Raw genomic sequence first — 55152 nt, forward strand, 5'->3', positions numbered from 1 at the left:
GGCCTCACGGGCGACCTCGACGGCGTTGTCGGCCAGGCCGCTCGCGTAGGTCACGGATTCTCCGAGCTCCCGGATCGCGTCGAGCGCGGTATCGACCCTGGTGGGATTGACGTGGGAGCTGCCGCCGCCCTGGAAGCGGGGGTTCGCGGCGAACTCGCCGATGACCGCCACCGCGGATCGCGTGGTCAGGGGCAACGTGTCCCGGTCGTTCTTCAGCAGGACAGCGCAGCCGGCGGCGACTTCTTTCGCCACCCGGTGCTGCTCGTCGGGGTCCACGTCGCCACTCGGCGGCAACGCCCGGCCGGCGAGGGCGAGAACGCGGCGGACACTCCGGTCGACGACGGCTTCGTCCAGCTCCCCGCTCCGGACCGCCGCCACGATCTCGGCGTCGCCGCTGCCGCCGGTGCCCGGCATCTCGAGGTCGAGCCCCGCCGTGAGCGCGGGGACGCGGTCGTTCACCGCACCCCAGTCCGAGACGACCAGACCGTCGAAACCCCATTCGTCGCGCAGGACGTCGGTGAGCAGACGGCGGTTCTGGGAGGCGTAGACGCCGTTGACCCGGTTGTACGAGCACATCACCGTCGCCGGGTGCGCTTCGGTCACGACGCGTTCGAACGCCGGCAAGTAGATCTCGTGCAGGGTCCGTTCGTCGACCTCCACGCTGACCCGCATCCGGTCGGTCTCCTGGTTGTTGGCCGCGAAATGCTTCACCGAGGCTCCCGCGCCTTCGGCCTGCATGGCCCGCACGTAGGCGACGGCGAGCGCCCCGCTGAGCAACGGGTCCTCCGAGTAGTACTCGAAATTGCGGCCGCACAACGGGGACCGCTTGATGTTCACACCGGGGCCGAGCACCACCGAGACCCCGGCCGCGCGGGCTTCCCTGCCGATGGCCGCGCCGACCCGCGCGGCGACCTCGGGATCCCAGCTGGAACCCACCGCGACCGACGGCGGGAAACAGGTGGCGGACACGCTGTCGTGCACGCCGAGATTGTCGGCCGCGTTGTCCTGCCGTCGCAGGCCGTGCGGGCCGTCGGAGAGCAGGATGGACGGGATCCCCGCGACCTCGATCGCCTCGGTGTGCCAGAAGTCGCGGCCGGACAGCAGCGACGCCTTCTGCTCGAGCGAGAGGCCGGTGGGTTCGATCGAGGTCAACGGGATTCCTTCCGGCCGGCAACTGTCCACTGTGTTCGAGAGTGCCAGACGGACACACCGCTGGCACGACGCGGCCGAGAGCATTGTCTCGTCGTGTCCTGTCCGCTAACATCGCCGTAACGCGACTGTCGAATCGATTCGACAATCGAATCTCTCGCTCGATCGCCACACGGTCACCACCGCTCGAAACTCGCCGAATATCGCCGCCCGTTTCGTCGAAGCGCTTCGATTACTCGCGATGGAGTCTTCATGAGCAGAGCAACTCTCCTCGCCCGCCTACGCCGGATGGGCATGTTCACCACGACGATCGCCCTGGTGCTGGGCCTCGCGTCACCCGCGGTCGCGGACGAGCTGAACGCTCTTCCGTTCCGTGATCCTGGCCTTCCGCTGACCACTCGGGTGGACGATCTGGTGCGGCGGCTGACCCTGGCGGAGAAGGTGTCGTTGCTGCACCAATTCCAGCCGGCGATCCCGCGGCTGGGCATCCCCGAATTCAAGACGGGAACCGAGGCCCTCCACGGTCTCGGCTGGACGACGGAACGCACGAACGGCGCCGTCGTGACCGCGAGCGCCACGGTCTTCCCTCAGGCGATCGGGCTCGCTTCGACGTGGGACCCCGCGTTGATCGAACAGGTCGGGGCGGTCGTCGGTGACGAGGCGCGGGGCTACCACTCGCAGGACCCCGGGTTCTGGGGACTCCAGCTGTGGGCACCGGTGGTGAACCTGCTGCGTGATCCGCGATGGGGGCGCAACGAGGAGGGCTACTCGGAAGATCCTCTGCTGACCGGGGCGATCTCGACGGCGTACGGCAAGGGGATGACCGGCGACCATCCCCAGTACCTCAAGACCGCTCCGGTGCTGAAGCACTACCTGGCCAACAACAACGAGATCCGCCGCGACACCACGTCGTCCAACCTGCGCCCGCGAGTGCTGCGCGAATACGACGAGCAGGCGTTCAAACCGGCTATCGCGGCCGACGCGGCGACCGGCGTGATGGGGTCGTACAACCTCGTCAACGGACGGCCCGCGACGGTCAACCCCGACCTTGACGACGTCGTGCGGACGTGGACCGACAAGACGCTCTACAACGTCAGCGACGCGTCCGCCCCGTACAACCTGACAGGCTCCGAGAAGTACTACGGAACCAACGAGGAAGGGTTCGCGGCCACCCTCAAAGCCGGTCTGGACGGCTTCACCGTCGACAACCAGAACCCCGGCCCCACCATCAAGATCATCACGTCCGCGCTGGCCAAGGGGTTGCTCGCCGAGGCCGACATCGACAAGGCGGTGAAGCACGTCCTGAGCGTCCGCTTCCGGCTCGGCGACTTCGATCCGGACGGCGGCCCGTACGCCAAGATCGGCAAGGACGTGGTCAACAGTCCGGCGCACCGGCAGCTCGCCCGCAAGGCGGCGGGCGAGGCCATGGTGCTGCTGAAGAACGACCGCGGCGCGCTGCCGCTGGACCCGAAGCGCGGAGTCGCGGTCATCGGGCCGTTGGAGAAGACCCTGTACACCGACTGGTACTCCGGCGGACTGCCGTACAAGGTGACCCCGGTGGACGGGATCCGCGCGCGGCTCGGCGGCGGGGCACAGATCACCGACACCGAGGCCGTCGACAGGATCGCCTTGCGCGACGCCGCCACCGGCAGGTACCTCAGCGGCGGCGCGGGTGAGGCGGGCGCGGTGCTCAAGACCGGCGCCACCAGTGCCGGGGCCACGGAGCAGTTCGACGCCTTCGAGTGGGGCGATGGTGTGCTGACGTTGCGCAGTGTCGCGAACGGGAAATACGTCGAGCGGCAGAACCTCGCCGATGCCACCAGCCCGTTCCTCAACCAGGCGCCGCAGCCGCGGGACTGGTTCGTCCACCAGCAGTTCAAACTGGAGGACGCGGGTGACGGCACGGTCGTGATCAGGTACGCCGGTTACGAGCTTCCGAACGACTGGGACGGGCCGAACAACTATCTCACCGTAGCCGCCGACGGCACACTGACCCTGGGCTCGCCGAACGCGGCGGGAGCGACCAAGTTCCGCAAGGAGCAGATCACCTCGGGAATCGACAGCGCGGTGAAGGCGGCACGATCGGCCGAAACGGCGGTCGTGGTCGTGGGCAGCATGCCGTTCATCAACGGCCGGGAAGACCACGACCGCACCACGACGGCGCTGGCCCAGAGCCAGAGCGAACTGATCAAGGCCGTGCGCAAGGCGAATCCGAACACCGTCGTGGTGGTCGAGAACAGCTATCCCACGACCTTGAACTGGGAGCAGGAGAACATCCCGGCGATCGTGTGGACCTCGCACGCCGGCCAGGAGACCGGCAACGCGCTCGCCGACGTGCTGTACGGCGACGTGAACCCGGCGGGCCGGCTCACCCAGACCTGGTACCGCTCGGACGCCGATCTTCCGGACATCCTCGACTACGACATCATGAAACGCGGCAGCACCTACCAGTACTTCACCGGTGATCCGCTTTACGCCTTCGGTCACGGTCTGTCCTACACGAACTTCCGCTACAGCGACCTGCGTCTCGGCAATCCGGGTCCACAAGGGACGTTCGAAGCGACGGTGAAGGTGACCAACACCGGGAAACGTGCCGGTGACGAGGTGGTGCAGCTCTACACCCATCAACTCGTGTCCCGCGACAAGCAGCCGAATCAGCGGCTCCGCGACTTCGAACGGGTGCACCTGGAACCAGGGCAGACCAAGACGGTGCGCCTGTCGGTGCCCGACCTCCGGCATTGGGACGTCACCCGGGGCAAATGGGTGCTGGAATCGTCCGTCCACGAGGTGATGGTCGGTGCGTCCGCCGCCGACATCCGGCTGCGCTCGGCGATCCCCGTTCGTGGCGAGCAGATCCCGCCGCGCGACCTGACGCGGAACACCAGGGCGATCGACTTCGACGACTACTCGGGCGTCGAACTAACCGACGAAAGCAAGGTCCGTGGCGACGCCGTCGGAGTCGGCGCGGGAGACTGGCTGTGCTTCAGCGACGTGGACTTCCGTTCCGGGGCACGGACGTTCACCGCCAGAACGGCTCGCGCCGAACCAGGAACGTCCACGGTGGAAATCCGGCTCGGCGGCCCGCGCGGCAGGCTGGCCGGAACCGCGCAGATCGCCAGTACCGGCGACAAGTACACGTACTCGACGACCACCGCGACGTTGTCCGGGCTGAACGGGCGACACGACGTCTACCTCGTCTTCACCGCCGATTCGAGAATCAGCACGTTTTCTCTGCGGTAGCGGTCCATTTGGTGAAAAGACACGGAAGGAACCCGGCTATGCGTAGGCAAGCACGATCCTTGTTGAGCAGTGTCGTCATGGCGTTGGTCGCCACCCTGACGATAGGAGGGACGGCGCAGGCCGCCACCTGGAGCTCTTCGGACAAGTGGGGGAGCTGGTCGAACGGCGGCTACACCGTCCGCAACAACGTCTGGGGCGGAGGCGCCGGCCCGCAGTCGATCTGGGCGAACTCCTACAGCAACTTCGGCGTCTGGGCGAACCACCCGAACACCGGCGGAGTGAAGTCGTATCCGCATTCGGCGAAGAACGTCGGCCGCCAGTTGAGCGGTCTGCGGAGCCTTTCCAGCAGTTTCGACGTCTCCAGGCCGGGCGGCGGCGCCTACGCGACGGCGTACGACATCTGGGCGAACAACAACGCCTACGAGATCATGCTGTGGATGAACAAGCAGGGTGCCGTGGGCGCGATCGGTTCGAAGGAGACCACGGTGGCGGTCGGCGGCCACACCTGGGACGTCTACCGGGGGAGCAACGGCGCCAACGCGGTGTTCTCCTTCCTGCGCACCTCCAACACGAACGCGGGTTCGGTCGACGTGCTCGCCGTGCTGAACTGGATCAAGAATCGCGGCTGGTACGGCGACGTGACGGTCGGTGAAGTGCAGTTCGGCTTCGAGATCACGTCGTCCAGCGGCGGCATGAACTTCTCGTCGAACAGTTATTCCGTCTCGTCGTCCTGATCGGTAGCCACTTTCGCGACACACACGACCCCGCCTGGATCAGGTCCGCACCGGCGGAGATGCCCGACCGTACCGCTCCGACTTGCGGGTCCGGTGCCGTCGTGTCACCAATGGACATGTTCTGAGTGGCGCGAACGGCGAGAGGACATGTACAGCCGGTGAACCTGACTCTCGTCGCCGTGCTCGGCGTCGTCCTCATCGTGGTGGTGGCCGCGTTCTCCGAACGGCTGAACCTGGCTGCTCCGCTGAGCCTCGTGGTGGCCGGGATCGGGCTGAGCTTTCTGCCGGGCGTCCCGCATCCGGAGGTCGAACCCGAGCTGATCCTCGCCGGGGTGCTCCCTCCGCTGCTGTATTCGGCGGCGGTGAACATGCCGATGGTCGACTTCCGACGGAACATCCGGCCGATCACCGGCCTCGCGGTCCTTCTCGTGGTGGGGACGACACTGGGCGCCGGCTGGCTGTTCCACTGGCTGGTGCCGGGGATCGGGTGGCCCGCCGCGTTCGCGCTCGGCGCGGTCATCAGCCCCACCGACGCCGTCGCGGCGACGTCCGTGGGGCGGCGACTCGGTCTGCCACCCCGGCTGCTGACCGTGCTCGAAGGCGAAGGGCTGGTCAACGACGCCTCAGCGCTCGTGCTGCTGCGGTCCGCCGTCGCCGCGGTCGCCGGGTCGGTGTCCGTCTGGGGCGTGGTGGGCGAGTTCGTCTTCTCGGTCGTCGTGGCGGTCGGGATCGGGATCCTGGTCGGGGTCGTCAACGTGCGGGCGCGCGCCTTGCTGGGCAACGCCGTGCTCAACACGGCCATCTCGTTCGTGGTCCCGTTCATCGCCTTCCTTCCCGCGGAAGAGGCCGGCGCCTCGGGCGTGCTCGCCGTCGTCGTCGCCGGCCTGGTAACCGGTCATCTCGCCCCGCGGCACCTGCGCGCGACGGACCGCCTCGCCGAGACCGTCAACTGGCGCACCGCGGCGTTCCTGCTGGAGAGCGGGATGTTCCTGCTCATGGGACTCAGCGTGAAGACCCTCGTCGACGAGGTGCACGAGGACGGTTCGAGCGTCTGGCGCGCGCTCGCCATCGGCCTGGCCGCGTCGGCGCTCGTCATCGTCGCGCGCGTCGTCTTCGTCGGACCGCTGGTCGCCGGCCTGTACCGCGAGCAGCGAAAAGCCGCGCGATTCAAACCGCGACTGGAGACCACGCAGGCGGTGCTGCGGGGCGACGAGTCGAATCCCGCCGTCACCGAGCGGCTGGACAAAGCGTCACCGAGACGGGTGGCGCATTTCCGGAAACGGCTCGATCGCGCCGCCGCGGACGTGGAGTTCCGGCTCACCGAGACTCTGGGCTGGCGCGGCGGTGTGGTGCTCGGCTGGGCGGGGATGCGCGGCGCCATCACCCTCGCGGCGGCGCAGACCCTTCCGCAGGACACCCCGGACCGCGCCCTGCTGGTCCTGATCGCCTACGTGGTGGCGACCACGACGCTGCTGGTCCAGGGGATGACCCTCCCGGCGGTCATCCGTGCGGCGCGTGTGCCCGAGGAGGATCCGGACCGGGCGCGCCAGGAGTACGTCCGGCTCATGACCGAGCTCGCCGACGCGGCGAAGTCCGTTTTGGACGATCCGGCCGACGGGCCGTTCAGCGAGGCGGTCCTGGACCGGGTGCGCTCGGACGTGCGCGTCCCGGGCAAAGCGACTGCGGGCCGTCCGGCGCCGGAACAGGTCGAGAGCGTGCAGCAATATCTGCGGTTGCGCTTGCGTGTCCTCACCGAACAGTCCGAACGCCTTCAGCGAGCCCGGTCGAGCGGCGGATACAGTTCCGAGACGGTGAGCCGGGCGCAAACAGCCCTCGACGTGGAGATGGCCCGCCTCGAGCAGCTGGCGGATAAACCGGCGTCGTGACCGACCGCTGGAGCCGACAAGGCGGCGATAGTGATCTAGGACACAATGTCTCCGGCATTTGCCCCGAACCGTCCGCATCGGCAAAGTCAACGATGCTTACATGCGCGGTATGAACGGATACGACTGGGCTCCGCCCACGGCTGCGGAAATGGCCGTTTGGGAGGCCAAGGCCGCGGAATTCGAACGCCTCGCCGCCGAACAGGCCGAAGAACGTTTTACCGGTCATTCGGATAGCGGCCTCGTCGAGGCCGAAGTGGACGGCAACGGACGGCTGACGGACCTCGACGTGAGCGCCGAGGCGCTGCGTCAGGCCTACCCGCAGAACATCGGCCCGGACACCATCGAAGCCATCGTCGCAGCCCGGGCCGCGGCCGGCGCGGCAGGCCGCGAGAAGGCCGCAGGAATCCTCCCGGGGGTGCGCGCTTGAGCCGCAGGCGCAGGCTGGAGAACCTGGTCAGCGAGATCGAGGAGCGCGACGCCGCGCTCACGACAGCGCTCGCGAACGCCAGGGAGCAGGCCATCGAGGTCGACATCCCCGGCGAGCTCGGCGTCGTCGAGGTCTCCGGTGCCGGCCAGCTGCAACGCATCGAAATCGACCTCGAAAACCTCCCCTACACCACGGCCCAGGCGTTGAGCGAGAGCCTGCTGGAGGCGATCGTCGCCGCCGAGGAGCACGCGCAGGCACTCAGGCAGCAGGCCCTCACCGCCTCGCGCCCCCGCTGATCACCGAACGGAGAACGACTTTGGCTCGAATCGAAGGCACCGGTTACTACGTCGTACCGGACGCCCTCCGCAAGAACACCGAGGCGTGGGTCACCACCGGGGACGCCTGGCGGGAGTTCGTCGACCGCGGCAGCGACTACGCGGCCATGGCCCCCGCCGACATGGGGCTGCTCGGTATGAAGACCGGTTTCCCCACGGACTACAACGTCGCCCGCGAGACCATCCTGAAGACCGCTCGGATCGGCATCGAGCAGATCGACGAGGTCCGCGGCAACCTGGACAAGGTTGCCAAGGAGTACGAAAACCGCGACGCCGAGTACTACGAGAAGTTCGGATACATGGGTGGCGACGACGACGCTGCGGACAGCCGCTTCTAGGCCCCGGCACACACTCGAAACTTAAGGAACAGAACAGAGCATGGCGACACGCCAGAAGGCCGAGTGGCCTGAGAACGCGGCCAAGAAAGTCCAGGAGAAGGCCGAAGAGCACGAGCACAAGGGTGCCCTCGACACCTTGTTCATGATCCGGGATCTCCTCTTCGGCAACGCCGATCGGATGGAAGAACTGGCCGTGTGGTGGGGCCAGGCCTGGTACATGGTCGACTCGGAGACCGCGATCGACGACTCGCGCAACAACCTCGCCGCGTACTGGCAGGGCGGCGGGTACGACTCGTACAACACCTACGCGATCAACGCCACCAAGCGCATCTCCCGCAACGAAGGTGTGTTCAACGAGATCGCCGGCACGATGGAGAGCTGCATCGACATCGTCTACGAGACCTACGGCGACGCGATCGCTTTCATCAGCGAGTGCGCCAACCAGATCGCCGAGGCTTCGGCGAACTTCCTCGAAGACCTCATCAACCCCTTCGGTGAGGCCGCGAACGTCATCCGCCTGCTCAACGGTTTCGTCCAGAACGTCAGCGATCTGGTCGAGGCCTCCGTCCGCAAAATGGGCGACCTGCGCCAGATGGGCGTGTTCCTCGCCCGGCAGGCGAACGACTTCAGTGACGTCAAGGAGATGGCCGAGGCGGCCGGGAACCCCGAACTCTGGGGGGTCAAGCCGGTGCCGAAGGAACCCGCGGCCGCGCAGTGACGGACGAACCGACGAAAGAGCCCGACGGCGAACGACTGCTCGAGAACCCGTGGGATCCGGAGACACTCGCCGCCAAACGCAAGAAGGCGGGCAAGCCGAAGGCCAGGATCAGGGGGGCGGGCAAGCCCGCCGAGGAGGATCCTGAGTTCCGGCTCAAGTTCGGGAAGGCCTGGTAGTGACCCCGGCGGGTCCCCATAGGACGAAATGTCCTATGGGGACCCCTCGTGACACGCTCGCGCGCAAAGGACCTCAGCCGATGGACGGGATGCGCGCCGTGGGCGGCACGACCGGCGTTCATGACGCAGTTGGTGCTGCGACGCCGTGCCGCGTGGAAACGCGTGGTCGTCGTGGAGCTGGGTTGGACAAGTGCTACGGGGTGTGGCCGTGGACTGCGTGCCGGACCTCGACCACGCGGGGGTCATCGGCGCGAAGGCGACCCGGTCACGTCAGCCGGTATTCCATCGCGTACCGACCGGCAGCCACGGATTTTCTGGGCCGTTAGAGGGGGCGTTTGAAGCTCGCACATGTGCCTAGACGTGGTCTCAAAACTTAAGGGTGTGTCACTGCGTAACCTGCCGGTCCTGGTCGTCGATCGTGGGCAGTCGTGGCGAAGACGACGCAGCAGCGGCGGGTCGAAGACCGGCTCTGGGAGCTGATCGAACCCCTGATCCCGTCCCGACCAGCGCCGCGCGGTCCGGGTGGGCGGCCCCGGATCGATGACCGTGCCGCGCTAGAGGGGATCTTGTTCGTGCTCGACACCGGCTGCCGCTGGCGAGAACTACCCGAGCAGCTCGGATGCGGGTCCGGGCACAGCACCATCGACGGGGATGAACGAGCACTCTCGTCGGGAAGTGATCAGCCATCGGTGGGGCCGCCTCTTCAGAGGCGTTCGATGCGGTCGGCCTGCGGGCCCCGGTCGCTGTGACGCACCGTGTACCGGACCCGGTCACCCTTCTGCAGCGGCTCCGACCCCATGATCACGGACACGTGGGCGAAGAGATCGTCGCCGCCTGCGTCCGGGGTGATGAAGCCGAAGCCGCGGTCGTCGTCGTAGCGTGCGACGACGCCCTCGCCGCCTCGTACGGGCACGTCCCGCGCCGCCGGCCCCGCGGCCGCGGCAGGTGCCGGCCGCTGCGGCGCCGTCTGGGGCTCGGCGCCCCGGACCAGGTGCACGTCGCGGGCCTGCGGGCCTTTGTCTCCACTAGCTACCTCGTAGGCGACGCGGTCGCCCTCCGCGAGCCACGTCAGCCCCTCGGCCAGGGCCCGGGCGTGAACGAAGACGTCCCCGGCGCCGGAGTCGGGGTTGATGAAGCCGAAGCCCTTGTCCTCGTCGTACCAGGCCACGGTGCCGTCGGCACCGTCCGCGATACCAGCCGCAGCGGGTGAGCCGGCCCCTGCTCCCAGCGGGATCACGTGCCCGGCCTGCGGGCCGCGCTCGCCTTCGACGATCAGGAAGGCCACCCGCTGCCCCTCGGTGACCACGCCGCCGGTCACGATGGCGGAGCTGTGCACGAAGATGTCGGCGCCGCCGCCGTCCGGCGACGCGAAGCCGTACCCCTTGCCCGGCTCGTACCAGTTGACGGTGCCGAGCAGGCCCACGGCGCTGCCGGTGGCCGCATCGGCGGTGACGCGAACGCGCAGCGCCTGGGGCCCGCGGTCGTTCTCGCCGACCTCGAACACGACGGCCTGACCCTCGCGGAGCACTTTCGCGCCGCCGTCCCCGACGATCTCGGAGGCGTGCACGAACACGTCCGGCGAGCCGTCGTCGGGCGCGAGGAAGCCGAAACCCCGTTCGGCGTCGAACCAACGAACGGTCCCTTGCGGCATCAAAGACTCCAAGTCGAGAGGGCGGGCACTGGCCCCCAGTCTCTCTGACAGACCTCCGGTCCGTCAGGCCGGGCCCACAGGCGGGCGGTGCGGAGCCAGGGGCGGGCCGTTGGTTCACCTAGCGACACGCCGAGTTTTGAGACCAGGTCTTAGTCAGGCTTCCGGTGAGCCTTGTGTCGAACACGTAGCCCTTGAATCTGCCTTGAGGCGTGCCGCCTCCCTCGATTAGGGCCGGTAGTGCGTCGCGGAGCAACCGCCGCAGGCACGCATCCAACCCTGCTGAGGTGTGTCTGCCCCCCGACTTCACCAGCCCTTCCTGACTTACCCGCCGAGGTGAAGTCCTCGTCGGAGGCCGTCTCCGGCCTGATTGGCCATTCCTCGGACGTGCTCGACAGGCATCTCCTCAGCTTGGGTGCCAGCGGAGGCCTCTTCGACTGGGCTTCTGGACGGTCCGCGCCTTCCGGACCGTCCTCGTCCAGTGACGAGGACGAGGACGAGGACGATAAGCTGGTCGAGCAGCAACCCGACCGCGTCAAAGCCTTCTTCCGCAAGGCATCCGTCCACTATGCTGCAGACTAACACGCCATAATTGCCTTACGGATCAATAATCACCTTGCCACTCACAAGGGACGATCGGATCAGACCACGGCTTGGAAAAAATAGTCCCACGGGTAGGCGTCGACTACGTCGCCGTCGCTGATCTGCTCGAGTTTGTAGCTGATGGTCGTCCCCTCCGGGAAGTTGTAGTTACACTCCTCCGTCCCGTTCTCCGAACCGTTGTAGTCCCTGCAGAACCCCGAGGTCTTGCCGTGCTCGTTCGGCCTCGAGCTGTTCCAACGCAGTCGCGCGCCGTTACCGTCCCAGGTCTGGTCACTAATCTTCATGCGGTCTCCGTAGCTGATCACGCAGCCCCAGTCGTCATTGAGGTAGATCTTCGTACCGGAGCAGGAGGCCCGATCCTCGGTCTGCGCCTGTCCTCCGTCCGCCGCGCTCGCGGCGGTAAACCCCATCGTGGCTACGGAACTGATCGCCAATGCCGCCACAGCTGCAGTTCGCTTCATCTTGCGCACTTTGTTCCCCCTCATTCTTTTCGTCAGTGCCGCGTTCGCGGCGTTCCCGGGCGTGGAATTCAGCCCTGCGGCAGATTCCGCCACCCGAACGCGGTCCGAGCCGCGACGGACTCCATCGTCAGCAGCCAGACGATCGGAGGCAAGGCGGTCGGCGGAGATTGGGACGCTGGGACGAAACAGTGGCCCTCACCAGCGGGAACGCGCCGTCCCGGGACGAATCGGCCCGCCATCCGTGCCGAACCCCGCCTGTGTCCGCCCGAGGCGCCTGTGCCATCCCGGTTGACGGCCAAAAGATGATGCTCGGAGGATGGATGCGGACGAGGTAGACATCGACCCACTTGCAAGTAAACTACTCTCAGTCATCAGTAGCGGGGTATTGCCTGGTCATAAGGCAGGGAGTACGCGAAGCATGAAGTCGCAGGGAAAATATCTACAAAGACTGAATACTTCTGCGCACACGACTTTGTTCAGGATGCGTCGTTTAAGTGGTAGATAATGTTGTACGGCTTGCAGAGCGTCGACTCGTACTGCAAACAATTTCGTCGTTCGGCTTGAAGCGTCCACTATGGACCGTCTCGTCCGGTCCTGGGCCGTTTCACGATCGATCGCAGTGGCACCTACCCGCCTTGGGTGGTCGCAACTGGGAGATCTGACCCTCGGGCTGCCGGGAGTTGGGTGCAGGTGCCCGATGTCTCTCGGTGGCTCTACCGGCACATGGCCAGGCAGGATCTCTGGGTCAGGTTGGAGGTCAATGTCGCCCCATGCTGGCGACGTCTGCGCTGGTCAGGTGGTTCTTGGTCCAGGATGAGATGCGTCTCAAGTTGTGCTAAGCCAACCTGCAGGCCGGGCGTCTCCGGTTGGAAGCCGGTCGGTGTTTCACCGTGCGAGGCACTGTCCGATTCGTCTGCGGCCTGCCGTTACCGGTGGTCCCGAACGACGTTCGGAACCACCGGCTTCATCTACCTACATATAGAAGTCAGCCGTGCTGGCTGGCCCACCATTTCTGGCCGGCCTCGGGCAGGGTGGAGATAGGGTCGTAGTAGGGGTAGCGGCGCTGCAAGGCTTCGGGGTCCTCGTGTTCGATCCCGGTCCGGTAGTTCTTGGTCCAGTAGGAGATCCCCAGCTCGCGGTCGTACTCGGCCAACTGGTGCACCCACCGCTTCCCGACGTAGGGCACGTCGCAGACGATGCGGGGAGTCGCGTAGCCGGGCAGGTAGCCCATGATCGCGTGCTGCAGTTCCTGTGCCTCGTGCACGGAAACCCGCCAGTGCTCGGCGTTCGGGATCATGTCGCACATGTAGAAGTAGTACGGCAGGATGTTCGCCTCGCCTTGCAGCGCGAAGCACAGGTCCAGCAGGTCGGCCGGGGTCGCGTTGACGCCCTTCATCAGCACGCCCTGGTTGCGCACGTCGCGGACGCCGACGTCGAGGGCGGTCCTGGCGGCTTCGGCGACCAGCGGGGTCACCGACTGGGCGTGGTTGACGTGGGTGTGGATCGCGAGGTTGACGCCGCGCCGCTGCGCGGTGCCGGCGACGCGTTCGAGCCCTTCGACGACCTTCGGCTGGATCCAGTGCTGCGGGAGGGCGGCGAGCGCCTTGGTCGCGAGCCGGATGTCGCGGACGGTGTCGATGTCCATCAGCCGCATGAGGAACGACTCCAGCTGCGGCCAGGGCACGTTGGCGACGTCGCCGCCGGAGACCACGACGTCACGCACGCCCGGGGTCTTCTTCAGGTACTCGATCATCGCGTCCTGGCGGTCGACCGGTTTGAGCGAGAGCTTGTGCTTCTCGACTTGCTCGGTGGAGTTGCCGACCAGGTCCATCCGGGTGCAGTGCCCGCAGTACTGGGGACAGGTGGAGATCATCTCGGCGAGGACCTTGGTGGGGTAGCGATGGGTCAGCCCCTCCACCACCCACATCTCGGCCTCGTGCAGTGAGTCCCGTTCGGAGTGCGGGTGACTCGGCCATTCGGTGTCGCGGTCGCTGCGCACCGGAAGCATGTAGCGGCGGATCGGGTCGGCGTACCAGGCCTCGGTCACCTTCGCCGGGTCGGTGCCCGCGTTGGGCGCCATCGTGTTGATCATCTGCGGCGGCAGCAGCATCGACATCGTGGCCATCTCTCGCTGGTCGGCGAGCATGTCCTCGTAGAAGCGCTCCTCGAGCAGGTCGCCCATGAGGGCGCGCAGTTGCTTGGCGTTGCGGATGCAGTGCACTCGCTGCCACTGCGCGTCACGCCACTCTGCCTCGGTCACGTCGTGCCAGCCGGGGAAGCGGCGCCAGTCGGGTTCGATCAGCTCGACACGGGTGTAGTCGTAGGGCTGATCGTAGGCGGCCACCGGCGAGGTCGGTTCCTGGATCGCAGTCACTTGTACTCCTCGTCGTCGGAAACGCGTGAAAATATCCTGTCACATCGTTCGGAAGACGTAAATATTCCTGTCTTGCGTGGTGTGTCGAAATGTCACCGACCCGCCGGTCACGTGGTCGTCCCCACGCTGCAAACTCGGGAGCGTGACGAACGCGCGAACCACGCTCCTGCTCGGCGGGCGTATCTACAGCCCCTCGGCCCCCGACGCCACCGCCATGGCGATCACCGACGGCACCGTCGTCTGGGTGGGACAGGACGGCCCGGCCAGGGCCCTGCATCCCGACGCCGAACTGGTCGACCTCGACGGCGCCTTCGTCGCCCCCGCCTTCGTCGACGCGCATGTCCACGCCACCGCGACAGGCCTGCATCTCACCGGGCTGAACCTCGCGAACATCCGCAGCGCCGGCGAGCTCCTCGCCGCGGTCCGCGATGCCGCCCGCCCCGGCCAGGTGCTCGTCGCGCACGGATGGGACGAATCCCGCTGGAGCGACAGCAGGCTGCCCAGCCGCGCGGAGATCGACGAGGCCTCGAACGGCACCCCGGTGTACCTGAGCCGGGTCGACGTCCACTCGGCGCTCGTCTCCAGCGCCCTCGTCGCGCTCGCCGCAGGGGTGCACGAGGCGCCGGGCTGGTCGGCCGACGGACCGCTGACCCGTGACGCCCACCACCTCGTGCGCGCCGCGATGCGCGAGGCGATCACGCCGCAGCAGCGCCGCGAAGCCCAGCGCGCGTTCCTCGCCGAAGCCGCCGCGCGCGGAGTCGTGAGCGTCCACGAATGCGCGGGTCCGGACATCTCCGGCGCCGAAGACCTCACGGATCTGCTCGCGCTCGCCTCCGAACCCGGACTGCCGGAAGTCGTCGGCTACTGGGGCGAACGCGGTGGTGTCGACACCGCCCGCGCGCTCGGCGCCAGGGGAGTCGCGGGCGACCTGTTCGTCGACGGCGCGCTCGGCTCCCGCACCGCCGCCCTGCACGAGCCGTACGCCGACGCCCACGGCACCTCCGGAACGCTCTACCTCGACGCCGCCGCCATCGCCGAGCACGTCGGCGCCTGCACCGAGGCCGAACTGCAGGCCGGCTTCCACGTCATCGGCGACGCCGCCGTCGCCGAGGTCGTCGAAGGATTCCGGCTCGCGGAGAAGACCGTCGGCCGTCGAGCGCTGGCCGCCAGGCACCACCGGCTCGAGCACGTGGAGATGATCGACGCGGACCAGGCGAAGGCGCTCGCCGGCTGGGGCGTGGTCGCGTCGGTCCAGCCGCAGTTCGACGCGGAATGGGGCGGCACGCACGGCATGTACGTCGACCGCCTCGGCGGCGAACGGGCCGCGAAGCTCAACCCCTTCGCCGCCATGGCCGCTGAAGGGCTTCTGCTCGCTTTCGGCTCCGACGCTCCCGTCACGCCGGTCGACCCGTGGGCCACCGTCCGCGCCGGGACCTACCACCGCACGCCGGGCTCGGGACTGTCCGCTCGCGCGTCCTTCACCGCCCACACCCGCGCTGGACACCGCGCCGCCGGCGTGAACGACGGTGTCACCGGCAGCCTGGTCCCGGGCGCTCCCGCGCACTACGCGATCTGGGACGCCGAAGATCTCGTCGTCGCGACACCGGACTCGCGGGTGCAACGCTGGTCGACCGACCCGCGCGCGGGGGTGCCCCCGCTGCCGAACCTGACCGAGGGGGCGACGCCGCCCCGGTGCCTGCGCACGGTCCGCGGCGGACAGGTCATCCACGATCTGTTCACCCGGACGGCCTAGGGTTCAGGAGTGTCCACGACCGTGACCGATCCGGGCCCCGAAGCGGCGCCCCGGAAGCGCTTCTCACGCGCCTGGCTGGTGCGTTTCCTCGTCGCCGCAGCGTCGGGATTCACGCTGTACCTCAGTTTCGCTCCGCGTCCGCTGTGGTGGCTCGCGCCGCTGGCGTTCACCGGTTTCGCCCTGGTGGTGCACGGGCGGAGGTTCCGGGGCGCGTTCGGTTACGCGTTCGTGTTCGGGATGGGGTTCTTCCTGCCGCTGCTGACGTGGCTGCTGGATTTCCTCGGCCCGGGCTTCGGGCCGTGGCCGTGGCTCGGGCTGGCGATGGCGCTGTCGGTGTATCTCGGTTTCGGCGGGGCTTTCGCCACCGTGGTGTGGAGGCTGCCGCTCGGGCCGCTGTGGGCCGCACTGGTGATCATCGCGCTGGAGACCCCGCGCACCTGGTTTCCTTTTGGTGGCTTCCCGTGGGGCCGCGTCGCGTTCAGCCAGCCCGAGGGCGCCTTCGTCTCGCTGGCCTCGATCGGCGGCGCTCCGCTGGTCGGCCTCGCCGTCGTGGCGACCGGTTTCGGGCTCGCGGCGTTGTGCCTGCGCCTGAAGGGCGCAGATCCGCGCCGTTCTCTGGTGGCGGCGTCAGCGCTGACGCTGGTTCCAGTGGTGGCGGGGCTCGCGGTGTGGCCGACGATCGGCACCGAAGCCCAGGACGGCGAGCTCACCGTCGCCACGGTGCAGGGCAACGCCCCGGACATCGGCCTGGCGCTGGAAGGCCGCCGCGATGAACTCCGGAGCAACCACCTCGCCGAGAGTGCCCGGCTGCTGGAAAAGCTCAAGGCGAGCAACACGAAAGTCGATCTGCTCGTGTGGCCCGAGACCGCGATGGCCATGCGCACCGGCGACTCCGGCGTCGATCAGATGGTCCGCGACTACGGCGCGCAGGCGATCATCGGCGCGCTGGTCCGGCTGCCCGACGGAAGCGCGCAGAACTCCGCGCTCGTCTGGGATCCGGTCACCGGCCCGGGCCAGCGCTACGCCAAACAGCAGCTCGTCCCGTTCGGCGAGTACGTCCCGGCCCGTGAACTCGCGAAGCTGGTGACACCGTTCGTCGACAGCGTGGCGAACATGACACCGGGCGACGGAGCCAACGCCGCCCTGTCGGTCGCGGGTACCAAGGTCGGCGTCTTCATCTGCTACGAGACGGCGTTCGACTACCCGGCGCGGGAGTCGGTGGCCGATGGGGCGGAACTGCTCGTCGTACCCACCAACAACGCCTGGTACGGACCGGGGGAGATGAGCTATCAGCAGCTGGCGATGTCGCGGTTGCGAGCGGTCGAGCATGGGCGCGCCGTGATCGTTTCCGCCACCAGCGGGGTCAGCGCGATCGTCGCGCCGGATGGTTCGATCACGGCCTCCACCAGCTTGTTCACCGCAGATTCCCTGGTGGGGCGCGTACCGCTGAGGCAGCAGACTACGCTGTCGGATCTACTCGGTGTGACGACGGAGTACGGGCTGCTCGCCCTGGCGATCGCCGGGGTTACCGGCGGGTACGTGCTGCGTTTCCGCACCCGGCGCGCGAGCGTCGCCAAGGCAACGAGGGAAGCGGCGGGCTGACCCGCCGGAACACGGAGGAAAAGCGGATGGCGCAGGCGCCACGGGGGGCCCAGGGAATCGACCCGGTGCTGGTGGTGGTCCCGACGTACAACGAGCGGGAGAACATCGGCCCGATCCTGGAACGCCTGCTCGAAGCACTCCCGGAGGTCAACGCCCTCGTCGTGGACGACGGCAGCCCGGACGGGACCGGCGACGTCGCCGACGAGCTCGCGAAGGCCGACGAGCGGATCCACGTCATGCACCGGACCGAGAAGGCCGGTCTGGGCGCCGCGTACGTCGCGGGTTTCCGCTGGGGACTCGCTCGTGACTACGTCACCATCGTCGAGATGGACGCCGACGGCTCACATGCGCCGGAGGATCTGCCGCGGGTACTGGCGGCTCTCGAGGACGCGGATCTGTCCATCGGCTCCCGGTACGTTCCCGGTGGCAGCACGGTGAACTGGCCGTTCCAGCGCAAGGCGCTGTCCTGGGTGGCGAACCTCTACGCGAGGATCGCACTCGGCACGAAGATCAAGGACATCACGGCGGGTTTCCGCGCGTATCGCCGCACGGTGCTGGAGAAGCTCCCGCTCGACGAGATCGCCTCGCGGGGCTACTGCTTCCAGATCGACCTGGCGTTCCGCACGGCGCTCGCCGGATTCGAGGTGGTCGAGGTGCCGATCACCTTCACCGAACGCGAGGTCGGTCAGTCGAAGATGAGCGGTTCGGTCGTGCGCGAGGCGATCGTCCTGGTCGGTCTGTGGGGGCTCAAGCGTCGCTGGCAGCAGCTTCGCGGGCTGGCCAAGAAGGGCTGACCCCCAGCACGCTCACCCCGAGCTTTCCCAGTTCCTTCACCGTCGGCTCGTCCGGCGCCGCGTCGGTGATCACGCCCGCCACGTCGGACAGGGGGAGCACGGTGAACGGCGAGGCCGCGCCGATCTTCTCCGAACTGGCCAGCACGTAGGTGTCGGCGGCCCGTTTGGCGAGGGTGCGTTTCATCGCGGCCTCGTCGGAGTCGCCGGTGGTGAGCCCGGTCTCGGGATGCACGCCGGTGACGCCGAGGAAGAACAGATCGGCGTTGATGCCCTCGGCCGCCTCGGCCGCGGCCGCCCCGCAGGTGACGGCGGAGTGCTTGAAGAGCCGTCCGCCGATGAGGAACACCTCGACCTTCGGATGCGTGACGAGCGCGGCCGCGACCGTGGGGCTGTGCGTGACGATCGTCGCTTCGAGGTCGACGGGGAGTGCCTTCGCCAGCGCGAGCGCGGTCGTGCCGCCGTCGAGGATGACCGTCGATCCCAGCCGGATCAACGCTGCTGCACGTTTCGCGATCCGTTCCTTGCCTGCGACGCTGACCGCCATGCGCGTCGCGTAGTCCGCGGTGGCCGGGGAGACCGGCAGGGCTCCACCGTAGACCCGCTGACAGAGTCCGGCGTCCGCGAGTTCTCGCAGGTCACGGCGGATGCTGTCTTCCGATACGCCGAGTTCGGCGGCGAGGTCCTTCGCCACGATGCGGCCTTCGGTTTTGAGTCGTTCCATCAGCAGGTCTCGTCGCTGCGCAGCCAACATGTGCACATTCCTCCTTGTTCCTGCCGATTGTTGCACATTATGCTCCGGCTCATGAGCAAACCTCTGATGATCCTCATCGCCGGTCCGTTCCGCTCCGGAACCGGCGACGACCCCGAACTCCTCGCCCGTAATCTCGCCCGGCTCGAAGAGGCCGCGTGGCCGATCTTCCGCAGCGGGCACGTGCCGATGATCGGCGAGTGGGTCGCGCTCCCGGTGCTGCGCGGAGCGGGCGGGAAGACCGTCGCCGACCCGATCGCCAAGGAGGTCATGTATCCGACGGCCGACAGGCTGCTGCATCACTGCGACGCCGTCTTGCGGCTGCCGGGCGATTCCGCCGGGGCCGACCAGGACGTCGCCATCGCGCTCTCCCGCGGCCTGGCGGTGTATCACCGTGTCGAGGACATCCCGGGGTACCAGGCCGCATAATGCGTAACTCGACCGAGCGTGACGTTTTCGGGGGAGGTGAGCCGTGACCGGTCAGGTCTGCGGGATATGCGAAGGACCGCTGCCATCGAAGACGGGGTCGCGCGGGCGTACGGCCGTCTACTGTTCGGCCGCGTGCCGCCAGCGGGCCTACCGGTCACGGCGTGACCCCGCCCCCGACGTCGAAGCCCTCATCGCCGAGGTCGGCCGCGTCGCGAACAGGTTGGCACCTCAGCCACCGGAGGCGTTCCTCACCGATCTCACCTCACTCACCTCCGACGTGGGCAGGCTGCGACGCATCGCCCAACTGGCGCTGCGGCCGACAGGCGAAAACGTCACACCGGCGCCCGTGACGGAAACCCTGGACGAGGTCACCTTCGCCGGGAGGATCGAGCAGCACCAGCGAGAGCTGCGCGTGCACTGCTACCGCATGGTCGGGTCCTACGACGACGCGGAGGACCTGGTCCAGGAGACCTTCCTCCGAGCCTGGCGCGGCCGCGAAGGCTTCGAAGGCCGCGCGAGCTTCCGTGCCTGGCTCTACCGGATCGCCACCAACACCTGCCTCGATTTCTTGCGGCGCAACAAAAGGGGGCCCCGCCCCTACGACCCGTTGCCCGGCGTCGACCAGCAGGGCGAACCGCCCCAGTTCATGCCCTGGCTACAGCCGTACCCGGACAGCCAGCTCGTCTCCGCGGAGGCCGAACCCGATGAGATCGCGGAGACCAGGGAAACGATGGAGCTGGTCTTCCTTGCCGCCATCCAGCACCTCCCGCCGAAACAGCGGGCCGTGGTGATCCTCAACGACGTCCTCGGCTGGAAGGCCGCGGAGACCGCCGACCTGCTGGAAACCTCTGTCGCGTCGGTCACCAGCGCACTCCAGCGCGCCCGTCCCACCCTGCGCGAACGCCTGCCGGAACGCCGCGCCGACTGGGCACGGACGGCCCAGCCGACCGAGGAGGAGCAAACGATCCTGCGGCGCTACATGGCCGCCGCCACCGGCAGCGGCGACAGCCGGGTCATGGCCGAGCTGCTGCGGGAGGACGTGCTGGTCACGATGCCACCGAACCCGCTGTGGTTCTCCGGTCGCGACGTTTTCCTCGACTTCGTCGCCGAGTCCTTCGACCCCGCGTCACCGACGTACTTCGGCGAATGGAAACACCTTCCGACCAGTGCAAACCGGCTCCCCGCGGCGGCCGGGTACGTCCGGCGGCCGGGTACCCGGATCTATCGCGCACAGGTGCTCGACGTGCTGCGGATCGAGGACGGGAAGGTCGCGGAGATCACCGCTTTCGAACCGCACTTGTTCCCCGCGTTCGGCTTGCCGCTGACGATCACCTGAGGACCGATGAGTTCCGGGCGCCTTCCGCGTCTCAACGGTCGAACCCAAACACGCGGAAGGAACACGCTCATGAGCCTCGAGAACAAGAACGCGGTCATCTACGGCGCCGGCGGATCGATCGGCAGCGGTGCCGCCAAGGAGTTCGCCGCGCGCGGCGCCCGCGTCTTCCTCACCGGCCGCCACGAACCGGCGCTGACGAAACTCGCCGACGAGATCAAGGAGACCGGGGGACTGGCCGAAGTCGCCGTCGTCGACGGCCTGGACGAGGCCGCGGTCGACGCGCACGCGGCGTCCGTCGTGGCCGAGGCAGGCAGCCTCGACATTTCCCTCAACCTCGTCCCGCGCGGCGACATCCAGGGCATCCCACTCGTGGAGATGTCGGTCGAGGACTACGTCCGCCCGATCACCATCGGCATCACGACCAACTTCATCACCGCCCGCGCGGCCGCCCGGCACATGATCACGCAGGGCTCCGGTGTCATCCTCGCCCTCGACAGCGGCTCCGCCCAGGGCAGCCCGATGATGGGCGCGACCGGCTCGATCGACGCCGCGCTGGACACCTACATCCGCAACCTCGCCGTCGAGATCGGCCCGCACGGCGTCCGCGCCCTCGGCATCTGGGTCGCGGGTATCCCGGAGACCTTCACCCCCGAGAAGCTCTCCGCGGTCAACAACCAGCTGCCCGCGAGCCCGGAGATGGTGGAGAACGTCCTCAACGGCCTCAAGGAGGCCCGGATGACCAAGCGTTCACCGCGGCTCGCCGAGGTCGCGCGCACGCTGGCGTTCCTCGCCTCCGACGACGCCATGGGAATCACCGGCACCTTCGTCAACGTGACCAGCATGTTCCCCAGCTGACCGGGTCGCCCGGAGTTCCGCCAGTACCGCGCGGATCGCCGGACTGGCTTCGGCGCTGCGGCGCCACGCCGCGTGCACCTCGCGCGTCGGCGGGCGCCGCAGCGGACGGGCGACGAGCCCCGCGCTCAAGGGCGGACGCGCCAGCCGCGGGATCAACGCGAGGACCTCACCCGAGGCGACCAGCGACAGCTGCGTGGAGAAGTCGTCGACCAGATGCCGCACGTCGGGCTCCTCCGGCGAGTCCGCGAACAGGCGCCGGAACCACTGATGGCAGACCGTGCCCGGCGGGCTGGTCACCCACGCGTACCCGGCCAGGTCCGAACCGGCCAGCGGCGGCTCGACTCGCGCCAGCGGGTGGGTCTCGGCCATCACGACGTCGCCGAGGTCGGTGTGCACCAGACGCCGGGACAAGGCAGGGGACAGCGGGACAGGCAGTCCGTCGGCGTCGTGGAGGAGCGCGAGGTCCGCCGTTCCGGCATCGACACTGTGCAAGGCCTGGTCGGGGTCCTGCTCGGTGATCCGCAGGCGGAGGTCGGGATAGCGCGTCAGCAACCGCGGATGAACTGGGGCGAGCAGCCCGCGGATACCCGTCGAGAACGCGACCACTCGCAAAACGCCGCGAGGCGCGCCCTCCGCGACCGACTGAGCGGCCTCGGCACAGCGCTCGAGCGCCTGGAACACCTCGAGCGAGGAGTCGACGACGGCCTGTCCAGCCGGAGTGAGCACGACTCCGCGTCCAGCCGGAGCGAGCACGGGCATCCCGATCTGGCGCTCCAGCCGCTTGATCTGCTGCGACACCGCCGAGGCGGTGAACCCCAGCTCGTCCGCCGCGCGCGCCAACGTCCCCAGAGCGGCCACCGAACGCAACGCCCGCAGGGCTCCGACCTCAATCATGAAGCCAGGCTACGCAATACCTGCCAAAAACCATCGCTGGACCGCAGGTATCGACGCCGACAGGATCGACCGTATGACCGAGACCCTCTTCGGCTCCAACCTCGTCGCCATGGTCACCCCGATGGAACCCGGCGGCGCACTCAGCGAACCCGGCCTCACCGGCCTGGTCGACCACCTACTGACCACCGGATGCGACGGCATCGTCGTCGGCGGGACCACCGGCGAGTCACCGACCCTGACCGACACCGAAGCCGCCCGGCTCATCCGCACCGTGGCGAGCCACACCGGGAACCGGGCACGCGTGATCGCCGGCGTCGGCACCTACGACACCGCCGCCTGCCTCCGTCGCGCGAAGGAAGCCGAAGCGGCCGGGGCAGACGCGCTCCTGGTCGTCTGCCCCTACTACTCCAAGCCGACGCAGGCCGGAATCATGGCGCACTGCCAGGCGGTGGCCGACGCCACCGAACTGCCTGTGATGCTCTACGACGTCCCAGCCCGCACCGGAACGGCCCTGGAAGCGGCCACGCTGATCGAACTCGCCCGCCACCCCCGGATCCGGGCCGTGAAGGACGCCAAGGGCGACCTGTTCGAAGCGATGTCCCTCATGGCGCGCACCCCGCTGGCCTACTACTGCGGCATCGACGAACTCAACCTGCCCTACCTCGCCGCCGGCGCCACCGGCCTGGTCAGCGTTGTGGGCAACGCCTACGCCAACCGAAACGCCGAACTCATCGCCGCCGTACGCGGGGGAGACCTCGATACCGCGCGGACCCTCAACGCCGCACTGCTTCCCCTGGCCGACGCGGTCATGCGCACCTCTCAGGGGGCGATCATGGCCAAGGCCGCGTTGGCCGATCTCGGGATCATCCCGCACGCGACGGTGCGACTCCCACTGCTCGAATCGCCACCCGAGCACCTGCGACGGCTCAGGCACGCCATGGCGCTCTCGGCACCGGCGCCCTCGTGAGTGGGTGAGGCCAAGGGTGTCTTGGCCACCTACGTGATTCCGGCTGCGGTCGACTCCCGCGCCTTCATGTACTTGGACGGGCAGGGTCGAAGACACGGCGAAGCCCCCGCGGAGGGAGGTCGCGGGGGCTTCGCCGATTCGTGGTGGGGCTAGCTACTTGTGCCGTGCGTCAGGCGGACCGGGTGGTCCTGCGTCCCTTCAGCTCGGCGAGACGTTCGTTGAGCAGATCTTCGAGCTCCGGGATCGAACGACGCTCCAGGAGCATGTCCCAGTGCGTCCTCGGGGGCTTGACCTTCTTCTGCTCCGGCTGCCCGCCGTCCACGATCTCGGACTCGCTGCCGTGCAGCCTGCACTCCCACACCGAGGGGATCTCGGCGTCGTCGGAGAAGGGCACCTCGAACTCGTGGTTCTTGGGGCAGGCGTAGCGCACGGTGCGCCGAGGCGCGAGGTCGTGGTTGCGGTCGGTCTCGTAGCTGACCGCTCCCAGCCGGCTTCCACGGAGAACACGGTCGGCCATGATGGGGGTCCTTTCAGTCAGCTCCGGGTGGAGCCAGGGTGATGCTCACCCTATGCAACGACAATGAGGGCCAGAGGATTCCCTGGACAGCATGTCCTTGCTCACGATGAGCTGTGTCACCCGGTGGCAACAGCTTCTCCTAGTAGGAGTGGTTTCGCGCTCTGGCGTGACGTCAATACGGCCATCTTGGTGCGGATATCCCCCAGATGGGCTAGTAGTACGCCTGTCACGTCAACCGTAACTGACCGTGTTGGGCCGAGGTGGGCCCCAGGTCGCCCAGTCGAAAGTGGCGTCGGCACAATACCTGATAACGGACCGTATTCGGCTCGCCCTCAGAACGTGATGCCGATGAAGTTTCAACGACCATCTGTTCGGTATCCGCCACCACCACGGTGTCCCCGGCCCGCAGCACTTCGCCGTCGGACACCCGCGCGTTGAACCGCCCCGTCTGCCCGCACCAGCACAGCACCTCGACCTGAACCGGCTGCAACTCGTCCGCCAGCTCGAACAACCGCGCCGCACCCGGGAACAACACACTCCGGAAATCCGTCGCGATCCCGAAGCAGTACACGTCGATCTGAACGTCATCCGCCAGTTCGGCCAGCTGATCCACCTGATCGGGCGACAAGAACTGCGCCTCGTCGACGATCAGGTAATCCACATGCCGCCCGGCCGCCCACTGCTCACGCACCAGCAACCGCAGATCGGTCTCGTTCCCCACCTCGATCGCCTTGCGCGTCAATCCGATCCGGCTCGTGATCTGCGGCTCCCCGGACCGGTCATGCCGCACCAGCACCATCCCACGACGACCCTGCCGCGCGTGGTTGTGGTCGATCTGCAAAGCCAGCGTCGACTTCCCGCAGTCCATCGGCCCGTAACAGAACTTCAGCTTCCCGACGACCGGCACACCCCGCCGTGAACCCGCCACCGGCACCGACGACAACGCGTCCGTGGGATCCGGGCCACTCTCCTTCAGTACGGTCACGACGCCCGACCCTATCGGCACGCTCCGCCCTCACAGCACCGCCGGTGGTCGGTTGCCCGCCGCCTCGATCGCCCGGCGCACCGGCACCAGCCACACGAACACGAAACCGAGCACGAAGAAGATCACCAGAGCGATGATCGCGTACCGGAACGAGCCGGTGATCTGCCCGACCGCCGCGAACAACAGCGGACCGAGCCACGACGTCCCCCGCTCACCGACCACGTACAGCGAGAAGTACTGCGCGTCCTTCCCTTCCGGGATCATCTGCCCGAACAACGACCGCGACAACGCGTTCGTTCCGCCCAGCACCAGCCCGATCCCGACCGCCACCGCGTAGAACTGCAGCGGTTGGCCGGACTGGATGAAGAACGCGAAGCACAGCACAGCCACCCAGGCCACCAAACTGCCCAGAATCGTCTTCTTCGCCCCGATCCGCGCCGCGATCGCCCCGTGGATCATCGCCCCGGCGTACGCCAGGAACTGGATCACCAGGATCGTGACGATGAGCACCTGGGTGCTGTACTTCAGCTCGTCCTTGCCGTACTGCGCCGACACCGCCACCACCGTCGTGATCCCGTCGGTGAAGACCAGATAGCTGCCGAGGAACGCCAGCGTCAGGGGATAGGCCCGCGCGTCCTTGATCGTCCGCTTCAGCTCCTTGAACCCGGCCGTCAACACCGACAGGCCCCGCTCACCCGACTTCGGTACGTGAGTCTGGGGGAGCGCCCGCACCGCCGGGATCGTGAACACCGCCCACCAGATCCCCGACGTCAGGAAGCAGATCCGGACGGCGAGCGACTCGCTCACCCCGAAAGCCTCGTGCCCGAGGAAGAAGCCGAGCTGCAGCGCCAGCGCCAGACCACCGCCGAGATACCCGAAGGCCCAACCCTTCGACGACACCGCGTCCCGCTCGTCAGGCTCCGCGATGTCCACCAGGAACGAGTAGTAGACGACCAGCGCACCGCCGTAACCGATGTTGGCCAGGATGAACGTCCAGACCCCGACCTCCCAGTTCGTCCCCGCGATGAAGAACATAAGCGCCGACGCCACCGCGCCCAGGAACGCGAACCCACCGAGGATCCGCCGCTTGTGCCTGCTTCGGTCCGCGATCGCGCCGGCGATCGGCAGCACCAGCACCTGCGTCACCGTCGCGATCGACAGCAGATACCCCCACAACGAACCCGCGGGGAACTCGAGCCCGAACAACGAGACGTCGCAGTTCTGCAGCGTGCTCGAAGCTCCACTCGAATCGGTGCACGCCCTGTCCCCGTTAAGGGTGAAATTCGCCTTCGCGTCCGCGGACGCGACTTCACTCAAATAGAGCGCTCCGAAGACGGTGATCACCGACGAATAGAACGGCGAATTGGCCCAGTCGTAGAGGTACCAAGCCCGCCACACCCGCTTGCGTTCACGGGTCACGGCCACCGTCATGCACTGCTCCTGAAGTCGAGAACGTCGAGGTCAGCGGGAGACTACTGGTGATCACACCCGCCTGTCCGGCGCGAGTCCGGACCGTGTTCGTTTCGACGCGGGACGAACCCTTCCCGGCCATCGTCGGCGTGTCGCTGCCACGATCCCCGTGTGTTTCATGTGAGGCTGGTGAGCGATCTGTGACTCTTGTGAAGCACGGGACTGATACTTACTGTTCCGCTCATGAGGACCCATCGCCTTCGCACAGCACACCGCGTAGTGGCGAGAACGCTCCTGCTCGCCCTCGCCGTGACGGGCCTGCAGATCGCCACCACCGGATCCGCCGCCGCGGATCCCCACGGCTCCCACTGGGCCAAGCTCCGCATGTGTGAATCGAGCGGGCGCTACAACATCAACACCGGCAACGGCTACTACGGCGCCTACCAGTTCGACCTGCCCACCTGGCGCAGCGTCGGCGGCCAAGGGCGACCCGACCAGGCCACCCCCCGCGAGCAGGACTACCGGGCCCTCTACCTCTACCGCATGCGCGGCTGGCAACCCTGGGAATGCGCCGGCAAACTCGGCTTCCGCAACGACAGCGACGGCCGCAGCAAACGCGTCCCGTCCTATGCCGACTCCGCCTACATCGGCGGGGGAGGACAACCCGCCCCGCCGCCTGCGCCCAAACCGAAGCCCACCCCGCCCGCACCGCCCGGCGGACCCAAACCCGCCTGGCCCGGCGTCGTCTACGCCTACGGCGACTGCGCGCCACCACTGAAGCAGTTCCAGCTGCGGATGAACGCCTTCGGCTACGGCTTCACCGGCACAGGCTGCTACTACGACAAAACCCGCGAAGCCGTCCTCGCCCTCCAGCGAGCCAACGGCATCAACGACTCAGGACGGCTCGGCCCCAAGACCTGGGACGCCGCCTGGAACGGAAAAGCACCCCGATGACGCCCCGCGTTTAGTCCTCTAAATGCGCTTACAACGCATTTAGAGGACTAAACGCGGATCAGGAAGGCCAAACGCCGCGTTCCCGAAGAACGTCACGCAGCAGATCCGGCCGGTCCGTCACGATCCCGTGCACCCCGAGATCCAGCAACAGCCGCATCTCCGCCGGATCGTCCACCGTCCACGTGTGGACCTCGAAACCCCCACGCGTCGCCTGCCGCAGGAACGCCCGGTCCACCACCTTCAACCGCCCCTGCCGCACCGGCACCTGCGCCATCGCACCCCGTGACAAGGCACGCAACGACACCAGCGGCAAGAACCCGTTCGCCCACATCACCGCCACCGAACGCGGCCCCATCGCGGTGACCAGCTTCGGTCCCGCCAGCTTCCGGATCCGCGCCAGCCGCGCGTCGGAGAACGACGCCGCCGCGACCCGGTCGTATGCCCCGGTCCGCTCGATCGCCCGCACGAAGGGCCCCACCGCCTCGTTCGACTTCACATCGATGTTGAACCGCGCCTCCGGCAGCTCCTCGAGGACGTCCTCCAGCCGCGACAACGGCGCACGGCCACCGACCTTGACCGTTCGCAACTGGGCCCACGTCTGCCGGGAGATCAACCCCGCGCCGTCCGTCGTCCGGTCCAACGACGCGTCGTGATGAACGACCACCACACCATCCGACGTCGCGTGCACATCCGTCTCCAGGTAGCGATAACCCTCCGTCACCGCCTGCTGGAAGGCAGGCAACGAGTTCTCCAGTCCTTCCAGGTCACCGAGGTGCCAGCCCCGATGGGCGAAGGCACGCGGGAGCGGGTCGGCGAGGTATGGAAACGGTTTCGGCACCCCACTAGTGTGCACTTTGGTCGTGGCCTCGGCATGATCGTCGGATGGCCAGCTAGGGTCTGATCCGTGAGGGAAGTGGCCGAACACCCGAAGACATCCGCCGAAGAGGTGTCCGAGCTCCGCCGCGCGGGGGTACCCAAACACTGCGGATGGTGCGGGCGGCGGCTCGAACAAGGCGGCAACGTCGGCAGGCGCCGCCGCTACTGTGGACAATCCTGCCGCCAGCGCGCTTACGAACGCCGCACCGCCCTCCAACGCAGCGGCCTCCCCGAAGACGCCGTCGTCGCCTCGGCATGATCGTCGGATGGCCAGCTAGGGTCTGATCCGTGAGGGAAGTGGCCGAACACCCGAAGACATCCGCCGAAGAGGTGTCCGAGCTCCGCCGCGCGGGGGTACCCAAACACTGCGGATGGTGCGGGCGGCGGCTCGAACAAGGCGGCAACGTCGGCAGGCGCCGCCGCTACTGTGGACAATCCTGCCGCCAGCGCGCTTACGAACGCCGCACCGCCCTCCAACGCAGCGGCCTCCCCGAAGACGCCGTCGTCCTCTCCGACACCGAGATCGCCACCCTGCAGGACAGGCTCTTCCAACTCCGCTGCGCCGCCGAAGACGTCGTCACCGCGGCCGACGACGGCGCTTCCGTCGCCGAACTCCGTGGCCTCGCCGGCGAGATCGCCCAAGCCGCCAAGGACCTCGAACAACTCCGCTGAGCTACACGATCCCGTCCAGCGCCCGGTACGTCCGGTTGCTCGCGGCCGCCGCACGCTGCTCACGTCCGGTCGCCTCGATGTAGTTCTGGCTGGTCGCGAGGCTCGCGTGCCCCAGCAAAGCCATGATCTCGGACGCCGTCGCGCCGTCCTCCGCCAGCCTTGTCGCGAAGGTGTGCCGCAACGCGTGGAGGTTCGCCCCGACCGGCACGCGGTCGTGCAGGCCTGCCCACCGATAGCAGGATTTGACGAGGTACTCGAGCGCGCCGCGGCCGATCGGCTCGCCCGCACGATCCCGGAGGAGGGGAGTGGAGGGCCCGAACCGTTGCTGCGGGAACCGCCGACGACAGGAGGCCAGGTACTCCTCGATGATCTTCTCCATGATCGGCTGCACCGGGATCGACCGGTCGCGGCTTCCCTTGCCATGGACGTGCAGCCGCATCTCGCCCTGACGGCCGACCAGCGATCGCGCCGTCAGGGCCCGCATCTCGGCGGCACGCAGCCCGGCGACCAGCCCCAGCGCGATCACCAAGACGTCCCGCTCCGGCCATGGATCTCGCGTCCGGCGCGAGCCGTCGGCGGCGGCGGCGAGCAGCTGCTCCGGGGTTTCCTCACCGCGCAACGGTTTCGGCGTCAGCGGAGGCGCCTTCGGCCGGGCGACCGCGCCCATCGGATTGCCCGCGAGCAACCCGTCGGACACGCAGAAGGTGAGGAACTGATTCCAGGTCGACCAGGCACGGAGCACCGAACTCTTCGCGTGGGTGTCCGCGAAGGCACCGAAGGCGTTGCGGAGCGCCTGGGCGGTGAGCATCTCGACAGTGAGTTCGTCAGGGGAGCGGTCCAGCTCGCGGAGTAGAAGTGCGGTGATGCCGGCGAGGTCGCGGCGGTAGGCGTCGGTGGTGTGAGGAGAATCCTTACGGGGACGACGTGCGGCGAAAAAGGCTTGCTGTGCCTCGGAAACCCTCATGAACATCTTGTACCGCATGGCACCGACAGTCTTACACTCGGTTATATTCTATTTCATGCATAATAGTGATTATGCATGAAACGGAGTGATGGGTCCGGAGACCCCTCGCGGGGGATCCCGGTTCGCCCGCCGCTCTCCGGGGTGTCATGAAAGGGTTATTCAGGATGAAAAACGTCAGGAACGACCCTTTTATGACACGTGGGCCACCTGGGCGGCGCTTGGGTCCGAGTCGTCGCCAGACTGGACGACTCGACAAGATCCAACCGTGCCTGACGCCTCCATTGATCATCAACGGCTCCGTGAGACCCGCATCGATTCGTCACTGTGACGTATTGGGGCTGGGTGATCGGACCTCCGTTTCGCGTCGCCGGGGGTGCCATGGGTCGCCTCAGGAGATCTGTGGCGACCCGGTTCAGGGCGAGCCAAAGGGAGCCATGCCCGCATCAGGCGCGGCGAAGGGCGCTTTCGCTGCATGACATGCGACGAAGGACCCCTTCGCGCCTGCATCGAGGCCCCTCTCGACCATCGTTATCCAGGTCAGCAAAAGTGCCGATAATGTACATTATGTCAAGTAAGCGCTCGGAACCCTTGCGCGGCCGCTCGGACTGCCGGCGCAGCTGACTGATGCACGATTTGAGCCGTTCTAGGGCTCGCGTGAGCTGACGAGCCGGATCCTGACCTGATGATTATGGTCGGCATGGCCCATGACCTCGCCGACGACAGTGTCTCCGGCAGCCGGCAGTGACGCTTCACGCGGCATCGACGTCACCTCGGCCAAGCCGACCGCGTCGGGCACACCATCGATCCGCACGAACACACCGAAAGGCTGGCGTCCGATCACCTCGCCTGCGACCGACGTCCCGAGAGGCAATGCCTCGATCGTTGCCGTCCACGCCTCACGGGCCCGCTCCGCGAGACGTTCACCATCTGCAGGCCAGCAGTACTTGGTCTCGAGAATCAGTCGGCATGTCCAACACGATGGGCCGTGGTTCGATGCCCTGGTGATTCCACCCGAAGCCGACCTTGCAGACGCGTTGACCACGGCCACTCGTGCAGCCGTCGCCGACCTGTTCCGCGACAACCCCGGCCACACGTTCTACTACATCACGCTGACCACGCCCGGCGAAGCGTTCGGCCCGGCGTTGTCGGCGTGGTCGCACGAGGCGCTGGTACAGCGACCAGACGCCGAGGATGTCCGCTACTTCTACGCCGATTCACCGTTTTCGATTGTTGGCGAGGAACATCTGAAGCCGGTCCGCGAGCTGTTCGCCGCCCGGCCGGAGGTGTTCGACATCGCCGATGACGATGCCTCCGACGCGGAGTTCGATCTTCGGCTTCGTGTGGTGGAGACGGCGCTGCGCAGGCTCTCTGACGAGGGGCTGTTCGGTGTCGGCGAAGCTCGCGAGAACGTGCTGGTTCTGGCCGAGGTCGTTCCTGACGACGAGGAGAACGTCGCCCGCGCTCGTCGGCTCAACCCGCCCGGGCCGGCGTTGAACGCTTGGCTGGCCTACTGGGCCTGAATCCTGCGTCGAATACCCGCCACAGCAGGCGATGGAGTTCTACCGGCAGGTGCTCGGCGGCAAGCTGGAGATCGGCACTATCGCGGACTTCGGTTCACCGGACTCCCCCAACGCCGACAAGGTCATACACGCCCAACTCGACACCCCGCACGGATACACGCTGATGGCTTGCGACGTTGACGGCCAGGTCGAGGACGTGCCGCACTCCCCTGGCAACAACGTCGCGGTCTACCTCGGTGGCGACGGCGAACTCCGCGGCCATTTCGAGAAGTTGTCCGTCGGCGGCGCGGTGACCATGCCTCTGGAGAAGCAGGTGTGGGGCGACGAGGCCGGCGCGCTGGTGGACAAGTTCGGGATCACTTGGATGGTCAACATCGCCAACGCTACTTCGCGTCGGGCGGGACCAGACGCCGGGTGATCCGGTCGAACAGTCCCACTAGTGGCTCACTGCGTCCCTGCCGAACTTTGTCAGCGGTCGTTCGCCGATTGGGCCGCGAGGGACGTCGCCGCGTTCCGCTGAGGGGCTCGCGCTAGGGTCGTCCTCCGGAAGCGAACCTGGGGGTTGCCGAAATGTCCGAGAGCGCGGCTGTGCGTGTCGATCCGTCGAACGAGCGGATGTTGATGGCGTGGGACGGTGACGACGGCGCTCTTTGGGCGAAGCGCGCGCAGCGTTTCAACGACGGCGTCGCTGCTTATCGCGACACGTTCTTCGCCGCGGCCGGCATCAGGCCGACCGACCACGTCCTCGATGTCGGTTGCGGTGCGGGTCAGACGACGCGGGACGCGGCGCGGTTCGCCAGTGACGGTTCCGCGCTGGGTGTCGACCTCTCCGGTGAGATGCTGGTTCTCGCTCGTCGGCTCGCCGAGGAGGAAGGCGTTCCCAACGTCTCTTTCGCACAGGTGGACGCGCAGATCCATCCGTTCGCCGAGGCGCGGTTCGATGTGGTGATCAGCAGGCATGGATCGATGTTCTTCGGTACTCCCCTGGCCGCGTTCTCCAACTTGGCCAGGGCGACCCGGCCTGGTGGCCGTGTGGTCCTGCTGACGTGGCAGCCGTTGCGGCTCAACGAGTGGATCACCACGTTCCGGACGATCTTCGCGGCGGGTCGTGCGGTGCCGTCGTCGGATCTCGCGCTGAGCGACCCGGCCGAGACCGAGAGATTGCTGGTGTCGGCCGGGTACTCCGACGTCCGGTGTACCGCGGTGAACAAGCCGATGTACTTCGGCCGCGACGTGGATGATGCGGCCGAGTTCATCGTCGAGCAGCATGGTGGCCGGTTGAGCGACCTGGATGAGGCCGCTCGCGCCGCGGCTGTGGATGCCTTGCGAGCCGATCTCGCCGAGCACCAGACCGACCGAGGCGTTTTCTACGGCTCGGCGGCCTGGCTCGTCGAGGCTCGGCGTCCTTGAGCTACTGCTTGCGGGCGATCAAGTAGGCCTGTGGCGTGCTTTCGAATTCCTCGGACGGCTCACGGACGAGGGTGGAGAGCACGCTGAACTTCGCCTCCCCCAGCTGTTCGGTGATCTTCTCGGGTGGCAGGCGGTAGGCGTCGCAGGTGATGTCGTGCCCGTACGCGTGTTCGATGTGGCGTATTTCGTCGCCGACCTGGAAGGCCACGAGCAGGTGGCCGCCCGGGGCGAGGATCCGGTGGAAGTCGGCGAAGATCTCCGGTAGCCGCTCTCGCGGTGTGTGGATGATGGAGTACCACGCGACGACGCCGGCCAATGCACCGTCCTCAATGGACAAGCCGGGCATCTCCCCGACCTGGAAGTCCAGGTGCGGATACGATTTGCGGGCGACGGCGACCATCTCCGGCGAGAGGTCGACGCCATGGATGTCGAGGCCCAGCTGGTGGAGGTACTCGGTGATGCGGCCGGGTCCGCAGCCGATTTCGGCGACGCGGCCGCCGCCGGCGGCCTGGACGAGTTCGGCGTAGGCACCGAGCACGGCCCGGTCCCAGGTGGAGCCGGCGAGGTGGTCGCGGAGGAGTTCGGCGTAGTCGGCCGCGACCGTGTCGTAGGCGGTGCGGGTGGTTTGGAGGTAGTCGGTCACGGCGGCGACCCTAGACCCGAGCACCGACAACAATCGTCGCGTACAGCGCTTCGTCGGTGACCACTTCGGGGATCAATCCGTTGTGTGCCATGGCTTCCGCGGTGCTCACGGCCTGGCTTTCGCCGGTTTCGATCAGCAGGTGCCCGCCTGGTGCGAGCCATTGTGGGGCTTCGGCGGCGACGCGGCGGTGGACGTCGACCCCGTCGTGCCCGCCGTCGAGGGCGACGCGGGGTTCGTGGTCGCGTGCTTCGGGCGGCATCATCGCGATGGCGTCGGTGGGGACGTACGGGGCGTTGACGACCAGGATGTCGACGCGGCCCCGTAGCGTCGAGGGTAGTGGTGTGTAGAGGTCGCCTTCGAAGACCTCTCCCCTGGCTTGGGCGACGTTGATGCGGGCGCAGCGGACTGCGGCGGGCTCGATGTCGGCCGCGTAGAGCCGGATGTCGCCGAGTTCGGCGGCGATGGCGGCGCCGAGCGCGCCGGTGCCGCAGCAGAGGTCGAGGACGACCGCTTCTGGTCCGGCGAGGGTGACGGCGTGGCGGACGAGGAGTTCTGATCGTTGCCGTGGCACGAAGACGCCGGGTTCGACGGTGATGCGCAGTCCGTGGAATTCCGCCCAGCCGAGGATGACTTCGAGCGGTTCGCCGTCGATGCGGCGCTGGACCATGGTGTCGAGTTCGTCGGGGGTGCGGGCTTCGGTGGTGATCAGGCGGGCTTCGTCTTCGGCGAAGACGCATCCTGCGGCTCGGAGCCTTTCGACGACGGTCACTGGTCTCGCAGTCTGGCGAGGATTCCGTCGAGGGCCTGGCGGACGGTGTCGGGGACGCCGTTGGTGCGCAGGTCGGTGAGGAACTGTTCGTTGAGCCCGCCGGGGGTCATGTGTTTGCCGGTGAGGGTTTCGAGGGAGCCGCTCTGCTGGACGAGGGAGTGTCCGAGCTGGCCGAAGATGTGGCTGGTGAAGGCGGTCGCCGTGGTGTCCTCGATGCCTTGGTCGGTCATCCAGGCGGCGATGGTGCCGAGGTAGTCGAGGTGGGCGGCGAAGGTGGCCGTGGCGCCACTGAAGACGTCGAGGTCCGTCTCGTCGGCGGGGACGACGCTGCCGCCGATGCTGTCGAAGAGGGCTCGGGCTTCGGGGTTGTCGGGGTACATCGCGGTGAGGCTTTGGCGGCGCGCGGCCGGGGGCAGGGGAATGCTCCGGACGACTTCGCGGGCGGGGGCGGCCCAGTCGCGCAGCCGGTCGAGAGGGACGCCGGCGAGGGCGCTGATCAGGACGTGGTCGGGCCGGAAGGTGAGGTCTCGAAGGACTTCTTCGGCGATCGGCGGGCGGACGGCGAGAACGATGGTCGTGGCGCTGTCGAGGACGGCTTGGTTGCTGTCGCGGACTTCGACGTTGGCGAAGCGTGCCGAGAGTTCTTGGCCGACGCTGCGGCTGCGGGGTGAGAGGAAGACCGAGGGCGGGTCGGTGATGTCCTTGCTGAGGCCTTCGACGATGGCGGCGGTGATCTCGCCCGCGCCGACGAATCCGTATTCCATGGTCAGGCTCCCGTGTGGCCGTCGACGCGTTCGCGGATGAGGTCGGCGTGGCCGTTGTGGCGGGCGTATTCGCCGATCATGTGGAGGTAGAGCATGCGCAGCGAGAACGGGTTCCCGCCGAGGTCGAAGGTGTCGTCGAGGGATCCTTCGGCGGCGGCTTCGTCGGCGAGCCGGATCTCGTCCAGGAGGATGTCGTACGCCTCTTCGGCTTTGGCGGAGTCGAGGGCTTCGAAGTCGTGGTCCTTGCCGAGGGCGGGGTCGTAGAGGGGTTCGATGTCCTGTGCGGCGTAGCGCAGGCGGAACCAGAAGCGTTCGACCTTGGCGAGGTGCCGGACGAGGCCGAGCAGGGTCATGTTCGACGGCGGGACCGATGCCGTGGCGAGCTGTTCTCCGGTGAGGCCGGCGAGTTTGTGGAGGAAGGTGCTGCGGTGCCAGGCCAGCAGGGAGGGCAGGAGGGTCCGCTCGTCGGCGGCGGTGTCGCCGGACGGCCGGGTCACCTCGGGGGCGGTCCATGTCATAGCGGCGATCATGCCATCGGGTGACGTGGGGTTCGTGGTGCGCCCGCTGGGGTGAGCGGGGTCACGTGACGGCTGCTGAATCCTTTCGCGAGGGTCGCGGCTCTTGTAGGGGCCGGGACAAGCTCGGCGCAGGAGGAGGTTGTCGTGGAGGCCGAGTGGCCGAGGGAATCGTTGATCGTGGCGGCGCAGGGCGGGGACGCGTCCGCCATCGCCGCCCTGGTCTCGGGTTCCCATCCGCATGTGCAGCGGTTCGCGCGGTCGCTGTGTGCTTCGCCGGAGGACGCGGAGGATTCGGCGCAGGAGGCGCTGATCATCCTGTACCGGAAGATCGGCACGCTGCGTGCCACGGGTGCGCTCGCGTCGTGGATGTTCCGGATCGTGCGCAACGAATGCCTGCGGCGGGCCCGCCGGGTGGTACGTGGTGCGGGTCCGGCGGATTCCGTCGCGGTGGTTTCGGCCGAGGAAGACGCGTTGGATCGGCTGGAGGCGCAGCGGGTGGCCGCGGCGATCGCCGAGTTGCCCGCCGACCAGCGTCGCGTCTTGATCATGCGTGACATCCAGGGGCATTCGGGCCGGGCGGTCGCCGACGCGCTCGGTCTGAGCACGGCCGCGATGAAGTCCCGGCTGCACCGTGCGCGGGCGACGGTCCGTGTCTTTCTCGACGACCCCGCTTCCTGACCTTCTTTTGAGGAGTTTTCATGCTCGAAATCGGTTCCACGGTCCCTGATGTCGCGCTGGAGGACACGACCGGGCAGGTCGTGCGGCTTTCGGAGTTCCGCGGTACGGCAAGCGTGCTGATCTATTTCATGCGCTCGACCACCTGTCCTGTGTGCACCGGCCATGTGAAGGACCTGGCGGCGCGGTCCGAGGAGCTGGCGGCGGCCGGTGTGCGGGTGTTGGTGGCGGTTCCCGAAGGCCGGGCGGAGGCCAAGGCGTGGCGAGCGAAGCGCGGGTTGTCGCTCCGGGTGGTCTCGGGCCGGGACGGCACGCCGCATGAGGCGTTCGGGCTGGCGAAGAAGATGCTGCAGCAGTCGGGCAGTGTGCTGATCGACCGGGACGGGGTGGTCCGGCATGCCCATGCGGCGACCATGCCGACCAGTGCTTACGACAGGAAGGGCATCGCCAAGGCAGTGGAAGGGCTCGCCGGGGTGCGTTGACTGAAGGTGTGAATCAGTGCTTCACTTCTTGGGTGCCGTATCGCCGTACACCGAAGGTCCAGGAGCGCCTGGACGCCCAGCGTGACGCCGTCCTCGCCGCCGCCGTGGAGCAATTGGCCGAGCGCGGGTACGCGGGTTGCTCGGTGTCGGCGGTGGCCGAACGGGCGGGCGTGGCGGTCGGGAGCGTGTACCGCCACTACCCCACCAAGGCCGCCCTGGTCGTGGAGTTGTTCCGCAAGGTCGTCACGCGTGAGGTCGAGGCGGTGCGCGAGGTGTCGGAGCGGCCTGGCACGCCGGCCGAGCGGGTCGTAGCGGTCTTCGACACCTTCGCGAGCCGGGCGCTGAAGACCCCGCGAATGGCGTACGCGCTGCTCGCCGAGCCCGTCGACGCGCCGATCGAGGCCGAGCGGCTGGTGTTCCGGCGGGCCTTTCGTGACGTCGTGGCCCAGCTCGTGGCCGACGGCGTCCGGTCCGGGGTGCTGCCCGCCCAGGACGCGGACGTCACCGCGGCGGCGCTCGTCGGGGCGGCCGCCGAGGTGCTGATCGGCCCGTTGACCACCGGCAGCGCGGACGAGGTGTCCGGGCTGCGCACTTTCGTCCTGCGTTCCTTGGGAGGTTCCGATGCCGAGCACTCATGAGGTCACCAATCAGGTCCCGCCGCTGGCGGAGTACGACGTCGCCGCCGATCCGGCCTTGCTGGAAGGGCTGGAACGGGCGGGCGCGGGCTGGGCGGTGGCCGAGGTCCACGCCCTCGGCAGGCTGGCCGGGAGCGAGCAGGTTCAGGATTGGGGCAGGCTGGTCAACGAGAACGAGCCGGTGCTGCGGACGCACGACCGGGTCGGGAACCGGATCGACGAGGTCGAGTTCCACCCGCACTGGCACGATCTGATGGACGTCGCGGTGTCCTATGGGCTGCATGCGGCAGCGTGGCGGGATTCCCGGCCGGGCGCGCACGCGGCACGGGCGGCGAAGATGTACGTCTGGGGCCAGGTCGACGCGGGGCACACGTGCCCGATTTCGATGACGTACGCGGCGGTTCCGGCGTTGCGGTTCAACCCCGAGCTGTCCGCGCGGTACGAGCCGTTGCTGGCGGCGACGGAGTACGACTTCGGGTTGCGTGAGCCAAGTTCGAAGCGTGGGCTCATCGCCGGGATGTCGATGACGGAGAAACAGGGCGGTTCCGACGTCCGGGCGAACACGACCACGGCGCGTCCGCTCGGGGACGGCAGCTATGTGATCGTCGGGCACAAGTGGTTCACCTCGGCGCCGATGTCGGACATGTTCCTGACGCTGGCGCAGGCGCCGGGCGGGCTGTCGTGCTTCCTGCTCCCCCGGGTCCTGCCGGATGGCACGCGCAACGGGATCCGGTTGCAGCGGCTGAAGGACAAGCTGGGCAACCGGTCCAACGCGTCGTCGGAGATCGAGTACGACGAGGCGATCGGCTGGCTGATCGGCGAGGAAGGCCGCGGGGTGCGCACCATCATCGAGATGGTGAACAACACCCGGCTGGACTGCGCGGTCGGGAGCGCGGCGGGCATGCGGTACGGCGCCGTGCGGGCGGTCCACCACGCGCGGCATCGGCAGGCGTTCGGGGCGAATCTGGTGGATCAGCCGTTGATGGGCAACGTGCTCGCGGACCTCGTCGTGGAGTCCGAGGCGGCGACGACGGTCGGGATGCGGCTCGCGTCGGCGACCGACCGGCCGGAGGACGAGCAGGAGCAGGCGTTCCGGCGGCTGGGGCTGGCGGTGACGAAGTACTGGGTGTGCAAACGCGGTCCGTCGCATGCGGTGGAGGCGCTGGAATGCCTTGGCGGGAACGGGTACGTCGAAGAGTCGGGGATGCCGCGGCTCTACCGTGAGGCTCCGCTGATGTCGATCTGGGAGGGCTCGGGCAATGTCGCGGCGCTGGACGCGCTGCGGGCGATGGCGAAGCAGCCGGAGTCGGTGGCGGCGTATTTCGCGGAGGTCGAGCGGGCGTCCGGTGCCGACACGCGGCTGGACGACGCGGTGGGCAGGCTGCGCAAGGAACTGTCGGATCTGTCGGACATCGAGTACCGGGCGCGGCGGCTGGTCGAGTCGATGGCGCTCGTGCTGCAGGGTTCGTTGCTGGTGCGGCACGGGACGCCGGCGGTGGCCGACGCGTTCTGCGCGTCGCGGCTGGGCGGCGACTGGGGCGTCGCGTTCGGGACGCTTCCGTCCGGAGTGGACACGCGGGCGATCATCGCCCGTGCGGAGGTCTGAGCGGCCGGGAGGGTCGGCCTCCCGATGACAGCTCGTCCGTGAAGGCCTCCTTGCCTACCCTGAAGGTAGGCAAGGNGTCCGTGAAGGCCTCCTTGCCTACCCTGAAGGTAGGCAAGGAGGCCTTCACTCCTCGCTGAGTTCCTTGGGTGGCGGCCCTGCCGAGGTATGTCGAGGTGTCGCGCAGGTAAGTGAGTCCTTTTCGCGCGTTCCGGACTCTCGGTGCCCGCATGACCACGTGCTGCGCCGGTCCGGCCGACTCCCCCGGTCGGACCGGCGCCGAGCACTGCGAACAGCCGCACGATTGCGGAATTCGGGTGCATGCAAGGGCTCGCGCTTCGGCTACGTTCGTCGGTCATGGTCGATCGCCGAAGATGCCTGGTCCTGGTCCCCCTGGCGCTGTTCGCCGCCGGCTGCGCGACAGCGACTCCGACGCCGATCTTCGCCGCGGCGAGTTCGAGGCCTTCCGCGGGAAGTGTGCTGATGGAGGCGGCGGCCCCGTCCGGCGCGCCGTTCGTCGCGGCGGACGGACGGAACCTGAAGGCCTGCTCCGATGGGGAGTGCGAGGTGCTGGTCCGGACCGGCGACCAGGTCCCCAACGACGGCGGCGCCGGACCGCTCGCGGTCACGGTCCAGGCCGGGAAGGTAGGTCTCGCCCCGGCTTCCGGCGGGATGGGCGGGGCGGTGTCGGGTCCGCCGGGGATGGTGCACCAGATCAACCGGCAGGTGATCGCCGTCGTCGCGGTGCAGGGCGACGAGGGGATCGTCCGGCTCAACAGGAAATAGCCGGTCAGTTCAGGCCCGCGACGAATTCGCTGAGCAGGCGGTTCGCCGTCGCGGAGGTGAACAGGCGCTCGAAGTCGGCACGCGCCACCATGTGCCTGAACTCCCCTCGGTACGAGGGATCGCCGGCGTCGTGGACGGTGTCGGTGAGCCATGTCGCGAAGGCCTGGTAGTTCCACACCTCGCGCAGGCGCGTGTCGGAATAGGCATCGAGCAGGGCCGGATCACCGTCCTCGTAGTAGTGGATCAGGGCGTCGGCGAAGACGTCGGCGTCGTGCAGCGCGAGGTTCATGCCCTTCGCGCTCATCGGCGGGACGATGTGCGCGGCGTCGCCGAGCAGGTGGAGCCTGCCGTGGCTCATCGGGCTTATCACCTCGCCGCGCAGCGGCACCAGTTGCTTCTCGACGATCGCGCCCTTCGCGGTGAGCGGTTCACCGAAGCGCGTCTCAAGCTCACTCCAGATGCGCTCGTCCGGCCACTCCTCGGTGGTGTCGTCGAGCGGGCACTGGAGATAGAACCGGCTCGCCCGCGGTCCCCGGCCGAACTGGGCCGCGAATCCGCGCCGGTGGATCGCCATCACCGTCTGGTGAGTGGCGGGCACCTCGGCGAGGACCACCAGCCACGCGTAGCCGTGCCCCGGTTGCCGTCGCATCCGGCGACGAAGTCGCCTTCGACGATGGTTCCGTCGCCGAGCCGGACGCGGGGGCGTTCGGTGATGAGGTTCCGCACGAGGACCTGCTGAGGGCAGAGCCTGCCTTCTCGATGTTCTTCCACGGTGAGCGCCAGCGGCCTAGGCTGCCCGTCGACGCGGAAGCCGAGGCTCGGTTCGACGGGTACCCCGCCGAGGACGCGGTCTTCGAGTCCTCGTTTCCGGAAGACGCGGTTCGCTCTGGTGTCGATGACTCCGGCGCGCTGCCGTCGCTCGACGTACTCGCGGCTGCGCCGCTCGAACACGACGCAGCCGATGCCCTCGCGGAGAAGGAAGTTGCCGAGCGCGAGCCCGGAGACGCCTGCTCCGACGATCAGGACGGGTCTGTTCAAGTTTCGGCGGCGAGCCGTTACCAGGTCAGTCAGGTCGAGCGCGCTCTCTGTACCTACTAGTATGTACGAAATGCATGCGATGCAGTACGAGATCACCCTCCCCGCCGACTACGACATGGGCATCATCCGCGAACGCGTCGCCACGCGCGGGCATCTGCTCGACGACTTCGGCGGTCTGGGGCTGAAGGTCTACGGGGTCCGCGAGCGCGGCGTCGACGGCTCGACGCTGAACCAGTACTCGCCCTTTTACCTGTGGCACGACGAGGCCGGGATGAACGCCTTCCTGTTCGGCGGTCCGTTCAGCGGCATCGTCGAGTCCTTCGGGCGTCCCGCCGTGCGGCACTGGACCGTGCTCGGGTTCGAGGAAGGACCCGCTTTCGGCTCGACCCCGGTCGCGGCGGGAAAGCACGTCGTGCGGATCCCCGACGAGACCGACCCGGTCGCCTTCCTCGGCGAAGCACTCGACGGACTTCGCGAGCATCTGCGCCAGGACGGCGCGCATTCGGGCGCGCTCGCCGTCGATCCGCGGACCTGGCAGGTCGTCCGCTACAGCCTGTGGGCGGGCCAGGCGCCGGAGTCGGACGAGGTTCGTTACCGGATCCTCCACCTGTCCTCGCCGCACCTGGATCAGCTGCGGCGAGGACGGCAGTGGGATCAGCCGAGCAAGGCGGCGAACAGCGCACCGGGATCGGCTTCGGGCGGGCCGGCGGGCCACTGATCCCGGTACGGGTACCAGAGACCGTCCTTGCCCAGCCGCACCTGCACCCCGGTTCCGTGGACGGTGCAGTGGTTGCGTTCGACGTCCAGCCCCTGGCCGGGGTCGTCCACGACCTCGGCGAACGCGGCCCGTGCCCGGCCCATCGCCTGCGACGGCGGGGTCCACGTGGTCTCCAGGACGTCGAGACCGGCCCGGCCACCGTACCGCCAGGCGAGCACCGCACGGTCGAAGTCCTCAGCGCTCTCGGCCGGGCGCAGCCTGTCGGCGGTCTCCGGATGAGTCGCAGCGAGGCGGACGGCGTCCTGCTTACGGGTGAGCTTCGGCCGCGACGTCAGCAGCGCACCTGCCATCTGGCTCGCGTTGGCGACCAGCAGGGCGAAGGTCTCGGCCGGGATGCCGGGCGCACCCGGCACGGTCGGGCCTCCGGTGGGAGCGAATCCGGCGAGATCCGGCAACGAACCCGGCTCGTCGGCGTACGCGCGCTCGGCCGGGACTTCGTCGTCGCCGGTGCGCACGAACCGAGGAGCGTTGCGTCGCTGCAATTCGGCGAGCAGCTCCCGCTCCCCCTTGCCGCGCATCAGCAACAGCACGAACGGATCCGCGTCGAGCAGCCACGAGGCCTGGAACGACAGCGCCGCGGCGTGACGACACGGCAGCTCCCAGCCGGGGCAGTCGCAGTCCGGGTCGAGGTCACCGATCCCGGGCAGCAGATGCACCCCGGCGTCGTCGGCGGCCTCGACGAGGTCGTGCGGCATGTCCCGGTCCAGCAACGCGGCGAGATGCCCGGCGCGCGAGGCGACCCGGTCGAGGAACCGGTCCCACTCGTCGCCGGTCAGCTCCGCGAGACGGACCTCGGTGCGGTACTGGCCCTCCTGGTCGTCGACCACGGCGGCGATCCGCCCAGGGCTGACCGTGATCGGACCGACCCGGCCCGCCGCGGCGTACTTGCGGCCCTGTTTGAGCTGACGGAGATCCAGCGCGGTGTCCTCCATCGCGCTGATCCACGCGCGGCCCCACCACGAGCGGGCGAACTGGCCGCGTCCGCCTTGGGCGCCGAAGGCGGGGAAACCGCGGACGCGGTCGTCTGGCGTGCTCATCGGCGGCTCCTCAACTCGACCAGATCGGCCAGCTCGGCGTCGGTCAGTTCGGTCAGCGCGGCCTCGCCTCCGGCGAGCACCGCGTCGGCGAGCGCACGCTTCTCCCGCAGCATCGCCGCGATCCGGTCCTCGACCGTGCCCTCGGCGATGAGCCGGTGCACCTGCACCGGTCTGGTCTGCCCGATCCGGTACGCGCGGTCGGTCGCCTGGTCCTCCACCGCGGGGTTCCACCAGCGGTCGTAGTGCACGACGTGATCGGCGCGGGTCAGGTTGAGCCCGGTCCCCGCCGCCTTGAGCGACAACAGGAACACCGGCACCTCACCGGCCTGGAACCGGCGCACGAGCTCCTCGCGTTTGGGCACCGGTGTGCCGCCATGCAGCAGCTGCGTGCCGATCCCGCGCTGCGCGAGATGGCGTTCCAGCAGCCGCGCCATGGCGACGTACTGGGTGAACACCAGCACCGATCCGTCCTCGGCGAGGATCGTGCCCAGAAGTTCGTCGAGCAGCTCGAGCTTGCCCGACCGCCCGTCCAGCACCGCTTCCGACGGCTCCTTGAGGTACTGCGCGGGGTGGTTGCAGATCTGCTTGAGTCCGGTGAGCAGCTTGACGATCCGGCCGCGGCGCGCGATCCCCTCACTCCCGGCGATCTCGGCCATCAGTTCGCGCACGGTCGCCTCGTAGAGGGCCGCTTGCTCGGCGGTGAGCGTCACCGGCCGGTCGGTCTCGGTCTTGGGCGGCAGCTCCGGCGCGATCCCCGGATCGGATTTGCGGCGGCGCAGCAGGAACGGCCGGACCAGCCGGGACAGGCGCTCCGCGGCCTCGGGGTCCTTCCCGGACTCGACCGGTTTCGCCCACTCCCGGCGGAAGTCGGCCATGGTGCCGAGCAGGCCCGGTGTCGTCCAGTCCAGGATCGCCCACAGCTCGGCGAGGTTGTTCTCCACCGGGGTGCCCGTCAGCGCCACCCGCGCCGACGACGTCAGCGTCCGCAACGCCTTCGCCGTGCCGGAGCGGTGATTCTTGACGTGCTGGGCCTCGTCGGCGACCAGCAAACCCCAATGGACACTCGCCGGCGGTTCCGGGTCGGCGCGCAGCGTGCCGTAGGTGGTGAGCACGAAGCCGCCGTCGAGATCCTCGAGCGAGCGTTCGGTGCCGTGGAACCGGCGCACCGGGACACCAGGGGCGAACCGGGTGATCTCGCGTTCCCAGTTCCCCAGCAGTGAAGCCGGGCAGACGACCAGCGTCGGTCCGTCCGCACGATGCAGGTGCAGTGAGATCAGCGTGATCGTCTTGCCGAGACCCATGTCGTCGGCGAGGCAGCCACCGAGCCCGATCGACGTCATGGCGGTGAGCCACTGCAGGCCGCGCATCTGGTAGTCGCGCAAGGTCGCGGCCAGCCCGCGCGGCGGTGCCTGCGGCTCAGGTGGCGCGAGCAGCCGTTCCCGCAACGCGGCGAGCCAGCCGTCGGTGAGGACGTCGACGCGTTCACCGTCGACCTCGGCCGTCCCGCTCAGGGCGGCGCCGAGCGCGTCGATCGGCGTGAGCGGCTTCAGCGCGCGATCCCGCGCCTTCGCCGCCAGCGCCGGGTCGACGAGCACCCACTGATCGCGCAGCCGCACGACAGGGCGGTGCGCCTCGGCCAGCGCGTCCATCTCGGCCGCGGTGAGCGGTGCGCCGCCGAGCGCGAGCTGCCAGTCGAACCGCAGCAGGGTGCCGCCGGCGAAGAACGACGGAAGGTCGGCAGGCGGCGCGGCACCGCCGACGACGACGGCCTTCGCGCTCAGGTCACGGACGAGATCGGCGGGCCAGTGCACGTCGATACCCGCCGTGGCCAGCAGGGGCGCCGCCGTGGTGAGCAGTTCGGTGATGTCGGCGTCGCCGAGCCCGACCTCGTCGGGCACCGCGGCGCTGAGCAGGGGTTCCAGCGGTGGCCACAGTTGGGCCGCGCGGCGCAGGGCCAGCATGACGTCGATCCGCGCTCGTGGGCCGAACCGGTCGTCGCCCGACCAGAGCGCGGCGGCGTCGATCAGGACGCCGGGATCGGCGAGGCTGTGCACCTGGACGACCCCACTGAAGCGGCCGCTCGTGAAGTCGTCACCCGGTGCCTCGATCCGCACCGAGACCCGGACACCCGAATCCAGCCCCGCCGCGACCTCGGCCGCCCAGTCCCGCAACTGCGGGACACGATGTGCGGGCACGGCGGCGAAGGCCTTGACGCCCGCCGCCTGCGCGGCCGCCGGCGTGCGGGGAAGGGTGTCGGCCACGGCGTCGAGGAACGCACGCAGCAACGGATACCGCGCGGGGAGCAGGTTTCCCTCGCCCGGGATCGCTCGTGCCCGAGCCGGCATGGCCTCGGACAACTCGCGCAGCCAAGCGGCGTCGGCGGGTTCCAGCGGACCCGCGCGCCAGGCGTCCACATCGGACTCCGTGAGCCCGGGCAGCAGCCTGCCCGCCTCGGCGAGCTTCAACGCCGCCGTGGCCGCGGTGCTCCAGAAACGCGCGGAGGGATCGTCGCTCTCACGAAGCCGCAGCAGCGCGGGGAGCGCCTCGGCCATCGGGAGCCGCACGCACGGCACCGTGGTGACCTCGGGGAGAGCGACGGTCACCTCCCCGGTCCCCGGCGTGTTCCCCTCGGCGTTCCAGAAGACGAATCCGCTGGTCCGAGGGGGATTTTTCGGTTCGAAAACAACACTGCCGAAACCGTCGTGAGACGCCACTCAACCCCAATCTCTGTACGGTGTACAGTTCAGGATAACACAACTCTGTACACCGTAGAGAGAACGTGATGACGGACGCGGACCACACCGGCACGGGCGATCCACGGCGGACCATCGAACTGCTCTGGAATGTGCGCGAGAAACCCCGCCGCGGCCCCAAACCGAAGCTCACCGTCGAGGAGATCGTCACCGCCTCGATCGAGCTGGCCGACACCGAGGGCATCACCGCGCTGTCGGTGCGCCGGGGCGCGGAGAAACTCGGCGTCTCCCCCATGACGATCTACACCTACATCCCCGGCCGCGCCGAACTGCTCGACCTGATGATCGACCGGGTCCACGGCGAACTGACCGATCCACCGGAGAGCCACGACTGGCGGGTCACGATGACGATCCTCGCCGAGGACGCGTGGGAGATGTACCACCGGCATCCGTGGATGCTCCAGCTCACCACCGGCCGTCTCCCCCTCGGCCCGCACACCTTCGCCAAACACGAACGCGAACTGAGGGCCGTCGACGCGATCGGGCTCACCGACCTGGAAATGGACGCCGTGGTCGCGATGGTCAACGGGTTCGTCCAGGGCATCGCGCGCGGCTCGGTCGAATCGGCGAGTCTCGTCCGGAGATCCGGGCTGACGGAAATGGAGTGGTGGACGGCCAGCGCGCCCGTGCTCGCGGAGATCCCCGAAGCCGACGCCGGGCTGTTCCCGCTCGCGGCGCGGATCGGGCAGGCGGCCGGCGAGACGCACGGTGCGGCGAGCGCGCCGCTGCACACCTTCCGGTTCGGGCTGGCGCGGATCCTGGACGGCGTCGAGCAGCTGGTGAACGGCGACTCCGGTACCTCGGGTGCTGAACTTCCCTCGTGAGCGCGACAGGAGTGGGCCGCCGGCACGCTTTGACCGTCCACAAGGGACGCCAGCCAGGCAACGGAGTCCCTTGTGAGCACTTTGCGAGGGGGTCGTGAGTGGCAAAGAGGGTTAGAACGCTCATTACCACTCACGACCCCCTCGCAAAACCGTGCATACAGTCACGAACCAGACATTTCATCGCGCGAAAGTGTCCTTTGTGGAGGCTCGCGGTACAGCAGGCGCCCGTCAACGAGTACGGAGCCGCTCAGGTCACTTGCCGCGTCGCCGCAGTGAGCGGTAGAGCAGCCACAACGCCAGCGCGACCGGGGCCAGCACCGCCGTGAACAGGATCCCCGCGAACATCCCGTAGCCGTGCGGATCGAAGGACAGGCCGGTCGCGCTGAGCACCGCGCGGCCGACGAGCAGCACGATCACCGCGGCGACGCAGACGAACGCGCCCAGCACGATGCGTCGGAACACTGTCCGCGATGTACTTTCCGGCGTGTCCATGAGCCGTCACTCCGGGTCGGGAGTGCAGACGGTCAGGAACGACTTCCGGTTCTCACGCTGCACGGCCGCCGCGTCCATCCACCCGCTCCGGCCGAACAGGTAGCTGCCGGACGGATGCCGGGCCGACTCGCGCAGCACCTGGGCGACGTTGGCCTTCGCGCCGTTCGCTTTCGGTCCGTCGACGGCGACGCTGACCGAGCCCGCCTTGGTCCAGTCGTAGTCCGCGGGCAGCGGTGTCCGCACCTGGAGCGGGCCACCGGTGTCCGGAAAGGACACCCCGAGCAGGTCAAGGTGCTCGACCCGCACTCCCGGCCGCGGCGCGGTCCACACCTGTTCCGTGCTCGCCTGGGTGCCGGAGTCGAACGTCAACCTCAGGCCGGTGACGCCCTCGCACGGGGTGCCCGTCCACAGTTTCAGGACGCCGTCGTCGACACGGAACCCGGCCTCCGGTGGCAGCGACGGCGCGAACTGCGCCTTGGTCTCGCACGCCGCGGTCACCGCCACCACGAGCAAGGCGGCGCAGGCGACGCGCGAACCCCTAGTGATATCCGCCATCGGTCAGTCCCGCGTCTTCCTCGGTTTCGTTGCCGCCGGTGACCTGCTCCCACGCGTAGGAGGCGAGGAAGCCGGCATAGCCTTCGCGCGCCCATTGCTGGGAGTGGCGCTCCTCGTGATGCAGCAACCGGTCCAGGTCGAGCGAACCCTGGGACGCGCCGTTGTCGCCCTCGTACCAGGCGTGGCCCGACTTCACGACCTCTCGGAGTTGCTGCGCCGGGTCCTTCGGGTCGTCGATGTTCAGCATGAACGTGTCGCCCCAGGCGGTTCCGCCTTGCTGGCTGAACTGGTCCTGGATGAGGTTCCCGCCCAGGCCCATCATCATGCCGTTCGGGGTGGTCACCAGCCGCCCGCCGTTGCCGTGCACGAAGCCCACGTCGTCGTCGTAGCTCCAGGAGTTCTCCCGTTGCCGGTCGGTGATCCGCCGCAGCTCGTCGGATCCGTACGGCGTCGGCGCGAAGTCGGTCTTCTCGCCTTCGGTCCCGTAGTCGGTGCCCGCGTTCATGATGTAGGTCATCCGGACCGCCTTGGCGGCGTCGTCCCCGCTGATGTCGGTCGGCATCAGGAAGTACGACTTGAACGTCCCGTCGCCGTCCTCGTCCTCGCGGATCTCTTCCATGCCGTCGAGGACCTTGAAGTCCTCCGGTGTGATGTCGTGGTCGCCGGCGATCTTCTTGATGGTGTCGATCGATACGCCCCGGCGTACGGCGTTCTCGAGCCACTGCCGGTAGTGGCCGGACGCGGGCGGCCCGGTCAGCAGCCCCGCCTCGCGCAGGGACTGCTCCATCTCGATCACCTTGGCGTTGATCTCCCCGCTCTTCTTGGCTCCTGCGAGGGTGGTCGCTCCGTCGTCGCTGATCTGGGCATCCTGCGCGAGCCGCATCACCCGGGCGAGGGCGGCGTCGATGTTGTTCGCCGCGGTGAGGATCGCCTTGGTCTCCTGCTCCAGCTGCTTCCTGATGGTTTCGCGATGCCGTCGGGACTCGGCGTACTCCTCGGCCTCGAACCGCGATTTCGGCGGTGGGTCGGCGGGCTTGTCGTCCACGATCGCGCCGTCGGCGGCGACGCGGAACTGGTAGGTGCCGGCGAGCGAGTCGTTGTTGGCGACCCTGGTCTTCAGCGCGGACACCTCGTCCGACGCGTTCTGCAGGGCGGTTTCGACGGCGGACAGTTCCGCGATCAGGAGCTCGGCCTTGTTCCGCGTGTCACCCAGCGAACCGCGTGCGCGCTCGCCCGCGGGGCCGCGCCAATCAGGCAGTTTCCTGGCGTCGTCGAGTTCGTCCTGCAACCCGATGAGCTTGTCCCGCCGCCCGCCCAGGTTGGTGGCCGTCGTTTCGAGCGCCTCAGCGTCCCATTTGCGGACGTCGTCGTAGCCGATCGTCATCCCCCGAAAGCCTCCTCCGCGGAGTTCTCGTTTTCGGAGTACGCGTTCGCGGCCTTCGTGATCGATTCGCTCCAGCCGTCGATCTCGCCGGCCCAGCCCTTCGCGCGCTCGGTGAACGTCGACGCCAGCGTCGGCGCGCTCTTCGCGGCCTCACCACCGGGCAACGCCGTCGCGATGGCGTCCACGCCGGTGCCCGGTTCCACGGCTCTGGCCTGGTCCGCGGCGGATCCCGCCGCCTTGGCCGCGTTCCGCAGCTGACCGATTTCGACCTCGTACCCGCTCACAGCCGGTGGACTCTACTTCAGCTCGGACGCCTCCACAGGCGATTCGGGCGATTCTTCGACGACCGGAGGACGGGCGAGTTCGGCCAGCTGCCGGACGACGTCGTCGTACCGCGCCTGATCCGCGGCGGCACGGGCCTGCGCGCGCTCCAGTTCCTCGGCCAGGGCCGTCGCCCGGGCTTCGGCGAGGCTCCTGGCTGTGTGCTCCTGAGCGAGTTCGGCTCGGACACGGTCCAGATCTCCACGCAGAGCGGCCGACTCCGCCCGCGCGGCGGCACAGTCCTTTTCGGACACCGTCGCCCTGGCCTTAGCCTCCTCGAGCCGGTCCAGCAGCGCCTCGAGTTCCGCGACCGCCCTGGCCAGAGCCGTGTCGCGCTCACCCAGCTCCGCTGCCAGCCGGGTCTTTTCCTTCCTGACGGCCGCGAAGTCCTCGCGCAGCGTCCGGAGATCGGAGACCAGGGCGTCGCGGGCGCGTTCGGCCGCCACGGTCGCGGCTTCCGCGGCGCCACGGGCCCGTTCGTGGGCGGCGACTTCGGCCCACGAACGCTGGCGGGTCTCCTCCGCGTCCTTGAAGGCCTGTTCGGCGGCGCGTTCCGCTTTGGCCTTGGCCATCTTGTCGTCGCGGGACGCGGCCAGCGCGGTCGCGCGCGCGGTGTCGGCCTTCGCCGCCGCCTGCTGCGCGTCCTCGGCCTCGCGCCTGGCCGCGGCCGCGTCGGTTTCGGCTTCGGTGACCCGGCCCAGAGCCGCCTCGGCGGCGTCGTCGAATCGCGAGCGCATGGCGTCCAGCAGTTCCACGAGCGACGCCGCCGTCGGGGTGAACTCGTCGGCGATCCGCCGGACCTCCAGCAGCGGATCGGCCACGCTCGCCACGGCGGCCGCCCGCCGGGCGCGTGACGCGGCGTCGGCGTGGGTCTTGCCGCAGTAGGCCGAAGGCCTGCCGCCCTTGCGTTTCCCGTCGGCGTCCACCGCGGGCGGGGGCAAGGGATTCTCGCAGCCTTCCAGCGCGCACAGCCGGACCTCGTCGGCGTCCGTATCGATCACCGCAGCAGGGTAGCGCTGCCCGCTCGCGCGAAAAGCGAGGCAACGCCGGGAAGACCGCCGATAGGGTCGATTCCATGCGTGTCCTGTTCACCTTCGCCGGCGGTAACGGCCACTTCCGGCCGCTGCTCCCCCTCGCCCGCGCGCTCGCCGACGCGGGCCACGCGATCGCGTTCACCGGCGAGCCGCTCATGGTCCCGATCGTCGAGGCGACGGGGTTCGCCGCGTTCTCGTCAGGGCCGAATCTCGGCAGCGACGGCGCACGCCGCCCTTTGCTTCCCGTCGACAGGGACCGCGAGGACGCCGACCTCCGCGACGGGTTCGTCCGCCGAACCGCACCCCTGCGCGCGAAAGACGTCCTGGCGCTCTGCGAAGACTGGACACCGGATCTGCTCGTCTGTGACGAAGCCGATCACGGCGCGATGATCGCGGCCGAAAAGCTCGGTCTCCCCCACGTGACCGTCCTGGTCATGGCGGCGGGTGTCCTCATCCGTCCCGAACTGGTCGACGACGCGCTCAACGAGGTCCGTGCCGCCCACGGGCTCTCGCCGCAGCGGAACCTCGAAATGGCCTACCGCCATCTCGTGCTCTCACCGTTCCCCGCGAGTCTCCGCGATCCCCGGTTCCCGTTGCCGCCGACCACACAGCCGTTCCACAGTCCCGTTCCCGGTCCTGGACCGGCGCCGGACTGGCACGTCGAGGGCCGCCCGACGGTCTATTTCACCCTCGGCACGATCTTCAACACCGAATCCGGCGACCTGTTCGCCCGGGCACTGGCCGGGCTGAAGGACCTCGACGCGACGTGCGTGGTGACCGTCGGGAACCTCATCGACCCCGCCGAGTTCGGCCCCCAACCGGAGCACATCCATCTCACGAGGTACCTGCCGCAGGACGACGTCCTCCCGTACTGCGACGCGGCCCTCACCCACGGCGGTTCGGGCAGCCTGCTGGGCGCGATCGCCCACGGGCTGCCGATGGTGCTGCTGCCGATGGGCGCCGACCAGCCCCACAACGGCGACCGGGTCACCGAACTCGGGCTCGGCACCGTCCTCGACGTCGTCGACGCGAAACCGCGGGACATCCGCGACGCCGTGTCCTTGGTGCTGAGGGAACCGTCCTACCGGGAGGCGGCCGCGCGGTTGCGCGACGAGGTCACCGCGTACCCGCCTCCGGAGAAGACCGTCCCGCTCCTGGAAGGGCTGCTCCGGTGACCACCGACCTCGACGCCGCGATCACCCGAGCGTTCCGCGAGGAGTCCGGGCAGGTGATCGCCACCCTGATCCGGGTCACCGGCGATTGGGATCTGGCCGAGGAATGCCTCCAGGAGGCGTTCGCGCTCGCGTTGCGCACCTGGCCCCGCGACGGTGTCCCGGCGAAACCCGGCGCGTGGCTGACGACGGCGGCACGTAACCGGGCCACCGACCGGATCCGGCGGGAGGCGGTAGGCGCGGCGAAACTCCGAGAGGCGGCCGAGCTGAACGTCCCCGCCGAGCCGGAGCGGGACGAGAGCGGCGTCCACGACGACAGGCTCCGGCTGATCTTCACCTGCTGCCACCCCGCACTGCCGCTGGAAGGCCAAGTCGCGCTCGCGCTGCGGACCTTGGCCGGGCTCACCACCGCCGAGATCGCCCGCGCCTTCCTCGTCTCCGAGGCCACGATGTCGCAACGTCTGGTCCGGGTGAAACGGAAGATCCGCACCGCGGGCATCCCGTACCGGGTCCCGCCCGCGGAACTACTGCCCGAACGCACATCCGCGGTGCTGGGGATGCTGTACCTGCTGTTCAACGAAGGCTACTCGGCAAGTGTCGGCACCGATCTCCTCCGGCCCGACCTCTCCACGGAAGCCATCCGGCTCGCCCGGATCCTCGCGGACCTGATGCCCGGCGAACCGGAGGTCCTCGGGCTGCTGGCCCTGTTGCTCCTGCACGACGCCCGCCGTTCCACAAGGGTTGACGGTGACGGCACCCTCGTCTCGCTCGAGGACCAGGACCGCGGCCGCTGGAACACCGCCGAGATCGCCGAAGGCACCGAACTGCTGGAGTCCGCGCTCCGCCGCGGTGTCCCCGGGCCGTACCAGATCCAAGCCGCCATCGCCGCCTGCCACGCGACGGCGGCCCACGCCGCCGAGACCGACTGGGCGCAGATCGCAGCCCTCTACGGGGAACTGCTGCGTTTCGTGCCCTCGCCGGTCGTCGAGCTGAACCGCGCGGTCGCCGTCGCCATGGCCGACGGCGCCGAAGCCGGGCTCGTACTGGTCGACAAGCTCACCGGCAGTCTTCCGGGCTACCACCTGCTTCCCGCGACCCGCGCGGACCTGCTGCGGCGTCTCGGTCGTCTCGAGGAGGCCGCCGGCTCCTACCGCGAGGCGCTCGCGCTCGCCGGCACCGACGCCGAGCGCGCCTACCTGTCGGGAAAACTCGCCGAAATCTGCTGACGCCGGGTGTCTGTCCTCGGCGACGCCGTTCGTCGGTGGGACGACAAGTCCCGAAAGGAAGGGGTCATCGCATGGCCGTTCTCGACGTTCCCGGCGCCCGGCTGCACCACACCGTCACCGGCAGCGGTCCCGCGCTGCTGTGCATCCCCGGTGGTGCGGCCGATTCCGGCATGTTCGCGCCGATCGCGGGCCTGCTCGCGGCGCACTACACGGTGATCACCTACGACCCGCGCGGGATCTCCCGCAGCACCCTCGACGATCCCGACGAGGACCAGCGGATCGAGGTCCACGCCGCCGACGCGCTCCGCCTGCTCGACAGCGTGAGCGAGGAACCCGCGGTGATCTTCGCGTCCAGCGGTGGCTGTATGCAGGCTTTCGAGCTCGTCGCCCGCCATCCCGGGCGGGTGCGGACGCTCGTGGCGCACGAACCGCCGCTGACGAGCCTGCTGGACGAGCAGCCCGACATCGATCCCGACGAGTTGCTGCACATCCACCGCGAGCACGGCGTCGAGGCGGCGATGGCGAAGTTCATGGCCGATGCCGGTTTCGAGGCGGGCGAGGGTGATCTCCCGCCGGAGATGAGGAAGAACTTCGCGTTCTTCATCGTCCACCTGATGGCGATGATCGGGAACTTCACCCCGGATTACGCGGCTCTGAAGGCGTCGGGGACCCGGATCGTCGTCGGTGTCGGCAAGGAATCGGCCGGGCAGCCCGCACACGAGGCGGCGGTGCTCGCCGCCGGCCGTCTCGGGGTGGATCCGACCTACTTCCCCGGTGAACACGGTGGTTTCGCCGCCGAAGCCGCCGCGTTCGCTCCGCTGCTCCGGGAGGTACTCGACGCCTGACCGGAGGTCAGCCGCGGACGTGCACGATCAGCCCGCCCACCAGAGCGCCGAAGCCACCGATCGCGGCCAAGGTCCGGACCAGGTTCCACCGCTCCCAGACCCCCTCGAATTTCGTCCGCAGCGCCTCGAAGTCGGTGTTGTCCCCGTCGAAACCGGCTTCGAGCGCGTTGTTCAACGGCACGTTGAGTGCCATGGTCACGATCAGCATCACCAGCAGCAGGACGAACCCCGCGATGATCCACGGCAGCGCGGACCGCAGTTCCGACCGGAAATGCAGCGCCGCCGCCACCGCGGCGAGCAACGGCGCGCCGCCGAAGCCGATCGCGAACCAGCCGTTGAGGATGGCGATGTTGATCTCCCGCATCCCGGTCACGTACGTCCGGGCGTCGGCCCTGCCCAGCCCCGGCATGACCGAGCACGTGTAGGCGTAGAACAAGCCCGCGATCAACCCCGCCGTGATGACTGCCGCGATCAGGACGATCTCGCTCAGCGTCGCCATTCCTGTCGCCTCCCTTCCGATTCCCGCTCGTTTCACTGATTCCAGACCCCGGTGGCCGCGGCCTTCGCGGCGTACACGGAGAAGTCCCGCGCCGGCCTGCCCAGCACCTTCTCGACGTCACCGGTGAGGGATTCGTTCCGGCCGTCGAGGACCCGGGTGAACAGGTCGGTCAGGCCTTCGATCTCTTCCTCCGGAACGCCTTGTTCGGCCGCTCCTGCGGCGAACTCCGCTGCGGAAACCGGAACGTACTGGATCTCTCGCCCCGAAGCCTTGCCGATTTCCGCCGCCGCGTCCGCGAAACTCAGCAACCGGGGCCCGGTCACCTCGTACACCTCGCCGTCGTGCCCGTCGGTGGTCAGCGCCGTCACCACGACGTCGGCGATGTCCTCGACGTCGATGAACGGTTCGGTCACCTGCCCGGCGGGCAGCACGATCTCCCCGGCGAGCACCGGCTCCAGCAGGAAGTGCTCGCTGAAGTTCTGTGCGAACCAGCTGGCCCGCACGACCGTCCACTCGGCACCGGAGTCCCGCACCCCCTGTTCGCTGACCACGGCCTCCTCCTCGCCGCGGCCGGACAGCAGGACCAGCCGCCGGACGCCGTGTTCCACGGCCAGCTTCGAGAAGTCGCGGATCGCTTCGGCGGCACCGGGAAAGGCGAGGTCGGGGTAGTAGGTCACGTAAGCCGCGCTGATCCCGGTGACCGCCGCCATCCAGGTCGACCGGTCGTTCCAGTCGAACCCGGGACGCGACGCCTTGCGGACCTCGATGCCCTGCTCGGTCAGGCGCCGCGCCACCCGGCTCCCCGTCTTACCTGTGGCGCCGAGGACCAGGACCGTCTCGTTGTTCTTCGTCTCTGTCATGCCCCTAGTCAAGCGCCTCCAAATGAGACGGAACATAGCTCAAAGACTCGATTCCATGTTTTATCGTCTACACTGCTCGGCATGGATCCCCTCGCCGGTCTGCTCGACGGACCACGCGCCCGCGGCGCGTTCCTGCTGAAGTCGGTCATGACCCCGCCGTGGTCGCTGCGGATCGAGGACGAGGCACCGCTGACGGTGATGGCGCAGGTTCGCGGGGAGTCCTGGGTCGTGCCCGATCACGGGGAGGCGGTCCGCCTCGGCACCGGCGACATCGCCATCGCGCGCGGTCCGGACCCGTATCTCGTCGCGGACGACCCGGCCACGCCACCGCAGGCGATGATCCTGCCGGGACAGGAATGCCTGACCCCGGACGGACAGCACCTCACCGAGCTGTCCGATCTGGGCGTCCGCACCTGGGGCAGCGATCCGGACGGCCCCGTCGTCCTGCTCACCGGCACCTATCCCCTGGAAGGCGAGATCAGCAAACGGCTCCTCAACGCGCTGCCGTCACTGCTGGTCGTGCGGGACGAGGAGTGGGAGAACCCGCTCGTGGCGCTGCTGGCCGGTGAGATCGTCAAGGACACGCCCGGTCAGGAAGCCGTCCTGGACCGCGTGCTCGACCTGCTCCTGGTCGCCGCGCTGCGGACCTGGTTCGACCGGCCCGGCGCCGAACCGCCCGCCTGG

The 55152-nt window shown here is 68.5% G+C and carries 59 protein-coding genes and 1 pseudogene (2 of these 60 cut by a window edge); 33 read left to right on the forward strand and 27 right to left on the reverse strand.

Annotated elements, in window-relative coordinates; all coding sequences use genetic code 11:
• Positions 1 to 1152 carry the 5' portion of a glycoside hydrolase family 3 C-terminal domain-containing protein gene (locus tag LCL61_RS24615; RefSeq protein ID WP_340681901.1) on the reverse strand. 1035 nt of this gene lie to the left of the window's left edge, so the window shows 1152 of its 2187 coding nt (coding positions 1–1152); its start codon is at positions 1150 to 1152; its stop codon lies beyond the left edge, outside the window.
• A 249-nt stretch (positions 1153 to 1401) separates the two neighbouring features.
• On the opposite strand from LCL61_RS24615, the gene LCL61_RS24620 reads away from it, so the two are divergent.
• From LCL61_RS24620 to LCL61_RS42665, 9 genes are all read left to right on the forward strand, one after another.
• Entirely contained in the window at positions 1402 to 4389 is a 2988-nt protein-coding gene (locus tag LCL61_RS24620; RefSeq protein WP_340681902.1) for a glycoside hydrolase family 3 protein, read from the forward strand.
• Positions 4390 to 4427: 38 nt separating this feature from the next.
• Positions 4428 to 5123 carry a glycoside hydrolase family 12 protein gene (locus LCL61_RS24625; RefSeq protein ID WP_340681903.1) on the forward strand — a complete coding sequence of 232 codons (696 nt, stop codon included), beginning with the start codon at positions 4428 to 4430 and terminating at the stop codon, positions 5121 to 5123.
• Positions 5124 to 5281: 158 nt separating this feature from the next.
• Positions 5282 to 7009 (forward strand): sodium:proton antiporter, encoded by a 1728-nt coding sequence (locus LCL61_RS24630; protein WP_340681904.1) that lies wholly within the window; start codon positions 5282 to 5284, stop codon positions 7007 to 7009.
• A 109-nt stretch (positions 7010 to 7118) separates the two neighbouring features.
• The gene (locus LCL61_RS24635) at positions 7119 to 7436 is read left to right on the forward strand and encodes a YbaB/EbfC family nucleoid-associated protein (RefSeq protein WP_340681905.1); all 318 of its coding nucleotides are present in this window, start codon (positions 7119 to 7121) and stop codon (positions 7434 to 7436) included.
• Entirely contained in the window at positions 7433 to 7732 is a 300-nt protein-coding gene (locus LCL61_RS24640) for a hypothetical protein (protein WP_340681906.1), read from the forward strand. The genes LCL61_RS24635 and LCL61_RS24640 overlap by 4 nt, the downstream gene beginning before the upstream one ends.
• Before the next feature lie 20 nt (positions 7733 to 7752).
• Complete coding sequence (locus tag LCL61_RS24645; RefSeq protein ID WP_340681907.1) at positions 7753 to 8109, forward strand: hypothetical protein; 357 nt, start codon at positions 7753 to 7755, stop codon at positions 8107 to 8109.
• Positions 8110 to 8149: 40 nt separating this feature from the next.
• Complete coding sequence (locus tag LCL61_RS24650; protein WP_340681908.1) at positions 8150 to 8827, forward strand: hypothetical protein; 678 nt, start codon at positions 8150 to 8152, stop codon at positions 8825 to 8827.
• Positions 8824 to 9003, forward strand: a complete 180-nt coding sequence (locus LCL61_RS24655) for a hypothetical protein (RefSeq protein WP_340681909.1) — start codon at positions 8824 to 8826, stop codon at positions 9001 to 9003. The genes LCL61_RS24650 and LCL61_RS24655 overlap by 4 nt, the downstream gene beginning before the upstream one ends.
• A gap of 428 nt (positions 9004 to 9431) precedes the next feature.
• Positions 9432 to 9752: a transposase gene (locus LCL61_RS42665; RefSeq protein WP_425341932.1), complete on the forward strand. Its 321-nt coding sequence runs from the start codon at positions 9432 to 9434 to the stop codon at positions 9750 to 9752.
• Here LCL61_RS42665 and LCL61_RS42670 read toward each other — a convergent pair.
• The 3 genes from LCL61_RS42670 to LCL61_RS24685 all read right to left on the reverse strand — a co-directional run bounded on the left by LCL61_RS42670 (position 9707) and on the right by LCL61_RS24685 (position 14089).
• Positions 9707 to 10654, reverse strand: coding sequence for a cold-shock protein (locus LCL61_RS42670; protein ID WP_425341933.1), 948 nt, complete (start codon positions 10652 to 10654; stop codon positions 9707 to 9709). The two genes, LCL61_RS42665 and LCL61_RS42670, sit on opposite strands and share 46 nt — an antisense overlap.
• Positions 10655 to 11292: 638 nt before the next feature.
• Entirely contained in the window at positions 11293 to 11724 is a 432-nt protein-coding gene (locus LCL61_RS24680; protein WP_340681910.1) for a hypothetical protein, read from the reverse strand.
• 976 nt (positions 11725 to 12700) lie between these two features.
• Entirely contained in the window at positions 12701 to 14089 is a 1389-nt protein-coding gene (locus tag LCL61_RS24685) for a KamA family radical SAM protein (RefSeq protein WP_340681911.1), read from the reverse strand.
• Positions 14090 to 14231: 142 nt separating this feature from the next.
• Between LCL61_RS24685 and LCL61_RS24690 the strand changes: the two genes are divergently transcribed.
• From LCL61_RS24690 to LCL61_RS24700, 3 genes are read left to right on the forward strand one after another with little or no spacing between them, the layout of a single operon-like run.
• On the forward strand, positions 14232 to 15842 hold the full coding sequence (locus LCL61_RS24690) for an amidohydrolase (RefSeq protein ID WP_340681912.1): 1611 nt from the start codon (positions 14232 to 14234) through the stop codon (positions 15840 to 15842).
• A gap of 9 nt (positions 15843 to 15851) precedes the next feature.
• Positions 15852 to 17444: an apolipoprotein N-acyltransferase gene (gene lnt, locus LCL61_RS24695; protein WP_340681913.1), complete on the forward strand. Its 1593-nt coding sequence runs from the start codon at positions 15852 to 15854 to the stop codon at positions 17442 to 17444.
• 26 nt (positions 17445 to 17470) lie between these two features.
• On the forward strand, positions 17471 to 18238 hold the full coding sequence (locus tag LCL61_RS24700; protein ID WP_340681914.1) for a polyprenol monophosphomannose synthase: 768 nt from the start codon (positions 17471 to 17473) through the stop codon (positions 18236 to 18238).
• Here the strand turns inward: LCL61_RS24700 and LCL61_RS24705 are convergent.
• Positions 18192 to 18989, reverse strand: coding sequence for a DeoR/GlpR family DNA-binding transcription regulator (locus tag LCL61_RS24705; RefSeq protein WP_340681915.1), 798 nt, complete (start codon positions 18987 to 18989; stop codon positions 18192 to 18194). The two genes, LCL61_RS24700 and LCL61_RS24705, sit on opposite strands and share 47 nt — an antisense overlap.
• A gap of 51 nt (positions 18990 to 19040) precedes the next feature.
• Here LCL61_RS24705 and LCL61_RS24710 point away from each other — a divergent pair, with 51 nt between their 5' ends.
• The 3 genes from LCL61_RS24710 (at position 19041) to LCL61_RS24720 (ending at position 21606) form a co-directional block, all read left to right on the forward strand.
• Positions 19041 to 19415: a DUF4406 domain-containing protein gene (locus LCL61_RS24710; protein WP_340681916.1), complete on the forward strand. Its 375-nt coding sequence runs from the start codon at positions 19041 to 19043 to the stop codon at positions 19413 to 19415.
• 43 nt (positions 19416 to 19458) lie between these two features.
• A complete protein-coding gene (locus LCL61_RS24715; RefSeq protein ID WP_340681917.1) occupies positions 19459 to 20751 on the forward strand; it encodes a sigma-70 family RNA polymerase sigma factor in 1293 nt (430 codons plus the stop codon).
• Between the two features lie 69 nt (positions 20752 to 20820).
• On the forward strand, positions 20821 to 21606 hold the full coding sequence (locus tag LCL61_RS24720) for an SDR family oxidoreductase (protein WP_340681918.1): 786 nt from the start codon (positions 20821 to 20823) through the stop codon (positions 21604 to 21606).
• Here the strand turns inward: LCL61_RS24720 and LCL61_RS24725 are convergent.
• A complete protein-coding gene (locus LCL61_RS24725) occupies positions 21499 to 22500 on the reverse strand; it encodes a LysR family transcriptional regulator (protein WP_340681919.1) in 1002 nt (333 codons plus the stop codon). The two genes, LCL61_RS24720 and LCL61_RS24725, sit on opposite strands and share 108 nt — an antisense overlap.
• A 73-nt stretch (positions 22501 to 22573) precedes the next feature.
• Between LCL61_RS24725 and dapA the strand changes: the two genes are divergently transcribed.
• Positions 22574 to 23467, forward strand: coding sequence for a 4-hydroxy-tetrahydrodipicolinate synthase (gene dapA / locus LCL61_RS24730; protein WP_340681920.1), 894 nt, complete (start codon positions 22574 to 22576; stop codon positions 23465 to 23467).
• 169 nt (positions 23468 to 23636) lie between these two features.
• Here the strand turns inward: dapA and LCL61_RS24735 are convergent, their stop codons facing one another.
• The 3 genes from LCL61_RS24735 to LCL61_RS24745 all read right to left on the reverse strand — a co-directional run bounded on the left by LCL61_RS24735 (position 23637) and on the right by LCL61_RS24745 (position 26400).
• Entirely contained in the window at positions 23637 to 23984 is a 348-nt protein-coding gene (locus LCL61_RS24735) for an RNA polymerase-binding protein RbpA (protein WP_005151365.1), read from the reverse strand.
• A gap of 226 nt (positions 23985 to 24210) precedes the next feature.
• Complete coding sequence (locus tag LCL61_RS24740; RefSeq protein WP_340681921.1) at positions 24211 to 24969, reverse strand: thymidine kinase; 759 nt, start codon at positions 24967 to 24969, stop codon at positions 24211 to 24213.
• 30 nt (positions 24970 to 24999) lie between these two features.
• A complete protein-coding gene (locus tag LCL61_RS24745; RefSeq protein WP_340681922.1) occupies positions 25000 to 26400 on the reverse strand; it encodes an MFS transporter in 1401 nt (466 codons plus the stop codon).
• A 258-nt stretch (positions 26401 to 26658) separates the two neighbouring features.
• Between LCL61_RS24745 and LCL61_RS24750 the strand changes: the two genes are divergently transcribed.
• On the forward strand, positions 26659 to 27333 hold the full coding sequence (locus tag LCL61_RS24750) for a transglycosylase family protein (RefSeq protein ID WP_185927100.1): 675 nt from the start codon (positions 26659 to 26661) through the stop codon (positions 27331 to 27333).
• 58 nt (positions 27334 to 27391) lie between these two features.
• Here the strand turns inward: LCL61_RS24750 and LCL61_RS24755 are convergent, their stop codons facing one another.
• The gene (locus LCL61_RS24755) at positions 27392 to 28171 is read right to left on the reverse strand and encodes a glycerophosphodiester phosphodiesterase (protein ID WP_340681923.1); all 780 of its coding nucleotides are present in this window, start codon (positions 28169 to 28171) and stop codon (positions 27392 to 27394) included.
• A 75-nt stretch (positions 28172 to 28246) separates the two neighbouring features.
• Here LCL61_RS24755 and LCL61_RS24760 point away from each other — a divergent pair.
• Both LCL61_RS24760 and LCL61_RS24765 read left to right on the forward strand, forming a co-directional pair.
• Positions 28247 to 28462 (forward strand): annotated as a pseudogene (locus LCL61_RS24760) (hypothetical protein); the annotation flags it as partial.
• A 35-nt stretch (positions 28463 to 28497) separates the two neighbouring features.
• The gene (locus LCL61_RS24765) at positions 28498 to 28881 is read left to right on the forward strand and encodes a hypothetical protein (RefSeq protein WP_125677752.1); all 384 of its coding nucleotides are present in this window, start codon (positions 28498 to 28500) and stop codon (positions 28879 to 28881) included.
• 1 nt (position 28882) lies between these two features.
• Here LCL61_RS24765 and LCL61_RS24770 read toward each other — a convergent pair whose 3' ends face one another.
• Positions 28883 to 29863, reverse strand: coding sequence for a tyrosine-type recombinase/integrase (locus tag LCL61_RS24770; RefSeq protein ID WP_340681924.1), 981 nt, complete (start codon positions 29861 to 29863; stop codon positions 28883 to 28885).
• Between the two features lie 625 nt (positions 29864 to 30488).
• Positions 30489 to 30662: a hypothetical protein gene (locus LCL61_RS24775; protein ID WP_340681925.1), complete on the reverse strand. Its 174-nt coding sequence runs from the start codon at positions 30660 to 30662 to the stop codon at positions 30489 to 30491.
• Positions 30663 to 30846: 184 nt separating this feature from the next.
• Between LCL61_RS24775 and LCL61_RS24780 the strand changes: the two genes are divergently transcribed.
• The 3 genes from LCL61_RS24780 to LCL61_RS24790 all read left to right on the forward strand — a co-directional run bounded on the left by LCL61_RS24780 (position 30847) and on the right by LCL61_RS24790 (position 32775).
• Positions 30847 to 31365 carry a DUF4303 domain-containing protein gene (locus tag LCL61_RS24780; protein WP_340681926.1) on the forward strand — a complete coding sequence of 173 codons (519 nt, stop codon included), beginning with the start codon at positions 30847 to 30849 and terminating at the stop codon, positions 31363 to 31365.
• A 31-nt stretch (positions 31366 to 31396) separates the two neighbouring features.
• The gene (locus tag LCL61_RS24785) at positions 31397 to 31783 is read left to right on the forward strand and encodes a VOC family protein (protein WP_340681927.1); all 387 of its coding nucleotides are present in this window, start codon (positions 31397 to 31399) and stop codon (positions 31781 to 31783) included.
• A gap of 152 nt (positions 31784 to 31935) precedes the next feature.
• On the forward strand, positions 31936 to 32775 hold the full coding sequence (locus LCL61_RS24790; protein WP_340681928.1) for a class I SAM-dependent methyltransferase: 840 nt from the start codon (positions 31936 to 31938) through the stop codon (positions 32773 to 32775).
• A 1-nt stretch (position 32776) separates the two neighbouring features.
• Here LCL61_RS24790 and LCL61_RS24795 read toward each other — a convergent pair whose 3' ends face one another.
• Genes LCL61_RS24795 through LCL61_RS24810 form a run of 4 tightly spaced genes read right to left on the reverse strand, consistent with a single transcriptional unit; the run spans position 32777 to position 35469 of the window.
• A complete protein-coding gene (locus LCL61_RS24795; RefSeq protein WP_340681929.1) occupies positions 32777 to 33418 on the reverse strand; it encodes a class I SAM-dependent methyltransferase in 642 nt (213 codons plus the stop codon).
• A gap of 10 nt (positions 33419 to 33428) precedes the next feature.
• Complete coding sequence (locus LCL61_RS24800) at positions 33429 to 34187, reverse strand: putative protein N(5)-glutamine methyltransferase (protein ID WP_340681930.1); 759 nt, start codon at positions 34185 to 34187, stop codon at positions 33429 to 33431.
• Complete coding sequence (locus tag LCL61_RS24805) at positions 34184 to 34951, reverse strand: NAD(P)-binding domain-containing protein (RefSeq protein WP_340681931.1); 768 nt, start codon at positions 34949 to 34951, stop codon at positions 34184 to 34186. The genes LCL61_RS24800 and LCL61_RS24805 overlap by 4 nt, the downstream gene beginning before the upstream one ends.
• A gap of 2 nt (positions 34952 to 34953) precedes the next feature.
• The gene (locus LCL61_RS24810) at positions 34954 to 35469 is read right to left on the reverse strand and encodes a DinB family protein (protein ID WP_340681932.1); all 516 of its coding nucleotides are present in this window, start codon (positions 35467 to 35469) and stop codon (positions 34954 to 34956) included.
• Between the two features lie 144 nt (positions 35470 to 35613).
• On the opposite strand from LCL61_RS24810, the gene LCL61_RS24815 reads away from it, so the two are divergent.
• From LCL61_RS24815 to LCL61_RS24835, 5 genes are all read left to right on the forward strand, one after another.
• Complete coding sequence (locus LCL61_RS24815) at positions 35614 to 36147, forward strand: RNA polymerase sigma factor (RefSeq protein WP_340681933.1); 534 nt, start codon at positions 35614 to 35616, stop codon at positions 36145 to 36147.
• Positions 36148 to 36167: 20 nt separating this feature from the next.
• Positions 36168 to 36626, forward strand: coding sequence for a peroxiredoxin family protein (locus LCL61_RS24820; RefSeq protein ID WP_340681934.1), 459 nt, complete (start codon positions 36168 to 36170; stop codon positions 36624 to 36626).
• A gap of 32 nt (positions 36627 to 36658) precedes the next feature.
• Positions 36659 to 37264: a TetR/AcrR family transcriptional regulator gene (locus LCL61_RS24825; RefSeq protein WP_340681935.1), complete on the forward strand. Its 606-nt coding sequence runs from the start codon at positions 36659 to 36661 to the stop codon at positions 37262 to 37264.
• Positions 37248 to 38867 (forward strand): acyl-CoA dehydrogenase family protein, encoded by a 1620-nt coding sequence (locus LCL61_RS24830; protein ID WP_340681936.1) that lies wholly within the window; start codon positions 37248 to 37250, stop codon positions 38865 to 38867. The genes LCL61_RS24825 and LCL61_RS24830 overlap by 17 nt, the downstream gene beginning before the upstream one ends.
• A 354-nt stretch (positions 38868 to 39221) precedes the next feature.
• Complete coding sequence (locus LCL61_RS24835) at positions 39222 to 39650, forward strand: hypothetical protein (protein ID WP_340681937.1); 429 nt, start codon at positions 39222 to 39224, stop codon at positions 39648 to 39650.
• A gap of 4 nt (positions 39651 to 39654) precedes the next feature.
• Here the strand turns inward: LCL61_RS24835 and LCL61_RS24840 are convergent, their stop codons facing one another.
• Together LCL61_RS24840 and LCL61_RS24845 are read right to left on the reverse strand one after the other, a co-directional pair.
• A complete protein-coding gene (locus LCL61_RS24840) occupies positions 39655 to 40299 on the reverse strand; it encodes an FAD-dependent monooxygenase (protein ID WP_340681938.1) in 645 nt (214 codons plus the stop codon).
• Positions 40224 to 40688, reverse strand: coding sequence for an FAD-dependent monooxygenase (locus LCL61_RS24845; RefSeq protein WP_340681939.1), 465 nt, complete (start codon positions 40686 to 40688; stop codon positions 40224 to 40226). The genes LCL61_RS24840 and LCL61_RS24845 overlap by 76 nt, the downstream gene beginning before the upstream one ends.
• Positions 40689 to 40758: 70 nt before the next feature.
• Between LCL61_RS24845 and LCL61_RS24850 the strand changes: the two genes are divergently transcribed.
• Positions 40759 to 41406: a DUF4865 family protein gene (locus tag LCL61_RS24850; RefSeq protein ID WP_340681940.1), complete on the forward strand. Its 648-nt coding sequence runs from the start codon at positions 40759 to 40761 to the stop codon at positions 41404 to 41406.
• On the opposite strand, the gene LCL61_RS24855 is transcribed toward LCL61_RS24850, so the two are convergent.
• Together LCL61_RS24855 and LCL61_RS24860 are read right to left on the reverse strand one after the other, a co-directional pair.
• On the reverse strand, positions 41343 to 42503 hold the full coding sequence (locus LCL61_RS24855) for an SWIM zinc finger family protein (protein WP_340681941.1): 1161 nt from the start codon (positions 42501 to 42503) through the stop codon (positions 41343 to 41345). The genes LCL61_RS24850 and LCL61_RS24855 overlap by 64 nt on opposite strands.
• Positions 42500 to 45217: a DEAD/DEAH box helicase gene (locus tag LCL61_RS24860; RefSeq protein WP_340681942.1), complete on the reverse strand. Its 2718-nt coding sequence runs from the start codon at positions 45215 to 45217 to the stop codon at positions 42500 to 42502. The genes LCL61_RS24855 and LCL61_RS24860 overlap by 4 nt, the downstream gene beginning before the upstream one ends.
• 68 nt (positions 45218 to 45285) lie before the next feature.
• Here LCL61_RS24860 and LCL61_RS24865 point away from each other — a divergent pair, with 68 nt between their 5' ends.
• Positions 45286 to 46080 carry a TetR/AcrR family transcriptional regulator gene (locus tag LCL61_RS24865; RefSeq protein ID WP_340681943.1) on the forward strand — a complete coding sequence of 265 codons (795 nt, stop codon included), beginning with the start codon at positions 45286 to 45288 and terminating at the stop codon, positions 46078 to 46080.
• 252 nt (positions 46081 to 46332) lie between these two features.
• Here the strand turns inward: LCL61_RS24865 and LCL61_RS24870 are convergent, their stop codons facing one another.
• From LCL61_RS24870 to LCL61_RS24890, 5 genes are read right to left on the reverse strand one after another with little or no spacing between them, the layout of a single operon-like run.
• Complete coding sequence (locus LCL61_RS24870) at positions 46333 to 46542, reverse strand: hypothetical protein (RefSeq protein ID WP_340681944.1); 210 nt, start codon at positions 46540 to 46542, stop codon at positions 46333 to 46335.
• Between the two features lie 36 nt (positions 46543 to 46578).
• Positions 46579 to 47127 (reverse strand): hypothetical protein, encoded by a 549-nt coding sequence (locus tag LCL61_RS24875; RefSeq protein ID WP_340681945.1) that lies wholly within the window; start codon positions 47125 to 47127, stop codon positions 46579 to 46581.
• Positions 47111 to 48511, reverse strand: coding sequence for a hypothetical protein (locus LCL61_RS24880; RefSeq protein ID WP_340681946.1), 1401 nt, complete (start codon positions 48509 to 48511; stop codon positions 47111 to 47113). The genes LCL61_RS24875 and LCL61_RS24880 overlap by 17 nt, the downstream gene beginning before the upstream one ends.
• Positions 48508 to 48795, reverse strand: a complete 288-nt coding sequence (locus LCL61_RS24885) for a hypothetical protein (RefSeq protein WP_340681947.1) — start codon at positions 48793 to 48795, stop codon at positions 48508 to 48510. Before LCL61_RS24885 ends, LCL61_RS24880 begins: the two co-directional genes overlap by 4 nt.
• A gap of 12 nt (positions 48796 to 48807) precedes the next feature.
• Positions 48808 to 49833 (reverse strand): hypothetical protein, encoded by a 1026-nt coding sequence (locus LCL61_RS24890; RefSeq protein ID WP_340681948.1) that lies wholly within the window; start codon positions 49831 to 49833, stop codon positions 48808 to 48810.
• Between the two features lie 74 nt (positions 49834 to 49907).
• Here LCL61_RS24890 and LCL61_RS24895 point away from each other — a divergent pair, with 74 nt between their 5' ends.
• The 3 genes from LCL61_RS24895 to LCL61_RS24905 all read left to right on the forward strand — a co-directional run bounded on the left by LCL61_RS24895 (position 49908) and on the right by LCL61_RS24905 (position 53109).
• Entirely contained in the window at positions 49908 to 51041 is a 1134-nt protein-coding gene (locus tag LCL61_RS24895; RefSeq protein ID WP_340681949.1) for a glycosyltransferase, read from the forward strand.
• Positions 51038 to 52264, forward strand: a complete 1227-nt coding sequence (locus tag LCL61_RS24900) for an RNA polymerase sigma factor (protein WP_340681950.1) — start codon at positions 51038 to 51040, stop codon at positions 52262 to 52264. The genes LCL61_RS24895 and LCL61_RS24900 overlap by 4 nt, the downstream gene beginning before the upstream one ends.
• Before the next feature lie 71 nt (positions 52265 to 52335).
• A complete protein-coding gene (locus tag LCL61_RS24905) occupies positions 52336 to 53109 on the forward strand; it encodes an alpha/beta fold hydrolase (protein WP_340681951.1) in 774 nt (257 codons plus the stop codon).
• 7 nt (positions 53110 to 53116) lie between these two features.
• Here the strand turns inward: LCL61_RS24905 and LCL61_RS24910 are convergent, their stop codons facing one another.
• Positions 53117 to 53608 carry a DUF1772 domain-containing protein gene (locus LCL61_RS24910; RefSeq protein ID WP_340681952.1) on the reverse strand — a complete coding sequence of 164 codons (492 nt, stop codon included), beginning with the start codon at positions 53606 to 53608 and terminating at the stop codon, positions 53117 to 53119.
• Between the two features lie 32 nt (positions 53609 to 53640).
• Positions 53641 to 54468 carry an NmrA family transcriptional regulator gene (locus LCL61_RS24915; protein WP_340681953.1) on the reverse strand — a complete coding sequence of 276 codons (828 nt, stop codon included), beginning with the start codon at positions 54466 to 54468 and terminating at the stop codon, positions 53641 to 53643.
• 81 nt (positions 54469 to 54549) lie between these two features.
• On the opposite strand from LCL61_RS24915, the gene LCL61_RS24920 reads away from it, so the two are divergent.
• Positions 54550 to 55152: the 5' portion of an AraC family transcriptional regulator gene (locus tag LCL61_RS24920; protein WP_340681954.1), read on the forward strand. The gene runs 336 nt beyond the window's last position; the window shows 603 of its 939 coding nt (coding positions 1–603); the start codon lies at positions 54550 to 54552; the stop codon falls past the right edge of the window.

Origin of the sequence: Amycolatopsis coloradensis, from assembly GCF_037997115.1 — a bacterium.
GTDB lineage: Bacteria > Actinomycetota > Actinomycetes > Mycobacteriales > Pseudonocardiaceae > Amycolatopsis > Amycolatopsis coloradensis_A.

What these genes read in the sequence shown, in the direction of transcription:
- LCL61_RS24620 (WP_340681902.1), top strand. Translation starts at nt 1,402, where the DNA reads ATGAGCAGAGCAACTCTCCTCGCCCGCCTACGCCGGATGGGCATGTTC.
- LCL61_RS24625 (WP_340681903.1), top strand. Translation starts at nt 4,428, where the DNA reads ATGCGTAGGCAAGCACGATCCTTGTTGAGCAGTGTCGTCATGGCGTTG.
- LCL61_RS24635 (WP_340681905.1), top strand. Translation starts at nt 7,119, where the DNA reads ATGAACGGATACGACTGGGCTCCGCCCACGGCTGCGGAAATGGCCGTT.
- LCL61_RS24650 (WP_340681908.1), top strand. Translation starts at nt 8,150, where the DNA reads ATGGCGACACGCCAGAAGGCCGAGTGGCCTGAGAACGCGGCCAAGAAA.
- LCL61_RS42670 (WP_425341933.1), bottom strand. Translation starts at nt 10,654, where the DNA reads ATGCCGCAAGGGACCGTTCGTTGGTTCGACGCCGAACGGGGTTTCGGC.
- LCL61_RS24700 (WP_340681914.1), top strand. Translation starts at nt 17,471, where the DNA reads ATGGCGCAGGCGCCACGGGGGGCCCAGGGAATCGACCCGGTGCTGGTG.
- LCL61_RS24705 (WP_340681915.1), bottom strand. Translation starts at nt 18,989, where the DNA reads ATGTTGGCTGCGCAGCGACGAGACCTGCTGATGGAACGACTCAAAACC.
- LCL61_RS24710 (WP_340681916.1), top strand. Translation starts at nt 19,041, where the DNA reads ATGAGCAAACCTCTGATGATCCTCATCGCCGGTCCGTTCCGCTCCGGA.
- LCL61_RS24720 (WP_340681918.1), top strand. Translation starts at nt 20,821, where the DNA reads ATGAGCCTCGAGAACAAGAACGCGGTCATCTACGGCGCCGGCGGATCG.
- LCL61_RS24725 (WP_340681919.1), bottom strand. Translation starts at nt 22,500, where the DNA reads ATGATTGAGGTCGGAGCCCTGCGGGCGTTGCGTTCGGTGGCCGCTCTG.
- dapA (WP_340681920.1), top strand. Translation starts at nt 22,574, where the DNA reads ATGACCGAGACCCTCTTCGGCTCCAACCTCGTCGCCATGGTCACCCCG.
- LCL61_RS24735 (WP_005151365.1), bottom strand. Translation starts at nt 23,984, where the DNA reads ATGGCCGACCGTGTTCTCCGTGGAAGCCGGCTGGGAGCGGTCAGCTAC.
- LCL61_RS24745 (WP_340681922.1), bottom strand. Translation starts at nt 26,400, where the DNA reads ATGACGGTGGCCGTGACCCGTGAACGCAAGCGGGTGTGGCGGGCTTGG.
- LCL61_RS24770 (WP_340681924.1), bottom strand. Translation starts at nt 29,863, where the DNA reads ATGCGGTACAAGATGTTCATGAGGGTTTCCGAGGCACAGCAAGCCTTT.
- LCL61_RS24785 (WP_340681927.1), top strand. Translation starts at nt 31,397, where the DNA reads ATGGAGTTCTACCGGCAGGTGCTCGGCGGCAAGCTGGAGATCGGCACT.
- LCL61_RS24790 (WP_340681928.1), top strand. Translation starts at nt 31,936, where the DNA reads ATGTCCGAGAGCGCGGCTGTGCGTGTCGATCCGTCGAACGAGCGGATG.
- LCL61_RS24805 (WP_340681931.1), bottom strand. Translation starts at nt 34,951, where the DNA reads ATGGAATACGGATTCGTCGGCGCGGGCGAGATCACCGCCGCCATCGTC.
- LCL61_RS24810 (WP_340681932.1), bottom strand. Translation starts at nt 35,469, where the DNA reads ATGACATGGACCGCCCCCGAGGTGACCCGGCCGTCCGGCGACACCGCC.
- LCL61_RS24820 (WP_340681934.1), top strand. Translation starts at nt 36,168, where the DNA reads ATGCTCGAAATCGGTTCCACGGTCCCTGATGTCGCGCTGGAGGACACG.
- LCL61_RS24830 (WP_340681936.1), top strand. Translation starts at nt 37,248, where the DNA reads ATGCCGAGCACTCATGAGGTCACCAATCAGGTCCCGCCGCTGGCGGAG.
- LCL61_RS24835 (WP_340681937.1), top strand. Translation starts at nt 39,222, where the DNA reads ATGGTCGATCGCCGAAGATGCCTGGTCCTGGTCCCCCTGGCGCTGTTC.
- LCL61_RS24840 (WP_340681938.1), bottom strand. Translation starts at nt 40,299, where the DNA reads ATGCGACGGCAACCGGGGCACGGCTACGCGTGGCTGGTGGTCCTCGCC.
- LCL61_RS24850 (WP_340681940.1), top strand. Translation starts at nt 40,759, where the DNA reads ATGCATGCGATGCAGTACGAGATCACCCTCCCCGCCGACTACGACATG.
- LCL61_RS24855 (WP_340681941.1), bottom strand. Translation starts at nt 42,503, where the DNA reads ATGAGCACGCCAGACGACCGCGTCCGCGGTTTCCCCGCCTTCGGCGCC.
- LCL61_RS24865 (WP_340681943.1), top strand. Translation starts at nt 45,286, where the DNA reads ATGACGGACGCGGACCACACCGGCACGGGCGATCCACGGCGGACCATC.
- LCL61_RS24875 (WP_340681945.1), bottom strand. Translation starts at nt 47,127, where the DNA reads ATGGCGGATATCACTAGGGGTTCGCGCGTCGCCTGCGCCGCCTTGCTC.
- LCL61_RS24880 (WP_340681946.1), bottom strand. Translation starts at nt 48,511, where the DNA reads ATGACGATCGGCTACGACGACGTCCGCAAATGGGACGCTGAGGCGCTC.
- LCL61_RS24895 (WP_340681949.1), top strand. Translation starts at nt 49,908, where the DNA reads ATGCGTGTCCTGTTCACCTTCGCCGGCGGTAACGGCCACTTCCGGCCG.
- LCL61_RS24905 (WP_340681951.1), top strand. Translation starts at nt 52,336, where the DNA reads ATGGCCGTTCTCGACGTTCCCGGCGCCCGGCTGCACCACACCGTCACC.
- LCL61_RS24910 (WP_340681952.1), bottom strand. Translation starts at nt 53,608, where the DNA reads ATGGCGACGCTGAGCGAGATCGTCCTGATCGCGGCAGTCATCACGGCG.
- LCL61_RS24915 (WP_340681953.1), bottom strand. Translation starts at nt 54,468, where the DNA reads ATGACAGAGACGAAGAACAACGAGACGGTCCTGGTCCTCGGCGCCACA.